The organism is Mycolicibacter senuensis, from assembly GCF_002101885.1.
Lineage (GTDB): Bacteria > Actinomycetota > Actinomycetes > Mycobacteriales > Mycobacteriaceae > Mycobacterium > Mycobacterium senuense.
Window position 1 is genome coordinate 1 of the sequence record NZ_LQPS01000031.1, and the last position, 57,671, is coordinate 57,671.

A 57,671-nucleotide genomic window follows, 5' to 3' on the forward strand; every position below is an offset into this window, starting at 1 on the left:
GCAGTGACCTGGTGGCACCTCGGGTGCATCAACGCTTCATCCAGAAGCGATGACCTCAGGAAGGTAGACCAGTGAGCGACCCCACGGCGGCGCCCGATCCATGGCGCGGCTTCCGCGGCGTGATGGCGGCGACGCTGATCCTCGAGGCGATCGTGGTGCTGTTGGCGCTGCCGGTGGTCCATGTGGTCGGCGGGGGGCTCTCGCCGGTGTCGCTGACCTACCTGCTGGGTCTGGCGCTGCTGTTGCTGCTGTTCACCGGTATCCAGGGCCGGCCCTGGGCGATCTGGGCCAACCTGGCGCTGCAACTGGTGCTGATCGCCGGCTTCGTGGTCTATCCGGCTGTCGGGATCATGGGGCTGGTGTTCGCCACGGTGTGGGGACTGATCGCGCACTTCCGTGCGGAGGTGTTGCGCCGCCAGTGACGAGGCGGAGCGGAGCGAGGCTGAGGAGCGGCGTATCGGCACCGCCAGTGACGAGGCGGAGCGGAGCGAGGCGGAGCGTGTCGGTGGCGCTGGTGGCCGGGCGGCGATTCGGTACGCTGTCGCCCGTGCCGCTGGCGATGACCGGTGGAGTACCCGGCCGCGCGGCGGCGAGGGACACGGAGCGATGGATGAGGAGCGGCGCTTCATGACTGAGCGGACCTTGGTGCTGATCAAGCCGGATGGCGTGAACCGCCGGCTGGTGGGCGAGATCATCAGCCGGATCGAGAAGAAGGGCCTGACGCTGGCGGCGCTGGAACTGCGGCCGGTCCAGCAGGCGGTGGCCCGGCAGCACTACGGCGAACACGAAGGCAAGGCGTTCTTCGCCTCGCTGCTGGACTTCATCACCTCCGGGCCGGTGGTCGCGGCCGTGGTGGAGGGGCCGCGGGCCATCGAGGCCTTCCGGCAGCTCGCCGGCGGTACCGACCCGGTGGCCAAGGCCACGCCCGGCACCATCCGGGGCGACTTCGGGCTGGAGACCCAGTTCAACCTGGTGCACGGCTCCGACTCCCCGGAGTCGGCGGAACGCGAGATCGCGCTGTGGTTTCCCGACTTGAAGCCGTCGTCGCCGACGTCTCCGATGACACTGGCCTGACCTCGGAGTTAATGCCTTTCGCGCGGCTCGGTCCGGTTGTGTGGGATACTGGCCACTGGGTGAACGTCACCGGACCGGTGTCCGACACCCGAATGAAGACTTAGGTGAGTGCGACGGTCGCGAGATGTGATGCGGCGCCGATCGCCGGTCCTCATTCAGCCAGGCACCGAGTCGGTTCCACCCGAGCCCCTCGGAGCGAGACCACCACAAGCCCGGGGAAGTGAGCCGGGCGAATAACGAGAAGCCCTCGCGTGGCCGCGTCGTAAGCGACGCGCCCGGGGGCTTGAGGAGAATACGTGGCAGATTCGTCGCTTTTCAAGAGCCCTTTTTCAGACGTATCAGCGGTGCCGACCGAGCAGGAGGGGCTGCCGGACCGGCTGCGGGTCCACTCCCTGGCGCGGGTTCTGGGCACCACCAGCAAGCGGGTTCTCGACGCGCTGATCGAGCTGGACGGACGGGCACGCAGCGCCCACTCCAGCGTGGACCGCGTCGAGGCGGTCCGCGTTCGCGACCTGCTGGTTTCCACCGAATCGCCCACCGAATCGCCCACCGCGGAGGCGTCCGGCGAACCCGGGGACGCGGCCGACGAGCCGGAGTCGCGGCTGTTGCTGGAGACGGCTCCGGAGGCGGCCAACACGCGGGTCGACTACATGCCGTTGTTCGTGGCGCCGCAACCGGTCACGTTCGAGCCGCCGGCGCCCCAGGAGGCCGACGCCGGGTCCGATGATGACGACGACCTCGGCTCCGACAGCGACGACGAGAACGGGGACCGCCCCGCCAATCGGCGTCGCCGCCGCGGTCGGCGCGGTCGCGGCCGGGGCCGCGGCTCCGACGGCGCAGCCTCGGACGACGGGGCAGACACCGACGCCGACGCCGACGACGACGGCGACGACGACGATTCGGCCGCGGAGTCCGGCGAGAACTCGGACGCCGAGGACACCGGTGACGACGACGGTGATGCGGCCGACGAGACGGGCAGCCGACGTCGGCGCCGCCGGCGTCGGCGCAAGACCGGCAACGGCGATGACGAGGACACCGGGTCAAGCGATGACCCGCCGAACACCGTCGTACACGAACGGGCCCCGCGGAAGACCACCAGGAGCACCAAGAACGAGAAGAGCTCGTCGGACGACGAGATCCAGGGCATCACCGGCTCGACCCGGCTGGAGGCCAAACGGCAGCGTCGCCGCGATGGTCGCGACGCCGGGCGCCGCCGGCCGCCGATCCTGAGTGAAGCCGAGTTCCTGGCTCGCCGCGAGGCCGTCGAACGCCGGATGGTGGTCCGTGACCGCGTCCGCACCGAGCCGCCGCACACCGGCGCGCGTTACACCCAGATCGCCGTGCTCGAAGACGGCGTGATGGTCGAACATTTCGTCACCTCGGCCGCCTCCACGTCGCTGGTGGGCAACGTCTATCTGGGCATCGTGCAAAACGTGCTGCCATCGATGGAGGCCGCCTTCGTCGACATCGGCCGGGGCCGCAACGGCGTGCTCTACGCCGGCGAGGTCAACTGGGAGGCCGCCGGCCTCGGTGGGACCAACCGCAAGATCGAGCAGGCGCTCAAACCCGGCGACTATGTCGTCGTGCAGGTCAGCAAGGACCCGATCGGGCACAAGGGCGCCCGGCTGACCACGCAGGTGTCGCTGGCTGGCCGCTACCTGGTGTACGTGCCGGGCGCGTCGTCGACCGGGATCAGCCGCAAGCTGCCCGACACCGAGCGGCAACGGCTCAAGGAGATCCTGCGCGAGGTGGTGCCCCCCGACGCCGGCGTGATCATCCGCACCGCGTCTGAGGGTGTCAAAGAAGAAGACATCCGCTCGGACGTGGAACGCCTCCAGGAACGCTGGACCCAGATCGAGGCCACCGCGGCCGAAACCAAGAACAAGGCAGCCGGCGCGGCGGTGGCGCTGTACGAAGAGCCCGATGTGTTGGTCAAGGTGATCCGGGACCTGTTCAACGAGGACTTCACCGAGCTGGTGGTGTCCGGTGACGACGCCTGGGCCACGATCAACGACTACGTGGGTTCGGTGGCGCCCGAACTGGTGTCGAAGTTGACCCGCTACCAGGTTCCCGAAGGTCCGGAGGGGCAGTCCGGGCCGGATGTGTTCGCCGTGCACCGCATCGACGAGCAGTTGGCCAAGGCGATGGACCGCAAGGTTTGGCTGCCCTCGGGCGGCACGCTGGTGATCGACCGGACCGAGGCCATGACGGTCGTCGACGTCAACACCGGCAAGTTCACCGGATCCGGCGGCAACCTCGAGGAGACGGTGACCAAGAACAACCTGGAAGCCGCCGAGGAGATCGTGCGGCAACTGCGGTTGCGCGACATCGGCGGCATCATCGTCATCGACTTCATCGACATGGTGCTGGAATCCAACCGCGACCTGGTGCTGCGCCGGCTGACCGAGGCACTGGGCCGTGACCGCACTCGCCACCAGGTCTCGGAGGTGACGTCGCTGGGGTTGATACAGCTGACCCGCAAGCGGCTGGGCACCGGCCTGATCGAGGCCTTTTCGTCGTCGTGTCAGCACTGCGCCGGACGCGGCATCATGGTGCACGCCGACCCGGTCGACTCGGCCGCGCCGGGACGTAGGTCCGAACCGGCCGGCCGCCGCAGCAGGCGATCGAAGAAGCCCAAGGTCGACGAGCCGGTCGTGGCCAAGGTTCCGGCGCACACCCCCGGTGACCACCCGATGTTCAAGGCCATGGCCGCGGCAAGTGACCGCGGCGACGACGAGTCCGACGACGGCGCGGAGGTCGAGGCCACCGCGGAGTCGGCGGCCGGGGAGCAGCAGTCGGCCGTCGAGCAGGAGCCGCAGGTGACCGGCGCCGCGCTCGCCGAGGACAGCGACGACACCTACGACGGTGAGGACACCGACGACACCTACGACGGTGAAGACAGCGACGACACCGACGACGGCGACGACACCGATGAAGAGGTCGAAGTCGACCTCGACGACGATGACGACGACTACGACGACGATCTGGACGTCATCGACGAGGCAGACGAGTCCGACGACGACACCGATGACGACGAGGCCGGCCGGGACACCCTGGCAGCCGCGGCGCCCTACGAACGTCCTCGACGGCGCCGGGCGGCGGCCCGGCCGGCGGGGCCGCCGAGCTGAGAAAGGGCACCGCGCGGGGTAGGCGAGGCCGGTTTGACCCCTTAGTCGCTGGTCAAGTACCCTAGACCAGTTGTCGCCAGGCGGAATTAACCCGGCTCGGCCGACAGAACCCCACCCACCTGCGCAAGTCCCGATGGCGTGCGCTGTGAGCGGCACCCGAGAAGTACTCGAGAAGTAGAGGTAGACACCAACGATGGCGACGTACGCAATCGTCAAGACCGGCGGCAAGCAGTACAAGGTTGCCGTCGGTGACGTGGTCAAGGTCGAGAAGCTCGATTCAGAGCCGGGATCGTCGGTCTCGCTGCCGGTCGCGCTGGTCGTGGACGGCACCACCGTCACCACCGACGCCGGCAAGCTGGCGAAGGTCGCGGTCACCGGCGAGGTGCTCGAGCACACCAAGGGCCCCAAGATCCGCATCCACAAGTTCAAGAACAAGACCGGCTACCACAAGCGGCAGGGGCACCGTCAGCAGCTGACCGTGCTCAAGGTCACCGGCATCAAGTAGGGAGCGAACGAGATGGCACACAAGAAGGGCGCTTCCAGCTCACGCAACGGGCGCGACTCCAACGCGCAGCGTCTCGGCGTCAAGCGGTTCGGCGGCCAGGTCGTCAAGGCCGGCGAGATTCTGGTGCGGCAGCGGGGTACTCATTTCCATCCCGGCACTAACGTCGGGCGCGGTGGGGACGACACCCTGTTCGCCACGGCGCCCGGTGCGGTCGAGTTCGGCCTGAAGCGCGGCCGCAAGACCGTCAACATCGTTCCTGTCGCCCGCGTCGAGAGCTAACCAACCGGCCCCGCGCCGGATGCGTGCACTGACTGCGAAAATGGGCGACAAACTTCGCAGTGGTTGCACGCTCGGTGTGTGGGTTGGGTGAGAGGAAAGCTCGATGTCCCGGTTCGTCGACCGCGTCGTCATCCATGTGCGCGCCGGCGACGGGGGTAACGGCTGCGCGTCGATTCACCGGGAGAAGTTCAAGCCGCTGGGCGGCCCGGACGGCGGCAACGGTGGTCGCGGCGGCAGTGTCGTGCTGGTCGTCGACCCGGGCGTGCACACCCTGTTGGACTTCCATTTCCGGCCGCACATCAAGGCCGCGTCCGGCAAGCAGGGCCAGGGCAGCAACAAGGACGGCGCTGCCGGCTCCGACCTGGAGATCAAGGTGCCCGACGGCACCGTGGTGCTCGACGAGCACGGCCGGCTGCTGGCCGACCTGGTCGGTGCGGGCGCCCGTTTCGAAGCCGCCGCCGGCGGGCGCGGCGGATTGGGCAACGCGGCATTGGTGTCGCGGGCCCGCAAGGCGCCCGGATTCGCGCTGCTGGGGGAGAAGGGCGAGACCCGCGACCTCACGCTGGAACTCAAGACCGTCGCCGATGTGGGCCTGATCGGGTTTCCCTCGGCGGGCAAATCCGCATTGGTGTCGGTGATCTCGGCGGCCAAGCCGAAGATCGCCGACTACCCGTTCACGACGCTCGCGCCGAACCTGGGCGTGGTCTCGGCCGGGGACAACACCTTTACCGCCGCCGATGTGCCCGGCTTGATCCCGGGCGCCTCGGGGGGACGCGGACTGGGCCTGGACTTCTTGCGGCACATCGAACGGTGCGCGGTACTGGTGCACATTGTGGATTGTGCAACCGCAGAGCCGGGCCGTGATCCGCTCTCCGACATCGAGGCGATCGAAGCCGAACTGGCCGCCTACACGCCCACCATGCAAGGGGATTCGGCGCTGGGTGACCTGGTGGACCGGCCGCGGGCGGTGGTGCTCAACAAGATCGACGTGCCGGAGGCGCGGGAGATGGCCGAGTTCGTCCGCGACGACATCGTGGCCGAGCGCGGCTGGCCGGTGTTCATGGTGTCGACGGTGAGCCGGGACGGCCTGCGGCCATTGGTTTTCGCGCTGGCCGAGATGGTGGCGGCCTATCGTGCCGCGCAGCCGGAACCGGTGGCCCGCCGGCCGGTGATCCGGCCGATACCCGCGGGGGAGACCGGGTTCAGCGTGGCGCCCGACGGCGACGGCGGTTTCATCGTGCGCGGGTCGCGCCCGGAGCGCTGGGTGCACCAGACCAACTTCGACAACGACGAGGCGATCGGCTATCTGGGTGACCGGTTGGCGCGGCTCGGGGTCGAGGACGAGCTGCTGCGGCTGGGCGCCACGCCGGGCTGCGCGGTCACCATCGGGGAGATGACGTTCGACTGGGAGCCGGCCACGCCGGCCGGCGTGGACGTCACCTTGTCCGGGCGGGGCACCGACAGCCGGCTGGAGCGCACCGACCGGGTCGGTGCCGCCGAACGCAAGAGCGCGCGCAAGCAGCGTCGCGAGCAGTCGGACGAGGCATGACCGGCACGGCCCGAGAGGCGATCCGCACGGCACGCAGCGTCGTCGTCAAGATCGGCACCACCGCGCTGACGGCCGACAACGGCATGTTCGACGCGGACCGGCTGGCCGGGCTGGCCGAGGCGATCGAGGCCCGGATGACAGCCGGCTCGGACGTGGTGATCGTGTCGTCGGGCGCGATCGCCGCCGGGCTGGAGCCGCTCGGCTTATCGAAGCGGCCCGCGGACCTGGCCACCAAGCAGGCTGCCGCCAGCGTGGGCCAGGTGGCGTTGGTCAACGCCTGGAGCGCAGCATTCGGCCGGTTCGGCCGGACCGTCGGGCAGGTGTTGCTCACCGCCCAGGACGTCTCGATGCGGGTGTCGCACACCAACGCCGCCCGCACCCTGGACCGGCTCCGGGCACTGCACGCGGTGGCGATCGTCAACGAGAACGACACCGTGGCCACCAACGAGATCCGGTTCGGCGACAACGACCGGCTCTCGGCGCTGGTGGCGCACCTGGTCGGCGCCGATGCCTTGGTGTTGCTCTCCGACATCGACGGGCTCTACGACGCCGACCCCCGCAAAGGGCCGGCCCGGCTGGTCCCCGAGGTGCGCGGTCCCGACGACCTCACCGGCGTGGTGGCCGGGGAGAGCAGTCACCTGGGCACCGGCGGGATGGTGTCGAAACTGTCGGCGGCGTTGCTGGCCGCCGACGCCGGCGTCCCGGTGTTGCTGGCTGCCGCTGCCGACGCTGCCGCGGCCCTCTCGCACGCATCGGTGGGCACCGTGTTCGCGCCACGGCCGCAACGGTTGTCGGCGCGCAAGTTCTGGGTACGGCACGCCGCGGACACGGCGGGCACGTTGACGCTCGACGCCGGTGCGGTCGAGGCGGTGTTGCAACGGCGGCGCTCACTGTTGGCGGCCGGCATCACCGGGGTATCGGGCAGATTCCACGGCGGCGACGTGGTCGAACTGTGTGGCCCGGACGCGTCGGTGGTGGCTCGTGGTGTCGTCGGTTACGACGCAACGGAACTGGCGGCCATGATCGGTCATTCCACCGTCGAGTTGGCGCCGGATGCGCGCCGCCCCGTCGTCCACGCCGACGACCTGGTGGCGGTGTAGGACACCGCGATGAGCACCGTTTTCACCATCGACGGGGCGGGATGGAGCGGGTTTCTGCGGTTCATGTGTCGTGGCGCCGTCACCAGGGGCAAGACAATCCGGAAGGTCAAGTACCCCAACACCTACTTCGACGGATTGCGGTATGTCCCGGCGGTCCGCGCGGTGGAAAGAGGTGCGCAGACGCTCGACGACATGCTGACCGCGCACTTCGACGGATGCCCCGACGCCGACGACGTGCTGGTCTACGGCGTGAGCATGGGGGCGCAGGTGGCCTGCAAGTGGCTGCGCGAGCACGGGCCGACCTCGCCGGTCCCCGTCGACAAGGTGTCGTTTCTGCTGCTGGCCAATCCTGAGCAGCCTTTCCACGGCGTCTACCAGGCCGACCGCGGGCTGGTGAAGTTCATGACGCTGCCCGACTACGGCGGTGTCGGCGTACCGGTGGCCACCCCGTTTTCGGTGACCGACGTGTGCCGCCAGTACGACGGCATGGCCGATTTCCCCAATCTGCCTGCCGCACGGGTCGATTCGCTGGCCGTCAGCAACGCCCTGTTGGGTCTGCTGGTCGTGCACAACAACTACTTCCGGCTCGATCTCGACAGCCCGGACAACCTCCGCGTCGGCCGCGGCAACGTCACCTACATGCTGTCCCCGACGCGCGTGCCCCCGATCTGCCGCCTCACGGCGCTGTTCGCCACCAGGCGCGAACGCCAGCGTCACAAGATCGAGAACTCCTATGACCGCTCGGCCTGGAAGGGCAGGATCGCGCGGTAGTGCCCGGTCTACCTTCCGGTGGGCGTCAGATACAGCGCGCCCCAGACGACTTCGGTTAGCGCCGTGACGAGTTCAGCGTCGTAGTCGGCGTCCCGCGCCGGTAGATTCTGTTGACAGGCTCGCTCCACCATCCATGTCAGGGCGCTCGCGGTGGCGGCGACGGGCAGGGCGCGGCGAATGGAACCGTCGGCCTGGCCGTCCTCGATGACCCGCGCCACCCGGCCGGAGATGCCGGTCAGCAACTCCCGGTAGGTGGCCGCCACCAGCGGGTCGTAGCCGGCCATCTCGCTGAGCGCGATCAGCAGCGGCTGGTGTCGTCGATAGCTGGCGACGATCGCGGTCATCGCGGCGCGCACATCGTCGGGATCGCGACGCCCTGCCACCTCCCACCAGCGTTCGGCCCCCGAGGCCAGATCGCCGAAGACCTGACCGGCGAGCTGGCGCAGCAGATGGCCCTTGTCCTCGAAGTAGATGTAGAAGCTGGCGCGCGACATCCCCGCCTCGGTCGTGAGCCGGTCCACGCTGAGTTCGGTGAAGCTGGTGCCTGCGCTCATCAGCCGCTCGGTGGCGTCGAGCAGGCGACGTTCGATCTCCCCACGCCGCTGTTGGCGGCTGGCCGGGGGCTTGCGAGTCACCGATCCCACACCGCTCAGCGTAGCGGTTGTGCAGACATCTTGACTAGACAATCTGTCTAGACGTAGCGTTGGCAAAGCGCGTGTGATCGTCGTCATAGCAAAGGGGAATCCATGTCAGCGCCGTCGCCCTCCGCCCGCAGCTACGACCCCGTCGATCTGTCGTCGCGCGCCTTCTGGTCCAGCACCGCTGCCGAGCGGGAACGGTCCTACGCCGTTCTGCGCGCCGAGCGTCCGGTGAGCTGGCACCCGCCGGTCGAAGACGCCATGCTGGACGATCCCGACGATCCCGGTTTTTGGGCCGTCACCCGGCACGCGGACATCGTCACGGTGAGCCGCACCAACGAGGTGTTCCTGTCGGGCAAGGGCGTGCAGTTCGAGAACATCCCCGCCGAGCTGCTGGAAACGACGCAGTCCTTCCTGGCCATGGACCCGCCCCGGCACACCACGTTGCGCAAGTTGGCCACCGCCGCGTTCACCCCCCGCCAGGTCCGGCGCATCGAGGGCTCGATCAAGGCGAGCGCCAAGGCGATCGTCGAAGAGCTGAAGGCTGCGGGCAGCGGAGCCGACTTCGTCGAGTACTGCGCCAAGGAACTGCCGCTGCGGACACTGGCCGACATGATGGGGATCCCGGGTTCCGAACGGGCGCAGGTCGCCCACGCCGCAGACGCCCTGGTGACCGCCAACGACCCGGTGTGTCTCGGCGGCCGCAGCGCGATGGAGGTGATGTTCGAAAGCGTGGGTTATCTGCATCAGCTTGCCGGCACGCTGGCCGCGCAGCGTCGTGAGCAGCCCGGCGACGACCTGTTCAGCAGCCTGGTGAATGCCGAGGTGGACGGCGACCGGCTCACCGACGCCGAGATTTCGGCGTATTTCGTGCTGCTGTGCGTGGCCGGCAACGACACCACCCGGCAAACCACCAGCCACGCCCTCAAGGCGCTCACCGACTTCGGTGAGCAACGAGCCTGGCTGCTCGAGGACTTCGACCGGCGCATCGGGATGGCGGTCGAGGAATTCATTCGCTATGCCACGCCGGTGATGACCTTCCGGCGCACCGCCGCAACCGACTACGAACTCGGGGGCCAGACCATCCGGGCCGGCGACAAGGTGGCGATGTTCTATGCGTCCGGGAACTGGGACGAGACGGTGTTCGACCAACCGGACCGGTTGGATCTGAGCCGCGACCCCAACCCGCACGTGGGCTTCGGCGGCGGCGGCCAGCACTACTGCCTGGGAACCCATGTGGCGCGCGCCCAACTGCGCGCCATGTTCACCGAGCTGCTCCGCGAGTTGCCGGGCATCGAGGCCGGCAAGCCGGAGTACGTGGCGGGCAGCTTCATCCATGGCGTCCGCGCCATGCCCTGCACCTTCTGACGGCGGTGCCGGGCCCGCCGGGGTCGACGGCGGGGAAGACACGGCCAGGCATCTTCGACGGCGTCCGCAGCGGCGACCGTCAACCGGGCAAGGGCGGCGGTGTCAAGCTCGGACCGAAATGTCGTCCGGTGGCGTCCCTGCCGACCGCAGTCAGCGCCACGACGGCGATCAGCGCCGGCACCACCGTGACGACCAGGGCGAACGGGTAGCCGTGGGAGGCCGCCAGATGCTCCTGGATCGGCAGGTTGAACGCGGCCAGCAGATTGCCCAGCTGATAGGTCACGCCCGGATAGAAGCCGCGGATCGCATCCGGCGACATCTCGGTCAGGTGCGCCGGGATCACGCCCCAGGCGCCCTGCACACAGACCTGGAGCAAAAACGATCCCAGGCACAACATGCCCGCGCTGTGCGACAGCGCGAACAGCGGCACGATCGGCAGGCCCATCACCGCGGCCCAGATGATCGCGTAGCGCCTGCCCAACCGCTGCGACAGCGAGCCGAAGATCAGCCCGCCGATGATGCCGCCGATGTTGTAGATCACCGCGATCCACTTCGCCGTGACATGGGACAGTCCCGCACCGTCGTCCGAGCTCAGAAACGTCGGGTAGATGTCATGCGTGCCGTGGCTCATCCAGTTGAACGCCGTCATCAACAACACCAGATAGCAGAACCGGCGGATGACCTTCGCGTTGGTGAAAACATCACGAATCCTGGTGCGGGTCAGCCGCATTCGATCCTGGGTGGCCTGCCACACCTCGGATTCGGTAACCCGGTAGCGAATCAGCAGACTGATCATCGCCGGCAGGATGGAAAGCCCGAACAACCAGCGCCAGGACAGCCCCAGCCAGTCGTTCACCAGCAGCGAGGCCAAGGTGGCAGCCAGATAGCCGAACAGATAGCCCTCCTGCAGTAGCCCGGAGAAGAAGCCACGTCGCTCCGGCGGGATCTTCTCCATCGCCAGGGCGGCGCCCAACCCCCATTCGCCGCCCATACCGATGCCATAGAGCAGGCGCAGGATCACCAGCACGGTGAAGTTGGGCGCGAACGCGCACAGGAACCCCACCGTCGAGTAGAAGATCACGTCCACCATCAGCGGCAGTCGCCGGCCGACGCGGTCGGCCCACAACCCGAACAGCAGCGCCCCGACCGGACGCATCACCAGTGTGGCGGTGGTCAGGAACGCGACCTCGGTCTTGGTATGGCCGAACGTCTTGGCGATGTCGGCGTAGACGAACACCACGATGAAGTAGTCGAAGGCGTCCATCGACCACCCCAGCAGGGCGGCCAGGAAAGAGTTGCGCTGATCGGAGGTGAGGCGCTGTTTCACGCCGAATATCGTGCCCTATCCGACGGGGTCTACCGGGGTGAAATCACGCCGATCAGCTCAGCGGCCAACACGGTCAGCGCCGCCGAACAGCTCCCGTCGAACTTGATGTCCGCCACGTCGTCGCCGCGAGTGGGGCCCCGGTTGACGATGGCGACCGGAATACCACGCGCCGCCGCGTGACGGACGAAGCGGTAACCGGAGAACACCGTCAGCGAGGAACCCGCCACCAGCAGGACTTCGGCCTCGTCGACCACCGAATAGGCTTGGGCGACCCGGTCCTTGGGAACATTCTCGCCGAAGTAGACGATGTCGGGCTTGAGGATCCCGCCACAATGACCGCAGTCGAGAAAGCGGAAGGACGCGGTGTCGGTCACCACGGCGTCCGCGTCCGGGGCTACCGCGATGGCACCGAGATGACCGGTTCGGCCGAGGAATCCGGGGTTGAGCTCCTCCAGCTGCTCGGCCAGCGAAGCCCGGCTCATGGCGGCCCCGCACCTCAGGCAGACCACCGTCGCGTAACTGCCGTGCAGGTCGATGACACGACCGCTGCCCGCCCGGGTGTGCAGCAGGTCGACGTTCTGGGTGATCACCCCGGTAACGACGCCGGCCGCTTCCAGTGCGGCCAGCGCCGTGTGCCCGGCGTTGGGTGCGGCGCCGGCCATGTGTCGCCAGCCGAGGTGGTTGCGCGCCCAGTAGCGCTGACGGAAAGCCGGATCGCCGGTGAATTGAGCGATCGTCATCGGGTTGCTCGGTGGGGAATCCGGGCCGCGATAGTCCGGAATGCCCGAGTCGGTGGAGATGCCGGCGCCGGTGAGCACCGCAGTCCGCCGGCCCGCCAGCAGCGTCAGCAGGTCGCAGACCGTCGGTTCGGCTCCGCCCATCCGGCTAGCGTAGGCACTGCGCGGCAGTCGACCGTTCGGCAGCCATATTGCGGCACATCATCTCCAGGGCCGCATCGCCCAGCGCGGCGTCGATGTGGGCGACGGCATCGACCGGTAGCACCACCGGCAGGTGGCGGACGTAGGCGTCCAGGGCGGTGTAGAGGATGCACTGTTCGGTGACCTGCCCGGTCAGGATCAGCCGTCGGGTGCCCAGCCGGCCCAGCAAGTACTCCAGCGGGGTGGAATAGAAGGCGCTGTGTCGCACCTTGGTCACCGTGCGGTCGTCGGGCGTGGGCACGATGGGGCGAACCAACTCCGGGCGGTCGCCCTCGAGTGCCGACCTGATGATGTCGGTGAATCCGGCGGTGAAGTCGCCGTGGTTGTCGTTGACGTAGATCAGGTCGATCTGCTCGTCGGCCCTACTGCGTTGCACCAGGTCGGCGAGCGGTTCGATGATCTTCTCGACGTTGTCGGCCAGCTCGGCCGCGTCGGGATGCCGGTAAGCGTTGAGCATGTCGATGACGGCCACCGCGGTATCGCTCATGGCCTGGGTGATACCCGAAAGCTGCGCGTTGACACCATCCGGGCGAGAATGGGAGGCCATGGAGAATTCTGGGGAGTTCTACAACGCCTACCGGCACGGGTTCGCGCGGGTTGCCGCCTGCACGCACCGGACCACGCTCGCCGACCCGGCCGCCAACGCCGAGTCGGTGCGGCGCCTGGCGCGGGAATGCCATGACGACGGCGTCGCACTGGCCGTCTTTCCCGAGCTCACGCTGTCTGGCTACTCCATCGAGGACATCGTGCAGCAGGACAGCCTGCTCGCGGCCGTCGAGGCGGCGTTGCTCGACGTCGTCGCGGCCTCGGCGCAGTTGCTGTCGGTGCTGGTGGTGGGCGCGCCGCTGCGCTACGCCCACCGCGTCTACAACACCGCGGTGGTGATCCACCGCGGGCGCATCCTCGGGGTGGCGCCGAAGTCGTATCTGCCCACCTACCGGGAGTTCTACGAGGGGCGCCAGTTGGCCGCCGGCGCCGACGAGCGCGGGCTGATCCGGCTGGACGGCGTCGACGTGCCATTCGGGCCGGACCTGCTGTTCGCCGCGACCGACCTGCCGGGCTTCGTGCTGCACGTCGAGGTGTGCGAGGACATGTTCGTGCCGGTGCCCCCGAGTGCCCAGGCCGCGCTGGCCGGCGCGACGGTGCTGGCGAATCTCTCCGGTAGCCCGATCACCGTCGGGCGCGCCGAAGTTCGCTGTCTGTTGGCGCGGTCGGCGTCGGCGCGATGTCTGGCCGCCTACGTCTACGCCGCCGCCGGGGAGGGGGAGTCGACCACCGACCTCGCCTGGGACGGCCAGACGATGATCTGGGAGAACGGCACGCTGCTCGATGACAGCGAACGCTTTCCCACCGGCGCCCGCCGCTCGGTCGCCGACATCGACCTCGGGCTGCTGCGCTCGGAGCGGGTGCGGATGGGCACCTTCGACGACAACCGCCGCCACCACCGCGACGCGGTGCAGTCCTTCCGGCGGGTGGAGTTCGCGTTGGATCCGCCAGCCGGGGATATCGGGCTGCGGCGCACGGTTGAGCGATTTCCGTTTGTGCCGTCGAATCCGCAGCGACTGCAACAGGATTGCTACGAGGCCTACAACATCCAGGTGTCGGGTTTGGAGCAGCGGCTGCGCGCCCTGGACTATCCCAAGGTGGTCCTCGGGGTGTCGGGGGGACTCGATTCGACCCACGCCCTGATCGTCGCCGCGCGCGCCATGGACCGGGAGAACCGGCCACGCAGTGACATTCTGGCGTTCACCATGCCCGGGTTCGCCACCGGCGAGCGCACCAAGGCCAACGCGGCCGCGCTGAGCCGGGCGCTGGGGGTGACCTTCGCCGAGATCGACATCCGTGACAGCGCGAGGCTGATGCTGACCGAGCTGGGCCATCCGTTCGCCCGCGGTGAAGCGGTCTACGACGTGACATTCGAGAACGTGCAGGCCGGCTTGCGCACCGACTACCTGTTCCGGATCGCCAACCAGCGTGGCGGCATCGTGCTGGGCACCGGTGACCTGTCGGAGCTGGCGCTGGGTTGGTCCACTTACGGGGTGGGCGATCAGATGTCGCACTACAACGTCAACGGCGGGGTGCCCAAGACGCTGATCCAGCACCTGATCCGCTGGGTGATCAACTCCGGTGAGTTCGACGCCGACGTGTGTGCGGTACTGGCCTCGGTGCTCAACACCGAGATCAGCCCGGAACTGGTACCGGCGGCCGACGGTGAGGAGATTCAGCGCAGCGAGGACAAGGTGGGGCCGTACTCGTTGCAGGACTTCGCACTGTTTCAAGCGTTGCGCTACGGGTTCTCGCCGGCCAAGATCGCGTTCTTGGCCTGGCATGCCTGGCATGACGCGGCAGCAGGGGCTTGGCCGCCCGGGTACCCGTTGGACAAACGGCAGGCCTATTCTCTGGCGGACATCCGGCACTGGCTGAAAGTCTTTGCGCAGCGGTTCTATTCGTTCAGCCAGTTCAAGCGCTCGGCGCTGCCGAACGGGCCGAAGGTCTCCCACGGTGGTTCCCTCTCACCGCGAGGGGAATGGCGAGCCCCGTCGGACATGTCGGCGCGGATCTGGCTCGACGAGATCGAACGGGAGATTCCACACGGCTAGGGAGGAGCACCGAGGATGGCCGAAATTCGACGGTTTCCGTTGTCACCGGCGTTGCAGCGGGCGATAACTTTGCTCAGCGATCCGCCCTCCGACCCGCAGGTCAGCCGCGGCTATCTCGACCTACTCGACGGGGCTGGCGAGGCGGGCGCGCAGCAGAACACCGGTGCCATCCAGAAGCTGTGGGCCTCGTCGTTCGGGTCGATGTTCTACGACAACGCCCAGGCGTTGGGCCGCCGGCTGCTCGAAGCCTGGCAGCACCCGATCGACTGGCTGAACATCCCGACCGGCGGGGTGGCGCTGGACGTCGGCTGCGGCCCGGGCAGTATCACGGCCTCGCTGGCCCGCGCCGTGGACGTCGACGGTTTGGCGCTGGGTATCGACGTCTCCGAGCCGATGCTGGCGCGTGCGGTACGGGTGCAGGCCGGCTCACAGGCCGCCTTCTTACGGGCCGACGCACAGCGACTGCCGCTGCGCGACAACACCGTTGACGCCGTCATCTCGATTGCCGTGCTGCAGCTGATCCCCGATCCGGCAGCGGCGCTGGCCGAGATGGGGCGGGTGCTCAAGCCCGGCGGCCGGATCGCGCTCATGGTGCCCACCGCAGGATCGGCCTCCCGGATGTGGCGGCTGCTGCCCAAGGCCGGTGCACGGGTATTCGACGACGACGAGATCGCCGACACCCTCGAAAGCCACGGTTTCAGCAGCGTCCGGGCCAAGAACTATGGAACCATCCAATGGGTGCGCGCCCAGCGGGTCTGACCCGCTGACCGCGAATACCCGGCGGTGCCCGCCGGACCGGGCGTCAGCGACTCGGCGGGCCGGTGGTCAGCGCCGCTTCGATGGCCTCGGCGGTCGGGCCGCAGTCCCCGGCGCCGGGCACCAGCGTCGCCAGCGCCCCGGCCGCACAGGCAAGGCGCAGTGCATGCGCCTTGCCGCTGGGCCACTCGGCCGCCAGCACGCCGGCGAAGACATCGCCGGCACCGGAGGTGTCGATGGCGGCCACCACCGGCGCAGGCACCTCGACGATGCCATCAGCCCCGCGGTAGCGGGCGCCTCGCGCTCCCAGCGTCACCACCCGGTGCGGCACCGGATCGGTGAACTGCGCTGATTCCGTCTCGTTGACCACCGCCACATCCATCAAATCGATCAGCCCGGACAGCTCGGATTCCTCGGCACCGATCGGGGAGACGTTGACGATCACGGTCGCTCCCGCACGGCGAGCCGCTCGGGCCGCTGCGGTGGCCGTGGCGACCGGAATCTCCAGTTGCAGCAGCACCACTTGAGCCTCGCTGATCAGGTCTCGCTGGCCGGGGTCCAGCATCAGCGCGCCGTTGGCGCCCGGTGCCACCACGATGGTGTTCTCTCCGGCCGGATCCACCGTGATGACCGCCGAACCGCTGGGGCCTGCGACGGTCGTCAACCCGTCGGTGCCGACACCGTTGTCCCGCAGGTGCCGGCGCAGCCGCAGACCGGCGTCGTCATCACCCACTGCTCCGACGAACGAGACGTCGGCGCCGGCACGTGCCGCCGCCACCGCCTGGTTGGCGCCCTTGCCGCCGGGATGGGTGCTCGACGCCGAGCTGAGGACCGTCTCGCCCGGACCGGGCAGCGCCGCCACCGTGAACACGGTATCGAGATTCACACTGCCCACCACGCACAGCTGCGTCGCCATGCCGTCCAGCTTCGCATTCGCGACCGGGTGATGTCGCGCATCGCTTAGGGTGGGGAACCGTCTGATAACCGGGGAAGGGAGTGGCCGGGTGGACTCGGCACCGTCGGCAGCCGCGGACGACACCGCGAACGTTGAGCGACGGCGCCGGTGGCTGCCGTCTCGGCTCAGCATCCAGACCAAGCTGATGCTGATTCTGCTGCTGACCAGCATCCTCTCGGTTGCGGTGGTGGGTTTCGTCGAGTTCCAGTACGGCGCAGCCGAACTGCAACGTTCGGCGACGAGCAAGCTGGTACAGGCCCGGGAAGCGCAGCGCCGAGCGGTCTCGAGCCTGTTCGCAGAGATGACCAGTTCGCTGATCATCTTCAGCGGAGGAGCGATGGCCTCCAACGCGCTGCACGCGTTCACCGCGGGTTTCGACGAACTGGCCCGCGCCACAGTCACTCCCGAGCAGCAACGCGCGATCGTGGGTCACTACCGCGACAGCTTCATCGAGCAGCTGGCCGAATGGACCGGGGAGCGGGCGGACATCGCCGCATTGCTGCCGACGTCGACCGCGCAGCGTTACCTGCAGGCCCACTACACCGCCGGCTATACCGCGGAGTCCGACAAGCCCGAGGATGCCGGTGACGGCAGTGCCTGGTCAGCGGCAAACGCCGAGTTCAACAACTTTTTCGCCGAGATCGTCAAGCGCAACGAGTACCTGGATGCGCTGCTGCTGGACGCCAGGGGCAACGTGGTCTACTCGGTGAAAAAGGGAGTGGACCTGGGCACCAACGTGCTGACCGGCCCGTACCGCGAATCCACGCTGCGTGAGGCCTACCGCAAGGCGATGGCCTCCAACGCGGTCAACTTCGTCTGGATCACCGATTACCAGCCCTACCAACCGAGCTTGGACACGCCGACCGCCTGGCTGGTGTCGCCGGTCGGCGTCAAGGGCAGCGTCGAAGGGGTGCTGGCCTTGCCGCTGCCCAGCGCGAAGGTCAACCGGATCATGACCGCCAACGGGGACTGGAAAGCCGCCCAGGTCGGGCGCACCACCGAGACCTATCTGGCCGGACCGGACGACCTGATGCGTTCCGACTCGCGGCTGTTTCTGGAGGATCCGGAGCGGTACCGCCGCGAAGCGGTGGCGGCGGGTACGCCGATCGCCACTGTCGACAAGGCCCTCAAACAGGGGACCACCACTCTGGTTCAGCCGGTGGGCTCCCCGGGTCTGAGCGCCGCGCAACGCGGCCAGACCGGCACACTCAACACCGGATACGACTACCTCGGAAACCGCGAACTGGCCACCTACGCGCCGCTGACCATCCCCAACTCGGACCTACAGTGGTCGATCCTGGCGACCAGGGACTACTCCGACGCGTACGCCGGGGTCACCGCATTCAGCAAGCGGGTGGTGCTGGCCACCACCGGGGTCATCTTCGCCATCTGTGTGCTGGCGATGCTGCTCGCACGGCTTTTCCTGCGACCGATCCGGCGGCTGCAGACCGCGGCACAGCGGATCAGCGCCGGCGACTACAGCGCCGCGGTGCCCAGCGGAACGGCCGACGAGATCGGCGATCTGACCAAGGCCTTCAACGACATGAGCCGCAGCCTGCGGACGAAGGAGGAATTGCTCAACGAGCAGCGCAAACAGAACGACGAGCTGCTGTTGTCGCTGATGCCGGAGTCGGTGGTGCGGCGCTACCGCGGCGGGGAGCAGGCCATCGCCGAAGAACACCACAACGTCAGCGTCGTCTACGCCGAACTGCAGGGGATCGACCAGCTCTCCGGCGAGGTGGCCGCGAACGAATTGGTGACGATCGTCGACGATCTGGTCCGGCAATTCGACGCGGCGGCCGAAGTCGTTGGAGTCGAACGAATTCGAACCATGTACAACGGCTACCTGGCCGGCTGCGGATTGACCACCCCGCGGCTGGACGGCGTGCACCGCATCGTCGAGTTCGCATGCGAGATGCAGCGCATCGTCGATCGGTTCAACGTCAAATCCGGTCACCGGCTGAGCCTGTGGGCCGGTGTCAACACCGGCGAGGTCGTCAGCGGTCTGGTGGGCCGATCCGGGGTCACCTACGACCTGTGGGGATCGGCCGTCAACCTCGCCTATGAGTTACGCAGGGGCACACCGCAATCCGGCATCTACGTCACCGCGACGGTGCGCGACATGCTCGGCGGCGACGGGGAGTTCACCCCGGTCGGCGACACGACCATCGGTGACACCGAAGAGCAGGCCTGGCGTTTGTCGGAGCCGACGTGAACATCCTCGGGCCGTGGTTCTACTGGGCGGTCGGCGTGGCCGCCGGGTTTCCGGTCGGCCTGATCCTGCTGACCGAATGGCATGTGGCGCTGACCCGCAGGGGCAGCTACCTGGCCCGGCCGGTAGCGCTGGTGCGGAATTACCTGCTCCCGCTGGGTGCGCTGCTGGTGTTGCTGGCGCAGGTGGCCGCCGTACCCGCACAGGACCCGACGGTGCGGGTCCTCTACACCCTGTTCGGATTTGTGCTGCTGGTGTTGCTGCTGTCCGGGCTGAACGTCACCTTTTTCCAGAGCGCCCCGAAAGGCTCCTGGCGGGGCCGGATCCCGACCATCTTCGTCGACGTCGCCCGATTCCTGCTGATCGGTGTCGGGCTGGCGCTGATCCTGTCCTACGTCTGGGGCGCCAAGATCGGCGGTCTGTTCACCGCGCTGGGCGTGACCTCGGTGGTCATCGGCCTGATGCTGCAGAACTCGGTCGGCCAGATCGTTTCTGGACTGTTCATGTTGTTCGAGCAGCCGTTCCGGATCGGCGACTGGCTGGCCACCCCGACCGCCCGCGGCCGCGTCGTCGAGGTGAACTGGCGCGCGGTGCACATCAGCACCGCCGGCGGTCTGCAGGTCACCCCCAACTCGGTGCTGGCCGGTACCTCGTTCACCAATGTCAGCCGATCCGGCGGTGCGCACCGGGTGTCGATCACGACGACGTTCGCGGTCTCCGACCCGCCCGACCGGGTATGCGCCCTGCTGTCGCGGGTCGCCACGTCACTGCCGATGCGAACCACCGGTGAAGGGCCCGGCTCGGTAGCGCTCGGCGGCGGCGAATACCGGACCGCGATCGCCCTGGATTCCCCGGACGACGAGGGCCCGGCACAGGCCACGTTCCTGCGATGGCTCTGGTATGCCGCTCGCCGGGAGGGTCTGCACCTCGACGACTCCGACGACGTGTTCTCGACACCCGAACGGGTGGCCGAGGCGCTGCGCACGGTGGTGGCCCCTGCGCTGCGGCTGACCGACGCCGACCAGCAGGCCGTCGCGCCGTACGCCGCGGTGGTGCGTTACGGCGCGGACGAAGTCCTGGAGCGAACCGGCCAGGTGCCGACCGCGATGATCTTCCTGACCGAGGGCAGTGTCCGGCTCACCACCGAGGATCCTGCGGTGCCGGACGCCACGCTGCGCCACGGTGCCTTCCTCGGGGTCACCACGCTGACCCGGCAGGCCAGCCAGTTCGACGCCCAGGCGCTCGAGGAAGTGACCGCGGTGGTGATCGACCGCGAACACATCGAGGACCTGGTGATGGCCAAGCCGCTGTTGCTGCAGGAGTTGGGCCGGATCATCGACCAGCGTCGCGCGGTGCCGGCTTAGCGGAGGGGCCGCTGCGGGCCGGCGCCGTCGAACGGGGCCGTTTCGCCCGATTCATCGTTCGCCGATACGCTGGGACGATGAGCGTCCCCGTACTTCCCGACCTGCGCCAAGAGGTCCACGACGCCGCCCGCCGGGCCCGGATCGCCTCCCGTGCGCTGACATCGTTGTCCACCGTGGCCAAGAACAGTGCGCTGAACGCCGCGGCCGATGCACTGCTGGCCCATGCCGACGACATCCTGGCCGCCAACGCCGAGGACCTGGCCGCAGCCCGGGCTGCCGGCACTCCGGAGGCCATGTTGGACCGGCTGGCGCTGAACCCCCAGCGTGTCGAAGGGATCGCGGCGGGCCTGCGCCAGGTCGCGGGGTTGCCCGATCCGGTCGGTGAGGTGCTGCGCGGTTACACGCTGCCCAACGGACTGATGCTGCGCCAGCAGCGGGTTCCGCTCGGCGTGGTCGGCATGGTCTACGAGGGCCGGCCGAACGTCACCGTCGACGCGTTCGGGCTGACGCTCAAATCCGGCAACGCCGCGCTGCTGCGCGGCAGCTCGTCGGCGGCGCACTCCAACCGGGCCCTGGTCGACGTGCTGCGCAAGGCCCTGACCGACGAGGACCTACCCGCCGACGCCGTCCAGTTGCTCTCGGCTGCCGACCGCGTCACCGTGACCCACCTGATCCAGGCCCGGGGACTGGTCGACGTGGTGATTCCGCGGGGCGGGGCCGGGCTGATCGAGGCCGTGGTGCGCGATGCGCTGGTCCCGACCATCGAGACCGGCGTCGGCAACTGTCACGTCTACATCCATGAGGGGGCCGACCTCGACGTCGCCGAAGAGGTGCTGTTGAACTCCAAGACGCGTCGACCCAGCGTCTGCAACGCCGCCGAGACGCTGCTGATCGACAAGGCCATCGCCGCGTCCGCGTTGCCGCGGCTGGTGGATGCGTTGACCGCCGCCGGGGTTGCGGTGCACGGGGACGCCGACGCGGCCGCGGCCGAGGACGATCTGCGCCGCGAATACCTGGCGATGGACATCGCCCTCTCGGTGGTCGACGGGCTCGAGGACGCCATCGATCACATCAACGAATACGGCACCGGGCACACCGAGGCCATCGTGACCAGCAACATGGCCGCCGCGCAGCGCTTCAGCGAGCAGGTCGACGCCGCGGCGGTCATGGTCAACGCCTCCACGGCGTTCACCGACGGCGAGCAGTTCGGCTTCGGCGCCGAGATCGGCATCTCGACCCAGAAGCTGCACGCTCGCGGCCCGATGGGGTTGCCGGAACTGACATCGACCAAATGGATCGTGTGGGGCGACGGCCACACCCGTCCCGTCTAAAGGAGCCGCACCCCGTGGAAGAGCCCGCCATTCCCGCCACCCCGGCCCGGCACGCCTCGTTGTTCGCCGACATCGACGACGTGGCCCGACGGCTGGCCGAGACCGGCTACCTGGCCGACACCGCGACCACCACCGCGGTCTTCCTGGCCGACCGGCTGGGCAAACCCTTGCTGGTGGAGGGCCCGGCCGGAGTCGGCAAGACCGAGCTGGCCCGTGCGGTGGCCACCGCCACCGGCGCCGGGCTGGTGCGGCTGCAGTGCTACGAGGGTGTCGACGAGGCCCGAGCGCTCTACGAGTGGAATCACGCCAAGCAGATACTCCGTATCCAGTCCGGCAATGCTGCCGGCCCGGGCGGCGACTGGGACGCCACCAAGATGGACGTGTTCTCCGAGGAGTTCCTGCTGTCGCGCCCGTTGCTGACCGCGATCCGGCGCACCGACCCCACGGTGCTGCTGATCGACGAGACGGACAAGGCCGACATCGAGATCGAGGGCCTACTGCTGGAGGTGCTCAGCGACTTCGCGGTCACCGTTCCCGAACTGGGCACCATCACCGCCACCCGGACACCGTTCACGGTGTTGACCTCCAACGCGACCCGGGAACTGTCCGAGGCGCTCAAGCGGCGCTGCCTGTTCCTGCACATCGACTTCCCCGACCCGGACCTGGAGCGGCGCATCCTGTTGTCCCGCGTACCCGAGCTGCCCGAACACCTTGCCGCCGAACTCGTGCGCATCATCGGCGTGTTGCGCGGCATGCAGCTCAAGAAGCTGCCCTCGGTCGCCGAGACCATCGATTGGGGGCGGACGCTGTTGGCGCTGGGCATGGACACCATCGATGACGCCACCGTTGCGGCCACCCTCGGGGTGGTGCTCAAGCACCAGTCCGACCAGGTGCGCGCATCCGGAGAACTGCGACTGAACTGATGGGCCTGGTCCGCTGATGAGATCTAAAACCCGCCCGCCGCAGCCGCTGGCCCCGCACGGCATCCCGGGACACCTGGTGGGGTTCGTCGACGCGCTGCGCGACCAGGGGATCTCGGTGGGCCCGTCGGAGACCGTCGACGCCGGCCGGGTACTGGCCGCGCTCGACCTGGGTGATCGTGAGGTGCTGCGGGAAGGTCTGGCGTGTGCGGTGCTGCGCCGACCCGATCATCGCGACACCTACGACGCCATGTTCGACCTGTGGTTTCCGGCCGCGCTGGGTGGGCGGACCGTGGTGGTGTCGGAGGAACCGCAGTCGGCCGACGACATCCCGGTTCCGGAGGACGCCGAGCAGATGCGGGCGATGCTGGTCGATCTGCTGACCGCCAACCCCGACCTCGCCGAGACCGACGCACGGTTGTCGGCGATGATCGCCGCGATCGTCGGCGCCTACGGGCAATACCGCTCCAGCCGGGGTCCGTCGTACTCGGCCTACCAGGCGCTCAAGGCGCTGGAGCTCGACGAATTGGAGGGGCGGCTGCTGGCAGGACTGCTCGCCCCCTACGGGGACGAGCCCAGCCCCACTCAGGAGCAGATCGCCAAAGCCGTTGCAGCCCAGCGGATCGCGCAACTACGCAAGCTCGTCGACGCCGAAACCAAGCGGCGTACCGCCGAACAGTTGGGGCGCGAACATGTGCAGATGTACGGCATTCCGCAACTGAGCGAGAACGTCGAGTTCCTGCGTGCCTCCGGGGAGCAGTTGCGGCAGATGCGCCGCGTGGTCGCTCCGTTGGCCCGCACCCTGGCCACCCGGCTGGCGGCACGACGGCGACGCTCCCGTGCCGGCACCATCGACCTGCGTAAGACGCTGCGGCGCTCGATGTCTACCGGGGGCGTGCCCATCGACGTGGTGCTGCGCAAGCCGCGACCGGCCCGGCCCGAACTGGTGGTGCTGTGCGATGTGTCCGGCTCGGTGGCCGGGTTCAGCCACTTCACCTTGCTGTTGGTACACGCACTGCGCCAACAGTTCTCGCGCGTTCGTGTGTTCGCGTTCATCGACACCACCGATGAGGTCACGCACCTGTTCGGGCCCGATGCCGACCTGGCGGTGGCCATTCAGCGGATCACCCGCGAGTCCGGGGTCTACACCCGTGACGGCCACTCCGACTACGGCAATGCGTTCGTGTCATTCTCCGAGAAGTATCCGAGTGTGGTGTCGCCACGCAGTTCGCTGCTGGTCCTGGGCGACGGCCGCACCAACTACCGCGACCCGGGCGTCGACGTGCTGAGCCACCTGGCGACCGCTAGTCGCCACGCCCACTGGTTGAACCCGGAACCTCGTCACCTGTGGGGAAGCGGGGATTCGGCGGTGCCGCGTTATGAGAACGTCATCACGATGCATGAGTGTCGCTCAGCCAAGCAGTTGGCTGCCGTGATCGACAAGCTGTTGCCAGTGTAGCCATTTCCCCGTTCAGCCCGCCGACGTCTTGTCCGCGGGCGAGTGTGTTTGTCCACCGACACGCCAACAGAGTTGTACATCCGTGCACGCTGGGCGGGGGAACACGAGTAAGCAAGAAACCTTGCTCCGAAAAACTAGGGTACTTCATTACTCTATGAACCCCGCCGAACACCGAAATAACCTAAGGCGTCTTAGCGAGCTTTAAGCATCTGGTTGTTTCACGGGGAGGTTGTGTGATGTCTGACAGGAACCGCAGTGCGAGGCGGAACTCTGCGCGTAAGGGCAAGGCGCGTCGTGCGAGCCGAGTCGCCGGTACCGGCGCAGCGGTAAGTGCGTTTCTGGCGTTCGGGATGACGCCATTGACGTGCGCACCGCAGGCCCGGGCCGATGATTTCGGGCTGGCCGACCTGTTCGACCCCTCGACGTGGGCGTTGCCGTACGACGACATCGACTGGGGTTCTTTCGTCGACCCGGCGGCCTGGTCGTCGTTGTTCGACGCTGCGGCCTTCGACGCCACCGCTGTGGGAACCGCAACTGCCGACCCGTTCGGGCTGGATGATGCCTTCAACTCGTTTATGAGCGATGTCAACAGCTGGGTGAGCACCAACTGGATCGGCACCCAGTTCGGTGACTGGGTCGACAACAACCTGCTCAACCCGCTGGGCGCGGCATGGGCGTCCGCGGACAGCTGCGGGTTCATCTGCAACGGCGTCGCGGGCACGGCTGCTGACCCGGACGGCCAGGACGGTGGCTGGCTGTTCGGCAACGGTGGTGACGGCTGGAACAGCACCACGGCCGGCGAAGCCGGTGGCAACGGCGGCGACGCGAATTTGTGGGGCGACGGCGGTGACGGCGGTGCCGGTGGCGCGGGCGCGGACGGCGGTGACGGCGGCGCCGGTGGCTCGGTCTTCGGCAGCGGTGGTGACGGCGGTCGTGGCGGTGACGGTCTAGCCGGTACCGACGGCGACAACGGGGTGTGGGGTGTCGCCGGGAGCGGCGGGGTCGACGGCGCCGGCCAGGACGGCACCGACGGCGGCAACGGTGGTGCCGGCGGTAGCGGTGGTGCTGCCACGGGTTGGCTGAACTTCTTCGGTGCGCACGCCGGCAACGGTGGTGACGGTGGCTCGGGTGCCTCGGCCGGTAACGGTGGCGACGGTGCACTGGCCAACGCCGCCCACCTCAGTGGCGGTAACGGCGGTGACGGCGGTGACGTCGGTAAGGGCGGGGCCGGTGGGGCGGCCGGCGCCGGTAGCGGTGGCACCAGCGGTACGGCCGGTGCGGATGGCACCGGTGGCGGTAACGGCGGTGACGGCCAGGACGGCTGGGATTCGGCGACCCCGGGGGTGGCGGGCGGCACCGGCGGTAACGGTGGTGACGGTGGCACGACGGGCAACGGCGGCAACGGCGGTAACGGCGGCAACGGTGCGGCCGGGGTGGCCAGCGACGGCAGCAACGGTGGCGCCGGCGGTAACGGCGGTCTGGGCGGTACGCAGTCCGGCAACGGCGGTAACGGCGGTGACGGTGGGGTCGGCGGTGCCGGTGCCAACGGTGCTCAGGGCGGCACCGGGGCGAACGGCAACTGGGCGACCGACTACGGCAATGGTTTGGGGGCCGGCCAGGACGGCGGTGCCGGGGGCCAGGGCTTCGAAGGCGGCGCGGGGGGCCACGGCGGTAACGCCGGCACGGCCGCGCACGGTAACGCGGGCACGGCCGGCGACGGCGGCGACGGCGGCGCCGGCGGTAACGCAGGGGCCGGTGGTAACGGTGGCAACGGTGCGACCGGTGACTGGAGTGTGGCCGCCTCCAACGGTGTCGGCGGGGCCGGCGGTAACGCCGGAACGGCCATTGGGGTCGCCGGTCACGGTGGTAGCGGTGGCGCGGCAGGCAGCGGTGCCGGCGGTAGCGCCGGTAACGCCGGCGCTGAGGGCACTGTTCCCGCGGTCGGCACCGCTCACGGCGGTAACGGTGGTGCCGGCGCCAAGGGTGACTGGAATGTGGTTGCGTCCAACGGAGTCGGCGGCAAGGGCGGTGTCGGTGGTACCGGTGGTACCTACGGTGACGGTGGTGTCGGTGGTACCGGTGGTACCGGTGCTGACGGCGTCAATGGTGTGACCGGCGGTGACGGCAACGGAGTGGCGGGCGGTAACGGCGCGACCGGTGGCGCAGGTGGCACCGGTGGTAAAGCGGGCACGATCTCGGGTGTCAGCGGCGCCGGCGGTCTCGGCGGTGACGGCGGTGACGGCGGTAACGGTGGTGTGGGTGGCCCCGGTCATGACGGCACCGCGATGAGCGTGAACGGCACCAACGGCGGCAACGGTGCGGTCGGCGGCAACGGTGGTAGTGGCGGCACCGGTGGTGCGGCCGGCGCGGCCGGCGGCCAGGGCGCTATCGGCCTGGCCGGCAACGGTGGTAACGGCGGCGACGCCGGGGTGGCCGGTGGCGGCGGTAACGGTGGTAACGGCTGGAATGTTGTCGGCGGTAACGGCGGCAACGGCGGTAACGGCGGTGACGGCGCGGCCAACTCGGCGATCGGCGGCGGCGGTGGCGCGGCCGGCGGCGTGGGCGGTACGGCCGGACACGCCGGTAGTGCTCAGACGGTCGGGGCCGACGGCGGCCAAGGTGGAAACGGCGGCTCCGGATCCGGTGGCGGCAACCACGGCGGCGGCGCGGGACACGGTGGCAACGGCGGTAACGGCTTCGGCGGTCTGGGCCTGAACCAGGTCGGTGACGGTGGTGACGGCGGCAATGCCGGTGCGGCCGGCGCGGGCACCGGTGGCGCGACACTCGGGGCGGGTAACTACGGCGGTGACGGTGGGGACGCACACGCCGGTGACGGCGGTAACGGCGGCAACGGCAGTGATGGCAGTGGCGCGGTTAACGCCCACGGTGGGGCCGGCGGCGACAGCACCGTCACGGGCAACGGCGGTGACGGCGGTGACGGCGGCACCGGTTATCTCGGTGGCGATGGCGGTGATGCCGTGGTCGGCAACGGTGGCAACGGTGGTGACGGCGGTGACGGCAACGCGGTGTACTCCGGTGCGCTGGGCGGCGCCGGCGGCGACAGCACCGGATCCGGTAACGGTGGTGACGGCGGTGACGGCGGTAACGGTGGAGGCGGGGCCTTCCCGACCACCGGTGGCCAGGGCGGCGCCGGCGGCGGGGCCAAGGTCGGTGACGCCGGTAACGGCGGCAACGGCGGTGAGGGCGGTAACGGAACCGGCGGCGGTAACGGTGCCGGCGGCGGCAAGGGTGGTGCGGGCGGTTCCATCTTCGTCGGTGGCAGCGGCAACGGTGGCGACGGTGGTAACGGCGGTGGCGGCGGCAACGGCGGTCCGACCGGCGGTAGCGGCGGCAACGGCAACCTGGGTGGGGCCGGCGGCAACGCCCTTGGTCACGGTGACGGCGGCAAGGGCGGTAACGGCGGTAGCGGCGGAAACGGCCCGGCCGGAAGCGGCGGCAACGGCGCTGAGGGTGGCGGCGGCGGAACCGCGGTCATCGGCGACGGTGGTGCCGGCGGTAACGGCGGCAACGGCGGCAACGCGGGCACTGGTGGGACCGCGGGTACCGGCGCCAACGGCGGCGCGGGCGGCAACGTCAGCAACGACGGCACCGGTGGTGCCGGCGGTATCGGCGGCAACGGCGGCAACGGCGGCAACGGTGTGGCGGCTCTGGCCGGTAACGGCGGCAATAGCGGGTTCACCGGCGGCGCCGCTGGTGCCGGCGGCGGCGGCGGTCAGGGCGCGGGCACCGGTAACGGCGGTGAGGGCGGTCGCGGCGGTGACGGCGGTGACGGCGGCAACGGCTCGGCCGGCAACTCTGGTGCCAACGGCCCCGGCCAAAACGGCGGCTACGGAGGTGACGGCGGTACCGCCGGCGGTGGCGGCAAGGGTGGTGACGCACTCGGTTCCGGCAACGGCGGGGCCGGCGGTCGCTCCGGTGACGGCGGCGACGGCGGCGACGGCGCCAACGGCTCGTCCGCGACCAACGCCAGCGGTAACGGCGGCGCAGGCGGCTGGGGCGGCTACGGCGGTGACGCCCAGGGCGGTGCCGGCAGCGGCCAAGGCGGCGACGGTGGCAAGGCCTTTGGCACTGGCACCGGTGGCGCCGGCGGCGACGGCGGCAACGGCGGCCTAACCGGCAGCGCCGGCAACGGCGGCAATGCCACCGGCACCGGCAACGGCGGTGAGGGCGGCTGGATCCAAGACGGTGGCGAGGGCGCTCGGGGTGGCAACGGCGGCGATTCGGTGAACGGCAACGGCGGTGAGGCCGGCAACGGTGGCAACGGCGGCAACGCCGTGGGCACCGCCGGTAACGGCGGCAACGCCGCCAACGCGCCAGGCACCGCAGGCGGCGGTGGCGGCGTCAGCTACGGCGGTAACGGCGGCGACGGCGGCACCGGCGGTAACGCCCTTGGTGCGACCGGTAACGCCGGGACCGGCGGGACCGGCGGAAGCGGCGGCGACGCCATCGCCATCGGCGGCAACGGCGGCAACGGCGGCGCGGCTACCGCAACCGACGACGGTACTAACGGCGGCCAAGGCGGCATCGGCGGTGACGGCGGGCAAGCCGGGGATGGCGGGGACGGCGGTAACGCCGCCGGATCCGGGACCGGCGGTCATGGCGGTGACGCCGGTAACGGCGGGGCCAACAGCGACGGCGGCAACGGCGGCAACGGCGGCAACGCATCTGCCACCCACGCCGCCGGTGCGGGCGGTGCCGGCGGTGACGGCGACCTGGGTTATGCCTACGGGGGTGACGGCGGCGGCGGCGGTACTTCCCTCACCGGTGACGGCGGGGCCGGTGGCAAGGGTGGCATCGGCAGCTCCGGCAGCAACGGCGGTGCCGGTGGCCAAGGCGGTGAGGGCAACGCCGCGAGCAACCAGGCCGGCGGCGTCGGCGGCCAGGGCGGCGACGGCGGCGGCGGCGCCCCAGGCGGACGCGGCGGTGCCGGCGGCAACAACACCGGCACCACGGTCTCCTCGACCGGTGACGGCGGGGCCGGTGGGAACGCGGGCGCCAGCGGCAGCGGGGGCACCGGCGGCACCGGCGGCACCGGAGGTGCGGCCGCGGCCGGGACCGGCTTCGGCGGTGACGGCGGCCAGGGCGGTGCCGGCGGTGGCGCCGCGGACGGTAACACTGGCGGCGGCGGCGGCGACGCCGGTGGCACCGGTAACGGCGGCGATGCCGGTAACGGCAGCACGGGCGGGTCCGGTGGTGCCGGCGGTACCGGTGGCACAGGCGGTGCGGGCGTCAACGGCACCGGCGGCGGGAATGGCGGCGCCGGTGGCGATGGCCAAGACGGTGGCGACGGAGGCGGCGGCGGGGCCGGTGGCGACGCCACCAATGCCGCGCTCGGCGGCGTTGGCGGCCACGGCGGCGACGGCGCCGGTGGCGGTGCGGTCGGTGGCGGCGGAACCGGGGGTACCGGGACCGACGGTGGGGGGACCGGCGCCGGCGGCAGCGCCGGGACCACCCCCGGCGGCAACGGCGCCGACGGCGCCGACGGTACGCCGCCACCGCCCGCATGATGGTCGGCTGAGGCCGGCCACGGCACGACCGCGGTCGTCGGACACTCGATTCCGGCGACCGCGGTCGCGTCATGAGTGCCAGCGGTATTGGGTTCAGGCCTCGGGTCGGACGTTCGGCTCGCCCGCGGACTCACTCAAAGCTGGTTGTCGGACCCTCCTGCAATGCTGATGTCATGTCCTCGACCGCATCTGCCGGCGGCACGCAATTGGGTCCGTGCCAGCGCCTTGATGTGCGGTTTGAGGAGTTGTCGGAGTTGGCCGGGCAACGCAATGCCATCGATGGGCGCATCGTGGAGATCGTCGCCGAGATCGAACGTGACCAACTGTGGGGGGTTACCGGGGCGCGCTCGATCCCGGCATTGGTGGCCTGGAAGACCGGAGTGTCCCCGAGCAACGCGCACACCATCAGCACCGTGGCCCACCGGCTCGAGGAGTTTCCCCGCTGCGCGGCCGGTATGCGGGAAGGCCGGGTGTCGCTGGACCAGATCGGGGTGATCGCCCAGCGCGGCGGTGTCGGCTCCGATGAGCACTACGCGCAGCTGGCCGGGGTGGCCACCGTCACCCAGCTGCGCACCGCGGTCAAACTCGAACCCCGCCCGCAACCCGACCCCCGGCCCGAGCCGGAGCGCTCGATCACCAAGACCAGCGACGAACACCGCAGCTGCTGGCGGATCACACTCGGCCACCACGACGCGGCGAAGTTCGACGCCGCCCTGCAATCGCATCTGGATGCGCTGATCACCGCCTGGAAACACGACCACGACAAGGAGGACCGCGCATCAGGGCAGCAGCCGCCGTTGCCGACTCCCGCCGATGCGTTTATGCGCCTGATCGAAACCGGCTGGGACAGCGAAGCCGCCCGCCGCCCCCATGGCCAGCACACCACCGTGGTGGTGCACCTCGACGTCGAGCAGCAGGCCGCCGCACTGCACCTGGGCCCGCTGCTGTCCGAGGCTGAGCGGCGATATCTGCTCTGCGACACCACCTTTGAGGTCTGTTTCGAGCGCGACGGCGAACCCATCGGCGCCGGCCGCACCACCCGCGGAATCAGCCGCCGGTTGCGCCGCGCCCTCGAGCACCGCGACCGGAGCTGTGTGGTTCCCGGTTGCGGCGCCACCCGCGGGCTGCACGCCCACCACATCGTGCACTGGGAAAACGGCGGGGAAACCGAACTGGCCGACCTGGTGCTGGTCTGCCCGTATCACCATCGCCAACACCACCGCGGCCTCATCAGCATCACCGGGCCCGCCACCAACCTCACCGTCACCGACCACTCCGGCCGGCCCCTGAGCCCGGCATCCCTGGCCCGACCACCCCAACAAGCACCACCCACCGTCAAACCCTGCCCCGGCCCCACCGGCGAACGCGCCCAATGGTGGTGGTACCAGCCCTTCCAACCACAACCACCACCGAACACCAATTAGCTTCGTCGCACCACAGCCGCACCGCCCGCGGCCATCAGGCCTGTGATTGGACGCCGTTGAGCAGGCGGACCAACTGATCGCGTCGTTCGATACCGAGCTTGGCGAACATCCGGTACAGATGCCCGTCGATGGTGCGCACCGAGACCGAGAGCCGTTCGGCGATCTCACGATTAGGCAAGCCCGCCGCGACCAGCATCGCGATCTCGCGCTCGCGGCCGGTGATCGGAAGTGGCTGAGTCACCGCCGTGACGGCGGGTGTGCGAATGTCGCCCTGACCGGCCAACCATTGGGTCCGCGTTGACGATTCCAGCTGCTTGCCGCGCTGACCGGTACGTGCGTACTCGGCGGAGGCCTGCGCCGCCGCGTCGGCGGCGGACGCGAAGGCACCCATGGTTGCGAACCGGTCCGACGTGGTGCTCAACAGATCGGCGTTGCGGTCGGCCAGGCCGCGAGCATGCGCGGCAACCGCATTCGCCAGCGGGGCGTCCAGCATCTCCGCGAGCTCTGCCAGCCGGTCGGCGTGCGATCGGTCGCCGAATCGCACCGCGGTGTGCAGCGCACGCATCTCGACAGCGGCCATCCCGGATCGGCGGGCGATCTGTGCCGCTCGCAGCGCGTGGGACCGGGCGTCGGAGGTCTGACCGTGCGCTACCCGCTCCCAGGCGCGGGCAAGCTCCAGTTCCGGTAGGAACGCGGCGATTTGCGGACCGTAGGCCTCTTCGCAATGTCGCAGGGCGATAGACGCCGACACGGCGTTGCCCCGCGCCGCTTCGGTTTGAGTAGACCAAGCGTTCGCCAGCATCGGCCACAGCGGCGGGGCGGCGTCCGTCAATACCGGCGTCGAGTCTTGAAACAGCGAGGCGGCCAATGGCAATTTGCCCCGTGCCAGGTGTACCACGCCGGCCAGCACACCGGCCATCGCATCGGCCTCCGGCACACCGGCAGCCATGGTGGCATAGCGTTCGGCGGCCAGTTCGGCGGCGGGGTGATCGCCGGCGTCGACAAGTGCCGTGACTTCGGCCATACCGAGAACGAATCGAATCATTCCGGAGCGACTGCGCGCCGCGGCGTGCAATCCGAGCTGAGCAATTCCGTTGACCGCTCCGAAGCGTCCCGTTCTGGCCAGCGCGTGCGCGGTCGGCAGGGTCGCCAAGGCCGTCGCCGCCGGCGATACATCTGCTTCGCAGAACGACGGTCCATCCCGGAGCGCCGTTGCCAGGTCGCCGGTGAAGAATGCGAAAGCGTTCTCGAGAGCGTGGACCAGGGCGGCGCTGACTTGCGAGTGAGCGCGGCCCTTTGCCTCGGCCAGAACCTGCTGTGCAGAATCGATTTCACCGCAGTTCCAGAAGAGATTCGATGCGCGTGCACATCCCCACTCGACGATCGAGACGCCGTCGGCACCCTCGAGGCTGACATCGGTCAGTACCGATTCTGCCTCATCGCCTCGGCCTTGCCACAACAGTGTGTCTCCGAGAACGAGTGCCGCAGGCAAACCGCCGTCGCGGTCGAAGGCGAAGCGGGCCAGTTCTTCTGCGTGTGCGAGGTTGGACATCGCCGCTGCCCGCACCGCTGCGTTGACGATCAACTCGAGGTCGGGCTCCAGGTCGCTGCAGATCATGAACTGAGCCATCCGGATTTCGCCGCGAATGTCGGGCAACCGCAGCCGCCGACCGCCTCTCCGCAGATACTTGTCGAAGGCGTTGAACAGCAGACCGTTGAGTCGGCGCGAGCGCACCACACCGACACGTTCGAGCACCGTCTCGCCGAAAATCGGGTGGGTCACCTGGACCAGCGTTCCGCCGCCGTCGGAGGTCAGGTGAATCAAGCGGTGACGTTCCAGACCGGAAACAGCTTCGGAAGAACAGAGTTCGCGCAGTACTTCCCAGTCCAGCAACTCGGCGGTCGCGAGAATCTCGAGTGCCTCCAGTTCGTCAGGAGTGAGAGCTTGGAGCCGAAACCCCAGCAGGGCAGAGAGTTCCTGGTCGGCGTGCAGTGAACCCTTGAGCTGCCAGCCGTACTCGTCTAACACCAGGACGCCGTTATCGCGGCCGGCTCGCAGCAGTCCGCGCAGATACAGCGGGCTTCCTCCAGTTCGGTCGTGTAACCGGTTGACCACTTGTGCGCTGACGACACCACCGAGCACACGGCGTGCGAGTTCACCGGTCTGTTCGCGGGTGAACGGGTTGATGCGCATGTTGAACAGCAGCTGTTCTTTGAGCAGCGCGGTCACTGCGTCGAGGAGCGTTTCGCCGGAACGGATCACCACGATCAGTTGCGCGGTGCCCTCGGCGGCAAGCTGATAGATCAACGTGGCCGACAACGGGTCCAGCAGTTGAGCGTCGTCGACGACGATCCCCGGATTCGGTGTGGCCGCAAGGTTCTGGTGTGCGATCGCCAACATCGCGGCCGGTTCGCAGGTCGTATCGACCGTCACCGACCGCGAGAATGCACCGAGCGGTACGTCAAACCCGGTCTGGGTGCCCAGCACGAACCGGACCGTGCGCCCGGCCGCGCTGAGGCGCTCTCCGAGCGCGCGAGCGAGCGTCGATTTGCCGACGCCGCTGTCCCCGACCAACGCGATGCCCTGATACTCAGAATCCGGCCCGAGCGTCGCAAGCGCTGCACGCAGTTCGTCGTCGCGGCCGACGATCGGCCACGCGGAAGATTCAGTCGTTGTGCGCAAAAGTTCCGACCTCCCCCGGACGACTGCGTGCGGCTTAAGTTACGCGCCATTCTGCGGAGGTGCAGATAATTCCGCGGCAGCACTACAAAGGTTTACGGCGGCGTTAAATACGCTGCGCACCAGGAGGAAATCGTTAGCCGGCCGACCTGTCAGCGTGTCCGCTCGAACACCAGCCAGCGCAACTCGATCGGGCTGTCCCCGCGCGAGGTTCTGAACGCATCGAGACCGCTCACCCAGTCGATGTACCAGCTGGTGGGCGGCCAGGCGCCGTCGGGCAGATGCGCCTTCTCGTAGTCGTGGACCGACTCGTCAGACAGCAATGCGAGCGGTAAGCCGGCGGTGGCGATCGACATCTCGTCACGGGTGAACAGGCCCGAGTACACCTGCTGACAAAATTCGCGAGCGGCCGCGTCCGGCTCGTAGCCGTCGCATGCCAGGAAGCTGTTGAAAACCAGCCGTCCACCGGGAACAAGGCGCTGAGCGGCGAGTTCGAAAAGGCTGCGTAGCTGTTGCGTCGACCGGAAATCGGTCAACACCTCCGACAGCACGATCAAGTCGTAGTCGTCGCGCAGGTCGTCGGCGTCGGCGAACACGTCGCGGACGATGACGCGCACGTCCAATGAGTCGCGTTCCGCCTCCTGCCTCACGATCTCGGCGAACTTCGGCGTCATCTCCACGACGTCGACAGGATGCCCGCGACGTGCCAGCGCCAGGGCGTTACGGCCGGTGCCCGCGCCGATTTCGAGTATCCGATGAGCGGATGGATTGTCGGCTTCGCAGGAGATCTGCCAGATCCGGGCGTCAGGCTCCGTGCCGAACAACGGCGGCTCCCGAGTCGACAGCCAGCTCTCGTATGCCGCTGCGACCGAGGACCATTGCGCGCGGATCGTGTAGTTCAGCGACGGGCCGACCGGGGCGTTGTAGGAGATGACAATGTGTGAACGCACCGATGCCGCGTAGGCGGCGGCCAGCTGACCCTGCATCACGCTCTTAAGATGCGCAAGTTCTTGCTCATTGAAGCGTTTGCCCAGTCCCGCGAACACCGCGTCGCACATCGACACGTACTCGTCGAGCAAGCTCGGCACCGCCGGCAGCCTGATGTCGCCGTTGATCTGCGCCCGGGTGTAGAAACGCCGCAGCATGGCGTCCTTCGCCGATCGCGCCACATCTGATCTCGGAGGTAAATCTTCCACCGCCTTCTTCTACACGATCCGGCGGCGCTTTGCCGCGCCAACGGCGCTAACCGGTCGTCGGCCGTCCCGTGATGGCGTTTCTGCTGGTCCAGTAAGCTGGCCAACCATGCAAGTCGGGCTACGCAGGCTGGGGGTGATGGGCGGGACGTTCGATCCCATCCATTACGGCCACTTGGTCGCGGCCAGCGAGGTAGCCCACAAATTCGGGCTGGACGAGGTCGTCTTCGTGCCCAGCGGCCAGCCCTGGCAGAAGGATCGGCACGTGTCGGCGGCCGAGGACCGGTACCTGATGACGGTGATCGCCACCGCCTCCAATCCCCGGTTCTCGGTGAGCCGGGTCGACATCGACCGGGCCGGCCCCACCTACACTCGCGACACGTTGCAAGACCTGCATGCGCTGAACCCCGATTCCGAGCTGTACTTCATCACCGGTGCTGACGCGTTGGCGTCGATACTGTCCTGGCAGGGCTGGGAGGAGTTGTTCGACCTGGCGCGGTTCGTGGGGGTCAGCCGGCCCGGATACGAGCTGCGGCATGACCACATCACCGGTGTGCTGGGCGAACTGGAGGAGCACGCGTTGACCCTGGTGGAGATCCCGGCGCTGGCGATCTCGTCGACCGACTGTCGCGAGCGCGCTGAGCAGCGCCGGCCGCTGTGGTACCTGATGCCCGACGGCGTCGTGCAGTATGTGTCCAAGCGCCGGCTCTACCGCGACTCCGGCGGCCCGGGCGCCAACAAGGCGGTAGGACGATCCACCAGCCTGGCCGCCGGGAACAACGCATGACGGCCACCCCGGAGGCGATCGACATGGCGAGAGTGGCCGCGGTGGCGGCCGCCGCCAAGCTCGCCGACGACGTCGTCGTCATCGACGTCTCCGACCAGTTGGTCATCACCGACTGCTTCGTCATCGCCTCGGCGTCCAACGAACGTCAGGTCAACGCGATCCTCGACGAGGTGGAGGAGAAGATGCGGCTGGCCGGCTACAAGCCGGCGCGCCGCGAAGGCACCCGCGAGGGCCGCTGGACGCTGCTGGACTACGTCGACATCGTCGTGCACATCCAACACCAGGACGAGCGCGACTTCTATGCGCTGGACCGGCTGTGGAAGGACTGCCCCGTGGTGCCGGTCGACCTGACCCCTGAGCCGAACCCGGAGGACGCCTCGTGAGGGTCCGCCGACTGATCCTGTTGCGGCACGGCCAGACCGAGTTCAACGCCGGCAGCCGCATGCAGGGCCAGCTGGACACCGTGCTGAGCGACCTCGGTCGCGCCCAGGCGGAGGCGGCGGCCGAGGTGTTGCGCAAACGCCACCCGTTGCTGATCGTGTCGTCGGATCTGTGGCGCGCCTACGACACCGCCACGGTGCTGGCCGAGCACAACGGGCTGCCGGTCCGGGTCGACACCCGGCTGCGCGAAACGCACCTGGGTGACTGGCAGGGGCTGACCCACGAAGAAGTCGACGCCGCGGCACCGGGCGCGCGGGTGGCGTGGCGCGATAACGCCCGGTGGGCGCCGCACGGCGGGGAGAGCAGGGTGGACGTCGCCGCGCGCAGCGAACCGCTGGTCGCCGAGTTGGTGGCCGGTGAGCCGGCCTGGGGCAGTGCCGACGCCGACCGGCCGGTGGTGCTGGTCGCCCACGGCGGCCTGATCGCCGCGCTGACCGCTGCGCTACTGCGTCTTCCGGTCGAGAACTGGCCGGCGCTGGGCGGGATGGCCAATGCCAGCTGGACCCAGCTCAGCGGGTACTCCGACGACTCCGGCGGTGCCGACGACTTCGCCGATGTGCGATGGCGCCTCGATGTCTGGAACGCCTCAGCGCAGGTGGCCGGCGATGTCCTCTGAACCGCTGCCGCCGGCCGAGAAGCGCCCCGCGCTGCTGATCTTCGCCGACTCGCTGTCGTACTACGGGCCCACCGGTGGGCTGCCGGCCGACGACCCGCGGATCTGGCCGAACCTCGTCGCCGCGCAACTCGGTTGGGACGTCGAGCTGATCGGACGGATCGGTTGGACCAGCCGGGACGTGTGGTGGGCGGCCACCCAGGACCCGCGCGCCTGGGCCGCGCTGCCCCGCGCCGGGGCCGTCATCATCGCCACCAGCGGAATGGACTCGCTGCCCTCGGTGTGGCCGACTGCGCTGCGCGAATTCATCCGGTATGTGCGTCCGCCTCGGCTGCGGCGCTGGGTCCGCGACGGATACGGCTGGCTGCAGCCCCGGCTCTCGCCGCGGGCCCGAGCAGCACTGCCGCCGCAACTGACCGCCGACTATCTCGAGATGACCAGGGGCGCAATCGACTTCAACAGGCCAGGAATCCCGGTCGTGGCCTGCCTGCCGTCGGTCCACATCGCCGACACCTATGGTCGCGCCCACCAGGGGCGGGAGCCGACGGTGCGCGCGATCACGCAGTGGGCACAGCGCCACGACGTCACGCTGGTCGATCTGAAGGTGGCGGTGGCCGACGAGGTCATGAGCGGGCGGGCCAACCCCGATGGCATCCATTGGAACTTCGAAGCGCACCGGGCCGTCGCCGAACTGATGCTCAAGGCCCTGGCCGAGGCGGGCGTCCCCGGATCGGTGGAATGACCGGCCCGGCTGTTGTCGTGGTGACCGATTCGTCGGCGTGCCTGCCCGTGGAAATGCGCGACCGGTGGGGTATCCGCGTGGTGCCGCTGCACATCCTGCTCGACGGCGCTGATCTGCGCGACGGTATCGATGATGTGCCCGAGGACATCTATGCCCGCGACGGTGTCAGCACGGCCGGAACCAATCCCGAGGAACTCACCGACGCCTACCGGGCCGCGCTGGCCGACAGCGGTGGCGCCGGGGTGGTGGCGGTCCACATCTCGGCGGCGTTGTCCGGCACGTTCGGCGCCGCCGAGCACGTCGCCGCCCAGTTCTCCGGTGTCAGGGTCATCGACTCGCGGTCGGCGGCGATGGGCACCGGCTTCGCGGCGCTGGCTGCCGCTCGCGCTGCCGCCGGCGGCGCCGACATCGACGCGGTGGTGGCCGCGGCGGATGCCGCTGTGCAGCGCAGCCGCGCCTATCTGGTCGTGCACCGGCTGGACAACCTGCGCCGCAGCGGCCGGATCGGCAGCGCGGCGGCCTGGCTGGGAACCGCGTTGTCGCTCAAGCCGCTGCTCGCCGTCGATGACGGAAAACTCGTGTTGGCCCAGCGCATCCGCACCGTCGGCAAGGCCGTCACGTCGATGATCGACCGCGTCTGTGAGGTGGTGGGAGATCGGCCGGCCGCACTGGCCGTACATCACGTCGCCAATCCCGACGGGGCCCGGGAGGTCGCCGGTGCATTGGCCGAGCGGTTACCGGCCTGCGCGCCGGCCCTCATCAGCGGGCTGGGATCGACATTGGCGCTACACGTCGGAGCCGGCGCGGTGGCGGTGTGTGTCGACGTCGATCCCACGGCGGGCACCGGCGGGATCTGATCAGGTTCTTACTGCGTGGCGAACCTGTCGGTGTCGGCGGTCGCCGCGGAAGGCGGACGGTGCGCCGCGATCCCGCGGATGTTCTTGTTGGGGCCCCACGGCCGGACCACCTGCGGCCACCAGAACCACTTGCCCAGCAGCGTCGCGATCGACGGCATGAAGAACGCGCGGACCACGAAGGTGTCGAGCAGCAAGCCGATCGCCACGGTGGTGCCGTACATGCCGATCGCCTTGAGATCGGAGAAGAACATGATGCCCATGGTGGCGGCGAAGACCATGCCAGCCGAGGTCACCACGCCACCGCTGCCGGCCATCGCCCGGATATAGCCGGTCTTGAGCCCGGCGTGGATCTCCTCTTCGAACCGGGAGACCAGTAGCAGGTTGTAGTCCGACCCGACCGCCAGTAGCACGATCACCGCCAGCACCAAGGTCACCCAGTAAATGTGTTGGCCGAAGATGTGTTGCCAGATCAGCACGGAGATACCGAAGGACGCGGCGATCGAACTCGATGCGGTGCCCACGATCACCACGGCGGCCACCAGCGAGCGGGTGATCATCATCATGATCAGGAAGATCAGCGTCAATGAGGCCACCACCGCGATCATCAGGTCGTACTTGGCGCCGTTGCTCATGTCCTCGTAGAGGGCGGCCATCCCGCCGACGTAGACCTTGGCGTCCGACAACGACGACTGCTTGAGGGCCTCCTGCGCGGCGATCCGTTCCGGTTCGACGCGCTTGATGCCCTCGGCGGTGGCCGGATAGGTCTGGTGCGTGACGAAGAAGCGCGCCGACTTTCCGTCCGGCGACATGAACAACCGCAGCCCGGTCTGGAAGTCCTTGTTGTCGAACGCTTCTGCGGGAAGGTAGAAGAAGTCGTCGTTCTTCGAGTCGTCGAAGCTCTGGCCCATCATGATCTGGGTGTTGCTCAGATCCTCCATCTGGTTGACGAAGGCCGAGAACGTGGAGTGCACGGTCAACACCAGAGCGCGCATGATCTTCATGGTGTCCACCACGGCGGGCAGCAACTCGACCGCCTGTGGCAGCAGGCGGGCCGTCTTGGTGATGTCGGCGGAGAGGTTGTGCAACTCCTCGGAGAGCTGGTCGACGCCGTCGGTGGTGTCGAAGGTGCTCCGCAGCGCCCAGCACATCGGGATGTCGAAACAGTGCGGTTCCCAGTAGAAGTAGCTGCGCAGCGGTCGGAACTGATCGTCGAAGTCGGCGAGGTGGTCGCGGATGCGGTCGGAGACCTCGACGGTGCGCTGGGTGACCTCGGCGGTGTCTTCGAAGGTGCGGTCAACCTCCTGCAGGTAGCCGTACATCTCGATGAGCAGCGAGATGTCCTTGTCCAGCTGCTGGGAGATCGTGTCGATGTCTTTGATCCGGTCCTTGAGCGTCTTCATGTTCTGCATCATCAGCTGGTTGGCGGCACTGAGCTGGAACGGAATCGAGCTGTGCTGCAGTGGGATCCCCAGTGGGCGGGTGATGTCCTGGATCATCGCGATGCCGTGCACCCGCATGATGTTCTTGGCGACCCGGTCCAGGACCAGCATGTCGGCCGGGTTACGCATGTCGTGGTCGGAGCTCACCATGGTGATGTCCGGGGCCATCCGCGCGGCCGAGAAGTGTTTCTCGGCGGCGGCGTAGGCGACGTTGACCGGGGTCTCCTTCGGCAGGTACAGCCGGTCGTCGTAGCCGGGTTTGAAGCCGGGCAGCGCGACGAGCCCGATCATGATGATGGCCAGGCTGGCCACCGCGATCGGACCGGGCCAGCGCACCACGGAGATCCCCGCGCGGCGCCAGAACCCGCCCGGCTTGGCCGGTTTGGCGTCCAGCAGCCCGAAGCTGGTGACCACGACCAGCAGGGCCGGTCCCAGGGTGAGGGCGGCGGCAACGACGACGAGCATGCCGACCGAGACCGGGATGCCCATGGTGTGGAAGTAGGGCAGCCGGGTGAAGTACAGCACCGCCGACGCCCCGGCGATGGTCAGCCCCGATCCGAGCACGACGGGGGTGACGCTGCGCACGGTGGTGTAGTACGCGTCGACCCGCTCCTCGCCGGCCAGCCGGGCCTCGCGGTAGCGGCCGATGAGGAAGATGCCGTAGTCGGTGCCGGCGGCGATGGCCAGCATCACCATGATGTTGACCGCGAACGTCGTCAGGCCCATGACGTTGTTGAAGCCGAGGACAGCGACGACGCCGCGGGCGCAGATCAGCTCCAGCAGTGTCAGGAAAAGCTGCGTCAGCATCGCGGCGAACGAGCGGAAGACGATCAGCAGCATGATCGCGATCGCGCCGATGGTGAACAGGGTGATCTTCACCAGGCTGGCGTCGCCGATCTCCCGCAGGTCGGCCGTCAGCGCTGCCGGCCCGGCGACGTAGGCCTGCACTCCGGGTGGTGCCGGGGTGTCGTCGATGGCCTTGCGGACCGCCAGCACCGAATCGTTGGCTTCGGTCATGCCCTGGTTGCCGACCAGGTTGAGCATGACGTAGGCCGCCTTGGCATCGGAGCTCTGCACGCCCGCCGCGGTCAGCCGGTCCCGCCAGAAGTCCTGCGCGTGCTCGACGTGGTCGGTGTCGGCGACCAGCTTCGCCACGATCTCGTCGTAGTAGTGGTGGGCGTCGTCACCGAGCTCGTCTTCGCCGACGACGACCATCATCACGGTGCTGTTGGAGTTGTACTCCTGGAAGTTCTCACCGACCAGCTGGCTGGCGATCATCGACGGCGCGTCCACCGGCGCCAGCGGTGCGGAGTGCTCTTCGGAGATCACTTCCAGCTGGGGCACAAGAATGTTCACCAGGACGGTGAACACGATCCAGGCGATGATGATCGGCACCGCGAAGATGCGCAGCATGTGTGCGAAAAACGGTCGTTTGACGTGCGGGTCCTGTTGCTGATCGAGCTGGTTGCGGATGCGTCTGATCATCCGGACTTCACCAGGCAGAAGGTCTGGGCGTTGAGCCCGGTGGCACGCCGCTCGTCGAGCAGCCGGTCATCGATCTTGATCCGGCAGCCGATCTCACCGGAGTTGCCCTGCACGATCATGTTGGCCTGCACGGCGGGAAGCACCGTGGTGACGGTGTAGGACCACGGCAGCGGTACGTCGTTGATCTGGTGGACGTTGGCCTCGGCGTCCCAGTAGTTGATGTCGGCCCTGGTGCCCGGCGGGCCGAATGCCTCGTAGGCGACGTACTTGGGGTTGAACTGCACGATCTCGATACCGGCGCCGGCGTGTGGGTTGAGTTCCTGGGAGGCGAACACCTTGTGCAGTCGCGTGACGATCACGCTGGATACGAAGATGACCACGATGAAGACCAAGGGAATCCAGTACCGCCTGAGTATTCCGCCGATCGGGATCGTCTTCATATCACCGCCTTCCGCTGGTCGATAGTGCGGTCGAACGCCGGCAGCGGACAGATTGTTCCCCGGCTTGGCCGGAAGCGTCGAAGGCTGCCGCAAAAATCGCCCCGGGGCAGCATAACCTTCGATTGGCTAACCATCGCAAGGGGTCGTTTCGAGGCCCGCCGGTTCGTAAGTCACCGGTAGCGCGGCACGGGCGATCAGGCTTCAGTAGCATGGCCGCTGATGCACGGTCTGGTGAATGGCGTCCGATTCGGCGCAGTGGTCATCGTGGCAGCGCTGGCGTTGGCCGGCTGCAGCGGCAGGTCAGGCTCGAAAGCGGCGGAGTCGACCACGCCGCAGGCGTCGTGGTCGGGTCCGGACGCGCCGCCGGATCCGCGCACCCTGCTGCGGGCCGGTGACCTCGCCGTTTCGCAGGTGCCCCAGAGTGTGCTGATCTTCATCGAGAGTCAGTCCAGTGACGCCGGAACCTGGAAGGCGCGGGTGGTCACCTCCGACGGCGCCGAACGGCAACTCAAGATCGGATCCGACGGGGTGGCGGTGTTGGTCGGCCCGACTGCGACCGAGGACAGCGACGCCGACAAGGCCAAGCGCCGCGCCAACGTCGAGGGCGCCCACCTGGACTACCGGGCTGCGGTGAACAGGGTATTGACCGCGGTGCCCAACGGCTCGATCACCGAGCTCAGTCTGCTCGACATGAACGGCACCGTCGTGTGGGATGCCGATGTCTGGGACACCGACCTGATCGAACGCGACGTCACGGTCGACGCGGCGTCGGGGGCGATCACCACCAACCGTCAGGTTTGATTCGGCGGTCTGCCCGCTCAGCGCTCCGCGGCGCGGCCGGTGACCGGCGGCAGATCGGCCAGGGTGACGATGCCCGCTGGGGCGGCGACCACCGCCGGCACCGCGTTGGTCACCGGCATCGCCGTATAGATCGAGCCCAGACCGTTGAGGTTGGGCTCGCTCCAGTCCTTCGGCGGTAGGCAGTTGATGACGGTGCGCATGTTCGGCAGCCCGAACACCTGGATCACGTGGCCGTGCGCCACCGGTTTGGGCGGGGTGACGTGACTGCCCATGATCCAGTTGAACCCCACACTGACGACGTTGCGGTCGCCGGCCCAGCCGCGGTGGTACCCGAAGACACTGCCCACGGTGCCGGCCGGGATCTTCATGAAGCCCAGGTCGCTGTCCCCGGTCGCGGCGGTGAACTGCACGTCGAAGGTCATCTTGTCCAGGTGAGCCCCGATCGCGTCGGCCATCATGGCCGCGGACTCGGCGAACACCTCGCTTTCGAGGCGGACGCTTTCGGCGAGCCCGGGGGTGGCGGGATCCTGGCCGAAACCCATCGCCGCCATGGTGGCCGCGGACTCATAGGTCGAGCAGTCCACCGATTCGGTGATCCGGATCTCGTCGACCCGTTCGCACGCCCCGGACAGCACCATGCCGACCATGTTGGTCAACCCCGGGTGCGCGCCGCTGCCGAACATCGTCGAGTTGCCCGCCCGGCAGGCGTCCTCGATGCGTTCGCGGTCTTGCGGGGTCTGTTTGCCGCCGGTGATCCACGCCGCGGTGGAGCACACGTTGACCCCGGCCTCCAGCAGCCGGACCAATTCGTCGATGCTCGGCCACAGCGGGTTGTAGCAGCAGGCATCCGGGCGCAGCGCGATCAGCGCGTCGATGTCGTCGGTGGCGGTGATCCCGGTGGGGCCCGTCTCGGGGGCGCAACCGGCCAGCTCGGCGGCATCCACGCCGACCTTGTTCTTGCCGTGGGCGTACACCCCGACCAGCTCCATGTCGGGACGACCGATGATGGCGTGCAGCGAGCGCTGCCCGATGTTGCCGGTGGTCCACTGGATGACGCGCAAGGGTCTGTTCATGGCTCACCACCATATTCGGGTGCGGCGAGACGGCCGGTGTGGCACCGTCGGAAGTTGTGACCGGCGTGCACGTGCGTACCGCAACCGACGGCGACTGGGCGGCGATCGTGCTGCTGGAAAACACCGGTTTCGGGACGGTCCACCATCCTGATGACCTTGCCGCCTTCCGGGACCTGGTTCCGGCCGACGGCATGGTGGTGGCCTGCGAGGAGGCCACGGTGATCGGCGTGGCGCTCTATCTCGACCTGCGCCTGACCGTTCCCGGCGGGGCGATTCTGCCGGCCGCCGGAATCAGCGGCGTGGTGGTGGCGCCGACCCATCGCCGGCGCGGGGTGCTGCGGGCGATGTATGACGAGTTGCACCGCCGCATAGCCGCTGCCGGCTATCCGATCGCAGCGCTGACGGCCAGCGAGGGCGGCATCTACGGCCGGTTCGGTTACGGTCCGGCGACCATCGATCACGGGCTGAGCGTGGATCGGCGATTCGCGGTGCTGCACGCCGACGCGCCCGACCCCGGCGGAGTGCGGCTGGTCGAGACCGCCGAATTCGGCGGCGACTTCGCGGCCATCTATGACCGATGGCGCGTCAGCACTCCGGGCGGACTGCTGCGCCCCCAACCGCTCTGGGATGAACTGCTCGCCGACCGGCCGCAGGGGCGGGCCGGCGGGACCGCGTTGTTCGCGCTGCTGCATGCCGACGGTTATGCGCTTTACCGGGTGCACGGTGAGCATCCCAAGACGGCGCGCGTCGAGGAGTTCCGGGCGGTGACCGCCGAGGCGCACGCGGCGCTGTGGCGCGCGCTGCTGGGGCTGGATCTGATGCGGGATGTCGCCATCGGCACCTACCCGGACGATCCGCTGCCGTACCTGCTCACCGACACGCGGCTGGCACGCACCACCGGTCGCAAGGACCACATGTGGTTGCGTGCGATGGATGTCCCGGCCGTGTTGCAGGCCCGTCGCTACGCCGGCGAGCTCTGCGTTGTCCTGCAGTTGAATGACGGATTCCGCAGCGACGGTGGACGATTCGCGCTGACGGTCCGGGACGGACAGGCAAGCTGTGAGCGCACCGAGGAGCCAGCCGACGCCGAGCTGGATCTCGATGTGCTGGCCATGCTGTATCTGGGTGTGCACCGGGCGTCGGTGCTGGCCGGGGCCGGCCGGCTGCGCTGCGACGACGAGGCCGTGGTGCGCCGGCTGGACGCCGCCTTCGTCAGCGACGTCCCGGCTCAGCTGGGCTTCTTCTTCTAGTGTCGCGGAGCGCGTGAGCCTACAGCTTGGCCAGGTCGTAGCTGCCCAGGTTGTCCATCAGCACGTGCAACTGGTCCTGCGACGAGCCCAGGGTGTGCTCGATCGCGGTGAGCCGGGCGGCCAGGTGACCGACCGGGTACTCCCAGGTCACCCCGATTCCGCCGTGCAACTGGATGGCCTCCTGGGCGATGTGCCGCCCGGACCGGCCGATCTGCAGCTTGGTGCGTGCCGCGATCACCGGATCGAGGTTGCCGTCGGCGATCGACATGGTCGCGTAGAGGCTCATGCTGCGGGCCAGTTCCAGCGACACGTACATGTCGGCGGCACGCTGGGTCAGGGTCTGGAAGGTGTTGAGTGTCACCCCGAACTGTTTGCGTGTCTTGAGGTAATCGGTGGTGAGCCGCAGTGCCTCTTCCATCGCGCCGACCGCCTCGGCGCACACCGCCGAGGAGATCCGGATCATCGCGTGCTCGATGGCCCCGGCGGCGTCGATCGCCTCACCGAGCGGGCTGCCGGCCGCATTGTCCAGGTCGATCTGGGCTCCGCGCTGGCCGTCGAAGGTCCGGTAGGGCTGGCGGGTCAGGCCGTCGACATTGCCGTCGACCAGAAACAGCCCGGTCCCACCGTCGGGAAGGGCTGCGCTGACCACCAGTGTGTCGGCGCGTTCTCCGGTCAGAACCGGGTTCTTACGCCCGCTCAGCACCCACGAATCCCCTTGCCGCAGCGCGGTGGTGGAGACCGTCGCGGCCACGCCGCGCATCCCCGGCTCGGTGTGGGCGAATGCCAGGATGTGCTCGCCGGCGGCGACGGCATCGAGCAATTCCCGCTGTTCGGTAGTGCCGCGCTCGGCGATCAACCCGCCCGGCCCGAGCGCTCCGTGGATGACCGGCTCAGGGGCCAGCCGCCGTCCGAGTTCGGTGAGCACGACCATGATCTCCAGCGGACCGGATTCGTCCGGATCGAACCCCAGGCCGAGAATTCCGGTGTCGGCCAGCTGTTTCCACACCTGCGGGTTGAAGCCGGGGTCGGCCTCGATGACGCTGTTGCGGGTCTCGGTGTCGTAGCTCGACAACATCGAACGGGTGGTGTCGCGCAGCAGAACCTGCTCGTCGCTGAGTTGAAAGTCCATGACCGTCGTACCTCCTACAGGCCGAGAATGGTGGAGGCGATGATGGTGCGCTGCACCTCGTTGCTGCCGCCGTAGATCGATGTCTTGCGGTAGTTCAGATAGGTCGGCGCGGCGTGCTGCGCCCACTGCGGTGACGCGATGCCCTCGCCCGCCTCGTAGGGCAGCGCGTCGGGGCCGGCCAGCTCGACGAACAGCTCGGTGACGGCCTGCTGCAGCTGGCTGCCGCGCAGCTTGAGCACCGACGACGCCGGGTTGGGCTTGCCGTCCACCGAGTCGCTCGACACCCGCATCTGGGTGAGTTCCAATGCCAGCAGATCGTTTTCGGTCTCCGCGAGTCGAGCCGCGAACAGCGGGTCATCGAGTGCGCCGAGTTCCTTGGCGAGCTCCTTGACCTCGGCGAGCCGCACTTTGGTGCGGGTCACCCCGGCGATCCCGGTGCGCTCGTTACCGAGCAGGAACTTCGCGTAGGTCCAGCCGTGGTTCTCCTCGCCGACCAGCTGATCAACGGGCACCCGCACATCGGAGAAGAACACCTCGTTGACCTCGTAGCCGCCGTCGATGAGCTTGATCGGCCGCATGGTGACACCCGGCGTGGACACCTCGAACAGCAGGAACGAGATACCGGCCTGCTTCTTGGGCGCCTGCGGGTCGGTGCGCACCAGACAGAAGATCCAGTCGGCGTACTGGCCGAGCGTGGTCCAGGTCTTCTGGCCGTTGACGATATAGCTGTCGCCGTCCCGCACCGCCGTGGTGCGCAGGCTTGCCAGGTCGGAGCCGGCATCGGGTTCGGAAAACCCTTGGCACCACCAGATGTCCAGGTTGGCGGTGGCCGGCAGGAAGCGTTCTTTGATTGCCTGGGAGCCGAATTCGGCGATCACCGGTCCGACCATTTTGGCGTTGAAGGTCAGCGGTTCGGGCACCGACGCCAACTGCATCTCGTCGAGCCAGATCTGGTGCTGGGTCAGCGTCCAGTCCTTGCCGCCCCACGCCGTCGGCCAGTTGGGCACCGCCAGGCCGTGGGCGTTGAGAATCCGCTGGGTGGTGACGATGTCGTCGGGAAAGATCGACTCGCCCCGCCGGCTGCGTTCCCGGATCTCGGCCGGGATCTCGGAGGTGAAAAAGGTACGCAGCTCGTCGCGGAATGCGGATTCTTCGTCGGTGAGTGCCAGTTGCACGGCGGACTCCTGGGTCGGGATGGAAACGCAGACTGGTATGCACACTAATCCGGGCCCGCCGAGGCCGGTCCACAAGGCCGGTATCGTGCGTTTTTGTAGGCTGGACGGCATGAGGCGGTCGTTGTTTGCGCTGTGGGTCGTGTTGTCGGCGGTGTCATGTTCGGCCCAACCGCCCCAGCCGGCCAAGCCCGCCGAACCGGCACCGACGCCGTCGCGGTCGCCGGCCGCCAAACCGGCCGCCCACGTCGGCCAGACGCTGGACCTGATGCGGATCGGTGGGCAGAAGATCGCAGTGACGTTGACCGAGGTCATCGACCCGGCCACCGTCCCCAACGGCTGGGGCGAGGCCGGCAAGACCTACATCGCGACCAAACTGCGGATCGAGAACTCCGGAACGACGACCATCGTAGGCAACAGCAACAGCGATGTCTCGGTGGTCGGTTCGGACGACCACGACTACCGGGCCGATTTCGCCACCGTGACCGAATGCCAGGACTTCGGCTACGGCTGGTTCCTGATCGCGGCCGGTTCGTCGAGCACCGGTTGCGTGGTGTTCGCGCTGCCCGCGGGGGTCAGCGCGACGAAGGTGCGCTACTCACCGTCCTCGGGCATCTCCCAGGACGTCGGCGAGTGGTCGAACCCGTAGCACGGGCTTTCTGCACAGTGCCGCGTTGATCCACAATCGCGGGCCGCTCCCGGCGGCGAACCGGGTGGGCCGCCGGGGCCGGCATCTACCGTCGGTGCATGGCACCAGAACCACCCGGCGAGCGACTGCAGCGGCGGCTCGGCCTGCTGGCCGAACCCGACCGCAGCGATGAGACCCCCGAGCCCGGCGACGATACCGACCCGAACTCGTTGCTGCCGCGCTGGCTGCCCGACACTACTGACACCGGTTGGCTCGCCAAGGTGCGGGCTGATCCGGGCCGCGCCGGTGCGATCGCCCTGGCGGTGATCGCCGCGGTCGCGGTGCTCATCACCGTGTTCACCGTGTTGCGTGACCGGCCCGCGCCGGTGCTCAGCGCCAAACTGCCCCCGGTGGAGATGGTTTCGGCTGCCGGCCCGCACCCCGCGGAGTCATCGGCAGACCCTGCGCCCGTCGCCGATCAGGTGGTGGTCAGCGTGGTGGGTTTGGTCCACAAACCGGGTCTGGCGATGCTGTCACCCGGCTCCCGGATCGCTGATGCGCTCACCGCCGCCGGCGGGGCGCTCGACGGCGCCGACACCATCGGGTTGAACCTGGCCCGCCCGTTGGTCGACGGCGAACAGATCGTGGTCGGTCTGGCGCCGCCGGCCGGGCCGCCGGTACTCGGCAGCTCGGTCGGTGCGGCATCGCCGCCACCGGAGGCTCCCCGCAGCGTCACCGGGCCGACGCCGACGGCGACGGCGACGGCGACCAAACCCGGGCCCAAGGGCAGCGAGCCGGTCAACCTCAACACCGCGACTGTCGAGCAACTCGATGCCCTGCCCGGGGTCGGGCCGGTGACCGCGGCTGCCATCGTGGCGTGGCGGGAAGCCCACGGCAAGTTCGCCGATGTCGACCAACTCGGCGACGTCGACGGAATCGGCCCGGCGCGGCTGGAGAAGCTGCGTGCCCTGGTCCGCGTCTGACGGTGCCCCAGCCACCGGCCCCCGCACCACCGGCGGCCCGGCTGGACATCCGGTTGGTGCCGGCGGCCCTGACCGGCTGGGTGGTCACCGCTGCCGGCATCCGGTGGCAGATCGGCGCCACGCTGGCGGTGCTGTGCGCACTGATCGGTGTCTCGTCGGCGCTGGTGTGGCGGCACGGCGGGCGCACCCGGCGGCCCGGTTTTCGGTTGGCGGGTGCGGCCCTGGCGGCGGCGGCAACGGTGGGGGTGGGGTTCGGCTGGGCCGTCGCGCTGCGCACCGAGTCGCTTACCCACCACCCGATCACCGCGGCGTTCGGCCGCACTGCGCCGGTCACGGTCACCCCCAGCGAGAGCCCACTGCCGGCCGGCGCCCGTCGGCTGATGTTCCGGGCCACCCTGCAGTATCTCGACGGCGCCGAATCCTCGGGCCGGGTAGTGGTTTTCGCGTCCAACATCGAGTTCGGCGACGTGGTGGTGGGCCGGTCGATGGCCTTCCGCGCCAGGATCGCCCGCCCGGGCCGGCGTGACCTGACGGTGGCGGTGCTGACCGCCACCGGCGAGCCGGCGTGGGGCGAACCCGGACTCGTTGCGCGGGCGGCACATCAGGTGCGCGCCCGGTTCGCGGCCGCCGCCGGGCGGGTACTGCCCGGTGAACAGGCCCGGATGCTGCCCGCACTGGTGCTCGGAGATACGACGGCGCTCACCGCCGCGACCGGGCGCGAGTTCCGGGCCGCGGGCCTGACGCACCTGATGGCGGTCTCCGGTGCCAACGTCACCATCGTCTGCGGCGCGGTGTTGTTTTCGGCGCGGCTGGTCGGGCCGCGCGCTGCGGCGGTGTTGGCCGCGGTCGCGCTGGTGGGGTTCGTCATCGTGGTGCAGCCGACGGCCAGCGTGGTGCGGGCGGCGGTGATGGGTGCGATTGCGCTGTTGGGCGTGCTGTCGGCGCGACGGCGGCAGGCAATTCCGAGCCTGGCCACCAGCGTGCTGGTGCTGCTCGCACTGGCCCCGCAGCTGGCCGTCGACGTCGGCTTCGCCCTGTCGGTGGTGGCCACCGCGGCGTTGGTGCTCATCGCGCCGGTCTGGTCGGCTCGGCTGGTGGCGCGCGGCTGGCCGGAGCCGTTGGCTGCCGCGGTGGCCGTGGCCTGGTCGGCGAACCTGGTCACCGCGCCGCTGATCGCCGGGATCTCCGGCCGGCTCAGCCTGGTCAGCACGCTCGCCAACCTGGCGGTCGCGGTGCTCGTCGCGCCCATCACCGTGCTGGGCAGCGCGGCGGCGGCGCTGTGCGGGTGGTGGCCGGCGGGCGCCGAACTGCTGATCCGGTTCACCGGCCCCGAACTGTGGTGGCTGGGCCACGTAGCGCACTGGGCCGCCGGGGTCCCTGCCGCCACCGTGCCCGTGCCGGCCGGGGCGGCCGGGGTGTGCGCCGTCGGCGCCGCCGCGGTGGTGATCGTGCGCTGTTGGCGGTGGCGGTGCTGCCGGCGGATGCTGGCCGCGCTGGTGGTCTGCCTGCTGGCGTGGTCGGCAACGGTGGCGTTGACCGGCTGGGCGGGTGTCGGGGCTGCATGACACGATTGGGCGGTGAGCCAACCGGTTTCGCCGCTACACCTGATCCTCGGTGATGAGGAACTGCTGGTCGAACGGGCCGTCGCGCAGGTGCTGGCGGCGGTGCGGGCCCAGGCCGGCAGTGCCGACATCCCGGTTGACCGGTTGCGGGCCGGCGAGGTTGAGGCCGGCGAACTGGCCGAACTGCTCAGCCCGTCGCTGTTCGCCGATGAACGTGTGGTGGTGCTGGAAGCCGCCGGCGAGGCCGGCAAGGATGCGGTGACTCTCATCGGGGCGACGGCCGCCGATGTTCCGCCGGGCACCGTGCTGGTCGTGGCGCATTCCGGCGGGGGACGCGCCAAGGCGTTGGCCGGGCAGCTGCGGCAGCTCGGTGCGCAGGTGCATCCGTGCGCCCGTATCACCAAGGCCACCGAACGTGCCGACTTCGTGCGCGCCGAGTTCCGCCGGCTCAAGGTCCGGGTTGACGACGCCTGCGTCACGGCGCTGCTCGACGCGGTCGGCTCCGACATCCGCGAGCTCGCCTCGGCCTGCTCGCAGCTGGTCGCCGACACCGGTGGGCATGTCGACGCGGTCGCGGTGCGGCGTTACCACAGCGGGAAAGCCGAAGTGAAGGGCTTCGACGTCGCCGATCGGGCGGTCGTCGGCGATGTCGAAGGTGCCACCGAGGCGCTGCGATGGGCGATGATCCGCGGCGAACCGCACGTGGTGTTGGCCGACGCGCTGGCCGAGGCGATCCACACCATCGCCCGGGTGCGGCCCAAATCCGGTGACCCCTACCGGCTGGCCGGTGAGTTGGGCATGCCGCCCTGGCGGGTGCAGCGGGCACAGAAACAGGCCCGGTATTGGTCGCAGGAGTCGGTCTCCGCCGCGGTGCGGCTGGTGGCGGGCCTCAACGCCGACGTCAAGGGCGCCGCAGCCGATGCCGACTACGCGCTGGAGGCAGCGGTACGCAAGGTCGCCGAGCTGGCCGCCCGCTGAATAGTGCCGCGCAATCGCGAAAGCCCCCGAATTCCGGCTGGAACGGGGGCTTTTGCGATTGCGCGCGAGTGGCTCAGAGCTTGTTGAGGGCCCGTGCCAGCGCCGACTTCTTGTTGGCGGCCTGGTTCTTGTGAATCACGCCCTTGCTGGCGGCCTTGTCGAGCTTGCGGCCGGTCGACACCAACAGCTCGCCGGCCTTCTCCTTGTCGCCGGCCTCGGCGGCCTCGCGGAAGGAGCGGATCGCGGTGCGCACCGCCGACTTCACCGACTGGTTGCGCAGCCGGGCGCGCTCGTTGGTCCGGTTGCGCTTGACCTGCGACTTGATGTTGGCCACGGAGTAATTCCTTCTTAAAAGCTTGAGTTGGGTTCGCCTCCCGACGCGGGGGCAACAGCTGCCCAGGCTACCAGCTGGGCGGTCAACTCCCCAACTTGGCTCGACTGCGCACCGCCGTACTCAGCCGCTCGGGGCCACATCGACCCGGTGCAGGTCGTTGCCGAGCTCGATCGGGCCGTCGAACTCCGCGGCGGCCAGCGCCCGCCACTCTTCCTCCTGCCCGGGGGCGATGGCCGGCACGTAATGGGTCAGGACCAGCGTGCCGACCCCGGCGCGCCGGGCGGTGGCGCCGGCCTGGGCGACCGAGGAGTGGTAGTCGCAGATGTCGCGGATCCGCTGCTGGGGGAGCGCGTCGATGATGTCGCTGCGGATCACGGTGTGAACCAGCGCGCCGGCGCCGGCGGCCAACTCGTCGAGGCTGTCGCAGGGCACGGTGTCCCCGGCCATCACCACCGAGGCGGTTCCCGACGCGTCGGTGTGCTCGATACGGAAGCCGATGGTCGGCGTCACCGGCCGGTGGTCGGTGGGCGCCACCGTGATCCGCACGCCGTCGCGGTCCCAGACCTGGCCGAAGGTGTGCTCGGCCACCTCGACCGGCGGCGGGGCGGTCAGATCGTCGTGGTGGGCGATCCGGTAGCCGATGTCGTGCCCGAACGCCCGCAGCGTCGCCTCCACCACCTCCGCGGTACCCGGTGGCCCGATAATCGGTAACGGCGGCGCGTCGGGGGTGAACGTGGTGACCCACCGGGTGATCAGCACATCGCCCAGGTCGGCGATGTGGTCGCTGTGCAGATGGGTGAGTAGCAGCGCCGAGAGGGCATTGGCGGACCCGCCTGCGGCGGCCAGGCGCTGCAACACCCCGCGGCCACAGTCCACCAGCAGGGTCTGGCCGCCGGCTCGGATCAGGGTCGACGGGCCGGCGCGGTCCGGGTCGGGGATCGGGCTTCCAGTGCCCAGCAGGGTGATTTCGATCGTCATGACGTCACATATGCCACAGAACTCCGTCCGCCGCCGGCTGATCGACAGAGTTTCGGCATCGCCGCCCCGCGACCGGCCGAAATGGCCTAGCCTGGTGTGAAGCAGATCACTGCGGCGGGAGGCTTCGATGCGGATCGCGGATGTATTGCGGAACAAGGGCGCGGCGGTGGTGACCATCCATCCGGATGCCACCGTCATGGAATTGCTGGCGGGATTGGCCGAGCACAACATCGGTGCCATGGTCGTGATCGGAACCGACGGCCTGGAGGGGGTGGCCTCCGAGCGTGACGTGGTACGGCAACTGCAGGTCCACGGCGCCAGCCTGCTGGCCCGGCCGGTGTCGGCGATCATGACCCAGTTGGTGGCGACCTGCACCAAATCCGACACCGCCGACGAGGTCAGCATGCTGATGACCGAGCACCGGGCACGCCACATACCGGTGCTCGAAGACGGCCGGCTGGCCGGGATCGTCAGCATCGGCGACGTCGTCAAATCGCGGATGGAGGAGCTGCAGGCCGAACACGCGCAGTTGCGTTCCTACATCAGCCAGGGTTAGCGGCTCCCGTCCCGGGCAGGGCTCAACTCCACGCGTAATCGCTGCGCAAGCGCGCGGCCACCACGTCGAATACCGTGCGTTCCAGGATGGCGCCCTCGCGCCGGATCGACTCCTCGGGCACGTCGAGCACCCGGTCCAACCGCACCCAGCTGAGCCGGTGCGCCTCATCCCAACTGCCCGCGCCGATGCCCAGCCAGTTCGTGTCCTCGGCGTGGCGCGGCTGGCTGGACAACATCAGTCCCAGCAGCACGCTGCGCTCGCGTCCGACGACCAGCACCGGCCGGTCCTTCCCCTGGCCCGGATCGTCCTCGTAGGCCACCCACGTCCAGACGATCTCGCCCGGGTCGGCTCGGCCGTTGAGATCGGGCGCGTAGACCAGGCGACGTGCCCGGTGCGCGGTGGGGACGCTGCTGTCGGTGACGGGCCGGCCGGCCGGGATCGCCGGCGACGGGTCCGACGCCGTGCCGGTCAGCACTTCCAGGCCGATCTTGATGCCCTGTTCGATGCCCCGCTGGATGCGCTGCTGCACCTGCGGCGCCTGCTCGAGTTGGCGGATGAACCGTGGAGCCTCGTTGAACACCAGGTTCTCCGCGAATCGCTGCATCGTCTGCCAGGGAGTCTTCCGCGGGGAAGCCATGTTCGCAGCATAGGCGAAACCGGGTGGGGCGCCGGTTTGCCGAGTTCGGCACCTTGACGCTCGGTCCGCTGATCGTCGCAGCGATCCGGAGAACCTGGCCGGAAACTGAGCGCCGGTCGCCTCGCGGGTCGGCCGGCCCGACGGATCGGGACGGCGGGCGACGGCTGGAATGTGACGCGTTGACTTAGACCTGCTAAGAAGCGGTGGACATGAAGGCGTTCATGCTGTTTACCTGGGGAAAAGCCCTTAAAAGCCTCGCCGGTACACAGCTATGTGAACGAGTAGTTGTGCTCAATCACAGGTAGCTGTTAGATTTGACGAGCTTGCAGCGGACGGTGCTGGGGGGCATCCGGCGGTAGCAAATTGCACGCCGGCTGACATCGTGAAAGGCATTTAGGGCTATGAACATTCGCAAGATCGGCGTGGTGGGGGCATTCGCAGCGGGGGCGGCATTCGCGATGGCGCCGTTGGCGGCCGCGGACCCGGGCGACGCACCCGACTTCAGCAACATCCTGCTGGGCCAGGTGCAGTCGATGAACTGGCTGTTCGGCAGCCAGGCCACGGCGTCGGGGGTAGAAGGCGACCTGATCAACGCCGGCGACCCGACTCTCGAGGACCCGCTGTCGTTCAGCACCATCTCCGCTGACGACTTGACGGACAACCCGGCGTTCGCGGCGATGCTGTTCGGCCCGAACTGGGAAGCGGAGATGTCCAGCGACCCGGGCTCCTACAGCCTGTTCAACGGCGCGCTGACCCAGTTCTACGACGCCAGCAACGTGCTGACGTACGCGCTGATGACCGGCGGCGGCGAGATCGACGTCGCAGACGCCGGCGACTACCTGTTCGGCTCCGACACCGCGATCGCAGAGAGCCTGGAGGGCGACGGCTTCTTCGCCGACTTCGGCAACTTCTTCAACGCGGGCATGGCCGACCTGTTCGGGTACTTCGGATTGGGCATGCTCGATATGTGATCGTCGCCCCAGAGCGCAAACCCCCGGAGGTGCCGCCGCCTCCGGGGGTTTCGTTTTGAGGCAGTCGCCTCGCTACCCTGACAGGACAGTGCGCATGCCCGCCACACCACCCGCTTCACCAGGAGATTCCCATCAGCAGCTTCGCCGACCAGACCTTCACCGCGCCGGCGCAGATACGGAACTTCTGCATCATCGCCCACATCGACCACGGCAAGTCCACCCTGGCCGACCGGATGCTGCAGCTGACCGGCGTCGTCGACGACCGGTCGATGCGCGCCCAGTATCTGGACCGGATGGACATCGAGCGGGAACGCGGCATCACCATCAAGGCACAGAATGTGCGGCTGCCGTGGGAGGTCGACGGTGAACAGTTCGTCCTGCACCTGATCGACACCCCCGGCCACGTCGACTTCACCTACGAGGTGTCGCGGGCGCTGGAGGCCTGCGAGGGCGCCATCCTGCTGGTCGACGCCGCCCAGGGCATCGAGGCACAGACCCTGGCGAACCTGTACCTGGCGCTCGACCGTGACCTGACCGTCATCCCGGTGCTCAACAAGATCGACCTGCCCGCCGCCGACCCGGAACGCTACGCCGCCGAACTGGCCCACATCATCGGTTGCGAACCCGACGACGTGCTCAAGGTGTCCGGCAAGACCGGCGAAGGGGTGGCCGCCCTGCTCGACGAGGTCGTCAAACAGATGCCTTCGCCCACCGGCGACGCCGATGCGCCCGCACGGGCGATGATCTTCGACTCCGTCTACGACATCTACCGCGGTGTGGTCACCTACGTCCGCGTCGTCGACGGCAAGATCATGCCGCGCGAGAAGATCGCGATGATGTCCACCGGCGCCACCCACGAGTTGCTGGAAGTCGGCATCGTCTCCCCGGAACCCAAAGCCACCAAGGGGCTCGGCGTCGGGGAGGTCGGCTACCTGATCACCGGGGTGAAAGACGTGCGCCAATCCAAGGTCGGCGACACCGTCACCACCGCGCGGGGCGGCGCCACCGAGGCGCTCACCGGCTACCGCGAGCCCAAGCCGATGGTCTACTCCGGGTTGTATCCGGTGGACGGCTCGGACTACCCGAACCTGCGTGACGCGCTGGACAAACTGCAGCTCAACGACGCCGCCCTGACCTATGAGCCGGAGACCTCGGTGGCGCTGGGTTTCGGCTTCCGCTGCGGCTTCCTGGGGCTGCTGCACATGGAGATCACCCGGGAGCGCCTCGAGCGCGAATTCGACCTCGATCTGATCTCCACCTCGCCCAACGTCGTCTACCGGGTGATTCGCGAAGATGACACCGAGGTGGTCGTCACCAACCCGTCGGACTGGCCGGAAGGCAAGATCCGCAACGTCTTCGAGCCGGTCGTCAAGACCACGATCATTGCGCCGAGCGAATTCGTCGGCACCATCATGGAACTGTGCCAGTCCCGGCGCGGGGAACTGGGCGGCATGGACTACCTGTCGCCGGAACGCGTCGAGCTGCGCTACACGATGCCGTTGGGCGAGATCATCTTCGACTTCTTCGACTCGCTGAAGTCACGCACCCGCGGCTACGCCAGCCTGGACTATGAGGAGGCCGGCGAACAGGAGGCCGATCTGGTCAAGGTGGACATCCTCCTCCAAGGCGAGGCGGTGGACGCATTCAGCGCGATCGTGCACAAGGACTCGGCGTCGGCGTACGGAAACAAGATGACCACCAAACTCAAGGAGCTGATTCCGCGCCAGCAGTTCGAGGTGCCGGTGCAGGCCGCGATCGGCTCGAAAATCATTGCCCGCGAGAACATTCGGGCCATCCGGAAGGACGTGTTGTCCAAGTGCTACGGCGGTGACATCAGCCGTAAGCGCAAGCTGCTGGAGAAGCAGAAGGAAGGCAAGAAGCGGATGAAGACCATCGGCCGGGTCGACGTGCCGCAAGAGGCGTTCGTCGCGGCACTGTCCACCGATGGCGGCGGAGCCGGGGAAAAGGCCAAGAAATAGTGGCCGGTGCGGCGAGCAGAACCGCTGCCGGTGCGGCGGCGCTGGTGCTCCTGGCGAGTGGATGCACCACGGTGGTCAGCGGAACCGTCAGGCCGGCACCGGGATTGGCGCCCACGCCGGTGACCGGAATCGCGGTCCGGCAGGTGTTGCTCGACGACGCGGAGCTGTCGAAGCTGGTCGGTCAGCCCTTCCGCAGCGACCCCTCGCTGCCGCCACGGTTCGGCGGCGTCGACAGCCTGCCCGATGCCTGGGACACCGCGAGGCCGGAAGAGTGCGTCGGCGCTGCGGTGGGCGGACAGAAAGCGGTCTACGAATCCGCCGGAGTGCAGGATGTCGCCCACGAATTCTGGGACAGCGCCCCCACCAGCGGCGACTCGCCGCTGACCGGGGTCGGTGAGGCGGTGATCGCATTGGCCACCCCCGCCGAGGCCGACGCACTCTTCGAGAAGTTCACCGAGCGATGGGGCGGCTGCGACGGGGTCACCGTGATCCGCGGCGACGAGGACAGCGGCGAGGCCAGCGGCGAGATCATCGACGTCTCCATCGGCGAGACGGTCCTGACCGCCACCGTCCGGACCACGGTGGACGGCGAGGTGGGCCTGCGGGTGTCCCGCGCCGTGGCGGTCCTGGTGAACTGCATCATCGACGTCGACGTGTTCTGGTTCGTCGGTGAAGACGATCATGCCGACGCTCCGCCGCCGGGGGACACCACCGCAGCCGACCTGGCCAGGGCGATG

48 protein-coding genes (1 of these 48 running past the window's edge) are annotated in these 57,671 nt (G+C 68.7%); 33 read left to right on the forward strand and 15 right to left on the reverse strand.

All coding sequences use genetic code 11. The annotated features are described in order from the left end of the window. The first annotated feature begins 122 nt into the window (after nucleotides 1–122). From AWC24_RS07415 to AWC24_RS07450, 8 genes are all read left to right on the forward strand, one after another. A complete protein-coding gene (locus AWC24_RS07415; RefSeq protein WP_234807293.1) occupies nucleotides 123–422 on the forward strand; it encodes a DUF4233 domain-containing protein in 300 nt (99 codons plus the stop codon). A 205-nt stretch (nucleotides 423–627) separates the two neighbouring features. Then, the gene (gene ndk / locus AWC24_RS07420) at nucleotides 628–1,074 is read left to right on the forward strand and encodes a nucleoside-diphosphate kinase (RefSeq protein ID WP_085083782.1); all 447 of its coding nucleotides are present in this window, start codon (nucleotides 628–630) and stop codon (nucleotides 1,072–1,074) included. A gap of 296 nt (nucleotides 1,075–1,370) precedes the next feature. Then, a complete protein-coding gene (gene rne / locus AWC24_RS07425) occupies nucleotides 1,371–4,202 on the forward strand; it encodes a ribonuclease E (RefSeq protein ID WP_407663429.1) in 2,832 nt (943 codons plus the stop codon). A gap of 193 nt (nucleotides 4,203–4,395) precedes the next feature. After that, nucleotides 4,396–4,707, forward strand: coding sequence for a 50S ribosomal protein L21 (rplU, locus tag AWC24_RS07430; RefSeq protein WP_013828400.1), 312 nt, complete (start codon nucleotides 4,396–4,398; stop codon nucleotides 4,705–4,707). A gap of 12 nt (nucleotides 4,708–4,719) precedes the next feature. Then, nucleotides 4,720–4,986, forward strand: coding sequence for a 50S ribosomal protein L27 (rpmA, locus tag AWC24_RS07435; protein ID WP_085083503.1), 267 nt, complete (start codon nucleotides 4,720–4,722; stop codon nucleotides 4,984–4,986). A 103-nt stretch (nucleotides 4,987–5,089) separates the two neighbouring features. After that, a complete protein-coding gene (obgE, locus tag AWC24_RS07440) occupies nucleotides 5,090–6,535 on the forward strand; it encodes a GTPase ObgE (protein ID WP_085083505.1) in 1,446 nt (481 codons plus the stop codon). Further along, on the forward strand, nucleotides 6,532–7,635 hold the full coding sequence (gene proB / locus AWC24_RS07445; protein ID WP_085083507.1) for a glutamate 5-kinase: 1,104 nt from the start codon (nucleotides 6,532–6,534) through the stop codon (nucleotides 7,633–7,635). Before obgE ends, proB begins: the two co-directional genes overlap by 4 nt. A 9-nt stretch (nucleotides 7,636–7,644) precedes the next feature. After that, nucleotides 7,645–8,406 carry a PE-PPE domain-containing protein gene (locus AWC24_RS07450; RefSeq protein WP_085083509.1) on the forward strand — a complete coding sequence of 254 codons (762 nt, stop codon included), beginning with the start codon at nucleotides 7,645–7,647 and terminating at the stop codon, nucleotides 8,404–8,406. Between the two features lie 8 nt (nucleotides 8,407–8,414). On the opposite strand, the gene AWC24_RS07455 is transcribed toward AWC24_RS07450, so the two are convergent. Continuing rightward, nucleotides 8,415–9,050 carry a TetR/AcrR family transcriptional regulator gene (locus AWC24_RS07455; RefSeq protein WP_085083511.1) on the reverse strand — a complete coding sequence of 212 codons (636 nt, stop codon included), beginning with the start codon at nucleotides 9,048–9,050 and terminating at the stop codon, nucleotides 8,415–8,417. A 102-nt stretch (nucleotides 9,051–9,152) separates the two neighbouring features. Here AWC24_RS07455 and AWC24_RS07460 point away from each other — a divergent pair, with 102 nt between their 5' ends. After that, complete coding sequence (locus AWC24_RS07460) at nucleotides 9,153–10,412, forward strand: cytochrome P450 (protein ID WP_085083513.1); 1,260 nt, start codon at nucleotides 9,153–9,155, stop codon at nucleotides 10,410–10,412. A gap of 79 nt (nucleotides 10,413–10,491) precedes the next feature. Here AWC24_RS07460 and AWC24_RS07465 read toward each other — a convergent pair whose 3' ends face one another. From AWC24_RS07465 to AWC24_RS07475, 3 genes are read right to left on the reverse strand one after another with little or no spacing between them, the layout of a single operon-like run. Beyond that, entirely contained in the window at nucleotides 10,492–11,739 is a 1,248-nt protein-coding gene (locus tag AWC24_RS07465) for an MFS transporter (RefSeq protein WP_085083515.1), read from the reverse strand. Nucleotides 11,740–11,768: 29 nt separating this feature from the next. Then, nucleotides 11,769–12,620: an NAD-dependent protein deacetylase gene (locus AWC24_RS07470; protein ID WP_085083517.1), complete on the reverse strand. Its 852-nt coding sequence runs from the start codon at nucleotides 12,618–12,620 to the stop codon at nucleotides 11,769–11,771. A gap of 4 nt (nucleotides 12,621–12,624) precedes the next feature. Further along, nucleotides 12,625–13,164, reverse strand: coding sequence for a cysteine hydrolase family protein (locus AWC24_RS07475; protein WP_085083784.1), 540 nt, complete (start codon nucleotides 13,162–13,164; stop codon nucleotides 12,625–12,627). 58 nt (nucleotides 13,165–13,222) lie between these two features. On the opposite strand from AWC24_RS07475, the gene AWC24_RS07480 reads away from it, so the two are divergent. Together AWC24_RS07480 and AWC24_RS07485 are read left to right on the forward strand one after the other, a co-directional pair. Further along, nucleotides 13,223–15,277 carry an NAD(+) synthase gene (locus AWC24_RS07480; protein ID WP_085083519.1) on the forward strand — a complete coding sequence of 685 codons (2,055 nt, stop codon included), beginning with the start codon at nucleotides 13,223–13,225 and terminating at the stop codon, nucleotides 15,275–15,277. A 15-nt stretch (nucleotides 15,278–15,292) separates the two neighbouring features. Then, nucleotides 15,293–16,036, forward strand: coding sequence for a class I SAM-dependent methyltransferase (locus AWC24_RS07485; RefSeq protein ID WP_085083521.1), 744 nt, complete (start codon nucleotides 15,293–15,295; stop codon nucleotides 16,034–16,036). 43 nt (nucleotides 16,037–16,079) lie between these two features. On the opposite strand, the gene AWC24_RS07490 is transcribed toward AWC24_RS07485, so the two are convergent. Continuing rightward, the gene (locus AWC24_RS07490; RefSeq protein WP_085083523.1) at nucleotides 16,080–16,949 is read right to left on the reverse strand and encodes a ribokinase; all 870 of its coding nucleotides are present in this window, start codon (nucleotides 16,947–16,949) and stop codon (nucleotides 16,080–16,082) included. 61 nt (nucleotides 16,950–17,010) lie between these two features. Here AWC24_RS07490 and AWC24_RS07495 point away from each other — a divergent pair, with 61 nt between their 5' ends. The 7 genes from AWC24_RS07495 to AWC24_RS07535 all read left to right on the forward strand — a co-directional run bounded on the left by AWC24_RS07495 (nucleotide 17,011) and on the right by AWC24_RS07535 (nucleotide 31,226). Further along, nucleotides 17,011–19,203: an adenylate/guanylate cyclase domain-containing protein gene (locus AWC24_RS07495; protein WP_407663449.1), complete on the forward strand. Its 2,193-nt coding sequence runs from the start codon at nucleotides 17,011–17,013 to the stop codon at nucleotides 19,201–19,203. Continuing rightward, nucleotides 19,200–20,564, forward strand: a complete 1,365-nt coding sequence (locus AWC24_RS07500) for a mechanosensitive ion channel domain-containing protein (RefSeq protein WP_085083527.1) — start codon at nucleotides 19,200–19,202, stop codon at nucleotides 20,562–20,564. The genes AWC24_RS07495 and AWC24_RS07500 overlap by 4 nt, the downstream gene beginning before the upstream one ends. Nucleotides 20,565–20,641: 77 nt before the next feature. Further along, on the forward strand, nucleotides 20,642–21,895 hold the full coding sequence (locus AWC24_RS07505; RefSeq protein WP_085083529.1) for a glutamate-5-semialdehyde dehydrogenase: 1,254 nt from the start codon (nucleotides 20,642–20,644) through the stop codon (nucleotides 21,893–21,895). A gap of 14 nt (nucleotides 21,896–21,909) precedes the next feature. Further along, on the forward strand, nucleotides 21,910–22,818 hold the full coding sequence (locus AWC24_RS07510) for an AAA family ATPase (protein ID WP_085083531.1): 909 nt from the start codon (nucleotides 21,910–21,912) through the stop codon (nucleotides 22,816–22,818). A 16-nt stretch (nucleotides 22,819–22,834) separates the two neighbouring features. Beyond that, nucleotides 22,835–24,274, forward strand: coding sequence for a vWA domain-containing protein (locus AWC24_RS07515; RefSeq protein WP_085083533.1), 1,440 nt, complete (start codon nucleotides 22,835–22,837; stop codon nucleotides 24,272–24,274). Between the two features lie 350 nt (nucleotides 24,275–24,624). Continuing rightward, on the forward strand, nucleotides 24,625–29,802 hold the full coding sequence (locus AWC24_RS23300) for a PGRS repeat-containing protein (RefSeq protein ID WP_165757719.1): 5,178 nt from the start codon (nucleotides 24,625–24,627) through the stop codon (nucleotides 29,800–29,802). 173 nt (nucleotides 29,803–29,975) lie between these two features. Beyond that, the gene (locus AWC24_RS07535) at nucleotides 29,976–31,226 is read left to right on the forward strand and encodes an HNH endonuclease signature motif containing protein (protein ID WP_085083535.1); all 1,251 of its coding nucleotides are present in this window, start codon (nucleotides 29,976–29,978) and stop codon (nucleotides 31,224–31,226) included. Between the two features lie 34 nt (nucleotides 31,227–31,260). Here the strand turns inward: AWC24_RS07535 and AWC24_RS07540 are convergent, their stop codons facing one another. Both AWC24_RS07540 and AWC24_RS07545 read right to left on the reverse strand, forming a co-directional pair. Beyond that, on the reverse strand, nucleotides 31,261–33,909 hold the full coding sequence (locus tag AWC24_RS07540) for a LuxR C-terminal-related transcriptional regulator (protein ID WP_085083537.1): 2,649 nt from the start codon (nucleotides 33,907–33,909) through the stop codon (nucleotides 31,261–31,263). A 149-nt stretch (nucleotides 33,910–34,058) separates the two neighbouring features. Further along, the gene (locus AWC24_RS07545; protein ID WP_109560361.1) at nucleotides 34,059–35,051 is read right to left on the reverse strand and encodes a class I SAM-dependent methyltransferase; all 993 of its coding nucleotides are present in this window, start codon (nucleotides 35,049–35,051) and stop codon (nucleotides 34,059–34,061) included. Between the two features lie 157 nt (nucleotides 35,052–35,208). On the opposite strand from AWC24_RS07545, the gene nadD reads away from it, so the two are divergent. Genes nadD through AWC24_RS07570 form a run of 5 tightly spaced genes read left to right on the forward strand, consistent with a single transcriptional unit; the run spans nucleotide 35,209 to nucleotide 38,539 of the window. Further along, a complete protein-coding gene (gene nadD / locus AWC24_RS07550; RefSeq protein WP_085083542.1) occupies nucleotides 35,209–35,886 on the forward strand; it encodes a nicotinate-nucleotide adenylyltransferase in 678 nt (225 codons plus the stop codon). Then, nucleotides 35,883–36,269 (forward strand): ribosome silencing factor, encoded by a 387-nt coding sequence (gene rsfS / locus AWC24_RS07555; protein WP_085083544.1) that lies wholly within the window; start codon nucleotides 35,883–35,885, stop codon nucleotides 36,267–36,269. The genes nadD and rsfS overlap by 4 nt, the downstream gene beginning before the upstream one ends. After that, a complete protein-coding gene (gene gpgP / locus AWC24_RS07560) occupies nucleotides 36,266–36,943 on the forward strand; it encodes a glucosyl-3-phosphoglycerate phosphatase (RefSeq protein ID WP_085083546.1) in 678 nt (225 codons plus the stop codon). Before rsfS ends, gpgP begins: the two co-directional genes overlap by 4 nt. Then, nucleotides 36,933–37,682, forward strand: coding sequence for a diglucosylglycerate octanoyltransferase (gene octT, locus AWC24_RS07565; protein ID WP_085083548.1), 750 nt, complete (start codon nucleotides 36,933–36,935; stop codon nucleotides 37,680–37,682). Before gpgP ends, octT begins: the two co-directional genes overlap by 11 nt. Continuing rightward, the gene (locus tag AWC24_RS07570) at nucleotides 37,679–38,539 is read left to right on the forward strand and encodes a DegV family protein (RefSeq protein ID WP_085083549.1); all 861 of its coding nucleotides are present in this window, start codon (nucleotides 37,679–37,681) and stop codon (nucleotides 38,537–38,539) included. Before octT ends, AWC24_RS07570 begins: the two co-directional genes overlap by 4 nt. Nucleotides 38,540–38,547: 8 nt before the next feature. On the opposite strand, the gene AWC24_RS07575 is transcribed toward AWC24_RS07570, so the two are convergent. Beyond that, entirely contained in the window at nucleotides 38,548–41,463 is a 2,916-nt protein-coding gene (locus tag AWC24_RS07575) for an MMPL/RND family transporter (RefSeq protein ID WP_085083552.1), read from the reverse strand. After that, entirely contained in the window at nucleotides 41,460–41,903 is a 444-nt protein-coding gene (locus AWC24_RS07580) for an MmpS family transport accessory protein (RefSeq protein WP_085083554.1), read from the reverse strand. The genes AWC24_RS07575 and AWC24_RS07580 overlap by 4 nt, the downstream gene beginning before the upstream one ends. Before the next feature lie 219 nt (nucleotides 41,904–42,122). Here AWC24_RS07580 and AWC24_RS07585 point away from each other — a divergent pair, with 219 nt between their 5' ends. Continuing rightward, nucleotides 42,123–42,704, forward strand: a complete 582-nt coding sequence (locus tag AWC24_RS07585; protein ID WP_085083556.1) for a PepSY domain-containing protein — start codon at nucleotides 42,123–42,125, stop codon at nucleotides 42,702–42,704. A 17-nt stretch (nucleotides 42,705–42,721) separates the two neighbouring features. Here the strand turns inward: AWC24_RS07585 and AWC24_RS07590 are convergent, their stop codons facing one another. Further along, entirely contained in the window at nucleotides 42,722–43,777 is a 1,056-nt protein-coding gene (locus AWC24_RS07590; RefSeq protein WP_085083558.1) for an NAD(P)H-dependent amine dehydrogenase family protein, read from the reverse strand. 65 nt (nucleotides 43,778–43,842) lie between these two features. On the opposite strand from AWC24_RS07590, the gene AWC24_RS07595 reads away from it, so the two are divergent. Further along, a complete protein-coding gene (locus tag AWC24_RS07595; RefSeq protein WP_407663448.1) occupies nucleotides 43,843–45,027 on the forward strand; it encodes an enhanced intracellular survival protein Eis in 1,185 nt (394 codons plus the stop codon). A 19-nt stretch (nucleotides 45,028–45,046) separates the two neighbouring features. Here the strand turns inward: AWC24_RS07595 and AWC24_RS07600 are convergent, their stop codons facing one another. Together AWC24_RS07600 and AWC24_RS07605 are read right to left on the reverse strand one after the other, a co-directional pair. Beyond that, nucleotides 45,047–46,156, reverse strand: a complete 1,110-nt coding sequence (locus tag AWC24_RS07600; protein ID WP_085083562.1) for an acyl-CoA dehydrogenase family protein — start codon at nucleotides 46,154–46,156, stop codon at nucleotides 45,047–45,049. Nucleotides 46,157–46,170: 14 nt separating this feature from the next. Continuing rightward, complete coding sequence (locus tag AWC24_RS07605; RefSeq protein ID WP_085083564.1) at nucleotides 46,171–47,331, reverse strand: acyl-CoA dehydrogenase family protein; 1,161 nt, start codon at nucleotides 47,329–47,331, stop codon at nucleotides 46,171–46,173. A gap of 109 nt (nucleotides 47,332–47,440) precedes the next feature. Between AWC24_RS07605 and AWC24_RS07610 the strand changes: the two genes are divergently transcribed. From AWC24_RS07610 to holA, 4 genes are all read left to right on the forward strand, one after another. Continuing rightward, entirely contained in the window at nucleotides 47,441–47,977 is a 537-nt protein-coding gene (locus AWC24_RS07610) for a DUF4352 domain-containing protein (protein ID WP_085083566.1), read from the forward strand. A 98-nt stretch (nucleotides 47,978–48,075) separates the two neighbouring features. Beyond that, entirely contained in the window at nucleotides 48,076–48,939 is an 864-nt protein-coding gene (locus tag AWC24_RS07615; protein WP_085083568.1) for a ComEA family DNA-binding protein, read from the forward strand. A gap of 2 nt (nucleotides 48,940–48,941) precedes the next feature. Continuing rightward, nucleotides 48,942–50,504 (forward strand): ComEC/Rec2 family competence protein, encoded by a 1,563-nt coding sequence (locus AWC24_RS07620; protein ID WP_109560362.1) that lies wholly within the window; start codon nucleotides 48,942–48,944, stop codon nucleotides 50,502–50,504. 12 nt (nucleotides 50,505–50,516) lie between these two features. Beyond that, the gene (gene holA / locus AWC24_RS07625; RefSeq protein WP_085083570.1) at nucleotides 50,517–51,479 is read left to right on the forward strand and encodes a DNA polymerase III subunit delta; all 963 of its coding nucleotides are present in this window, start codon (nucleotides 50,517–50,519) and stop codon (nucleotides 51,477–51,479) included. Between the two features lie 73 nt (nucleotides 51,480–51,552). On the opposite strand, the gene rpsT is transcribed toward holA, so the two are convergent. Both rpsT and AWC24_RS07635 read right to left on the reverse strand, forming a co-directional pair. Beyond that, entirely contained in the window at nucleotides 51,553–51,813 is a 261-nt protein-coding gene (rpsT, locus tag AWC24_RS07630) for a 30S ribosomal protein S20 (protein ID WP_085083572.1), read from the reverse strand. 120 nt (nucleotides 51,814–51,933) lie between these two features. Further along, nucleotides 51,934–52,791, reverse strand: a complete 858-nt coding sequence (locus AWC24_RS07635) for a ribonuclease Z (protein WP_085083574.1) — start codon at nucleotides 52,789–52,791, stop codon at nucleotides 51,934–51,936. A gap of 127 nt (nucleotides 52,792–52,918) precedes the next feature. Here AWC24_RS07635 and AWC24_RS07640 point away from each other — a divergent pair, with 127 nt between their 5' ends. Then, complete coding sequence (locus tag AWC24_RS07640; RefSeq protein ID WP_085083576.1) at nucleotides 52,919–53,347, forward strand: CBS domain-containing protein; 429 nt, start codon at nucleotides 52,919–52,921, stop codon at nucleotides 53,345–53,347. Nucleotides 53,348–53,369: 22 nt separating this feature from the next. Here AWC24_RS07640 and AWC24_RS07645 read toward each other — a convergent pair whose 3' ends face one another. After that, a complete protein-coding gene (locus tag AWC24_RS07645; RefSeq protein WP_085083578.1) occupies nucleotides 53,370–53,984 on the reverse strand; it encodes a type II toxin-antitoxin system PemK/MazF family toxin in 615 nt (204 codons plus the stop codon). Nucleotides 53,985–54,385: 401 nt separating this feature from the next. On the opposite strand from AWC24_RS07645, the gene AWC24_RS07650 reads away from it, so the two are divergent. From AWC24_RS07650 to AWC24_RS07660, 3 genes are all read left to right on the forward strand, one after another. Continuing rightward, nucleotides 54,386–54,955 carry a hypothetical protein gene (locus AWC24_RS07650; RefSeq protein WP_085083580.1) on the forward strand — a complete coding sequence of 190 codons (570 nt, stop codon included), beginning with the start codon at nucleotides 54,386–54,388 and terminating at the stop codon, nucleotides 54,953–54,955. A 77-nt stretch (nucleotides 54,956–55,032) separates the two neighbouring features. Next, nucleotides 55,033–56,934, forward strand: a complete 1,902-nt coding sequence (lepA, locus tag AWC24_RS07655; RefSeq protein WP_085083582.1) for a translation elongation factor 4 — start codon at nucleotides 55,033–55,035, stop codon at nucleotides 56,932–56,934. A gap of 44 nt (nucleotides 56,935–56,978) precedes the next feature. After that, nucleotides 56,979–57,671: the 5' portion of a sensor domain-containing protein gene (locus AWC24_RS07660; protein WP_234807289.1), read on the forward strand. 30 nt of this gene lie beyond the right edge of the window; only the first 693 of its 723 coding nucleotides appear in the window; the start codon lies at nucleotides 56,979–56,981; its stop codon lies off the right edge, out of view.

Bases quoted from the DNA above. Each gene is read 5' to 3' on its own strand.
- AWC24_RS07470 (WP_085083517.1), bottom strand. From the start codon at position 12,620: ATGGGCGGAGCCGAACCGACGGTCTGCGACCTGCTGACGCTGCTGGCG.
- AWC24_RS07480 (WP_085083519.1), top strand. From the start codon at position 13,223: ATGGAGAATTCTGGGGAGTTCTACAACGCCTACCGGCACGGGTTCGCG.
- AWC24_RS07485 (WP_085083521.1), top strand. From the start codon at position 15,293: ATGGCCGAAATTCGACGGTTTCCGTTGTCACCGGCGTTGCAGCGGGCG.
- AWC24_RS07645 (WP_085083578.1), bottom strand. From the start codon at position 53,984: ATGGCTTCCCCGCGGAAGACTCCCTGGCAGACGATGCAGCGATTCGCG.
- AWC24_RS07475 (WP_085083784.1), bottom strand. From the start codon at position 13,164: ATGAGCGATACCGCGGTGGCCGTCATCGACATGCTCAACGCTTACCGG.
- AWC24_RS07575 (WP_085083552.1), bottom strand. From the start codon at position 41,463: ATGATCAGACGCATCCGCAACCAGCTCGATCAGCAACAGGACCCGCAC.
- AWC24_RS07490 (WP_085083523.1), bottom strand. From the start codon at position 16,949: ATGGCGACGCAGCTGTGCGTGGTGGGCAGTGTGAATCTCGATACCGTG.
- AWC24_RS23300 (WP_165757719.1), top strand. From the start codon at position 24,625: ATGACGCCATTGACGTGCGCACCGCAGGCCCGGGCCGATGATTTCGGG.
- obgE (WP_085083505.1), top strand. From the start codon at position 5,090: ATGTCCCGGTTCGTCGACCGCGTCGTCATCCATGTGCGCGCCGGCGAC.
- AWC24_RS07600 (WP_085083562.1), bottom strand. From the start codon at position 46,156: ATGGACTTTCAACTCAGCGACGAGCAGGTTCTGCTGCGCGACACCACC.
- AWC24_RS07640 (WP_085083576.1), top strand. From the start codon at position 52,919: ATGCGGATCGCGGATGTATTGCGGAACAAGGGCGCGGCGGTGGTGACC.
- proB (WP_085083507.1), top strand. From the start codon at position 6,532: ATGACCGGCACGGCCCGAGAGGCGATCCGCACGGCACGCAGCGTCGTC.
- octT (WP_085083548.1), top strand. From the start codon at position 36,933: ATGTCCTCTGAACCGCTGCCGCCGGCCGAGAAGCGCCCCGCGCTGCTG.
- AWC24_RS07590 (WP_085083558.1), bottom strand. From the start codon at position 43,777: ATGAACAGACCCTTGCGCGTCATCCAGTGGACCACCGGCAACATCGGG.
- AWC24_RS07615 (WP_085083568.1), top strand. From the start codon at position 48,076: ATGGCACCAGAACCACCCGGCGAGCGACTGCAGCGGCGGCTCGGCCTG.
- AWC24_RS07460 (WP_085083513.1), top strand. From the start codon at position 9,153: ATGTCAGCGCCGTCGCCCTCCGCCCGCAGCTACGACCCCGTCGATCTG.
- AWC24_RS07570 (WP_085083549.1), top strand. From the start codon at position 37,679: ATGACCGGCCCGGCTGTTGTCGTGGTGACCGATTCGTCGGCGTGCCTG.
- AWC24_RS07580 (WP_085083554.1), bottom strand. From the start codon at position 41,903: ATGAAGACGATCCCGATCGGCGGAATACTCAGGCGGTACTGGATTCCC.
- rplU (WP_013828400.1), top strand. From the start codon at position 4,396: ATGGCGACGTACGCAATCGTCAAGACCGGCGGCAAGCAGTACAAGGTT.
- AWC24_RS07450 (WP_085083509.1), top strand. From the start codon at position 7,645: ATGAGCACCGTTTTCACCATCGACGGGGCGGGATGGAGCGGGTTTCTG.
- ndk (WP_085083782.1), top strand. From the start codon at position 628: ATGACTGAGCGGACCTTGGTGCTGATCAAGCCGGATGGCGTGAACCGC.
- rpmA (WP_085083503.1), top strand. From the start codon at position 4,720: ATGGCACACAAGAAGGGCGCTTCCAGCTCACGCAACGGGCGCGACTCC.
- nadD (WP_085083542.1), top strand. From the start codon at position 35,209: ATGCAAGTCGGGCTACGCAGGCTGGGGGTGATGGGCGGGACGTTCGAT.
- AWC24_RS07585 (WP_085083556.1), top strand. From the start codon at position 42,123: ATGCACGGTCTGGTGAATGGCGTCCGATTCGGCGCAGTGGTCATCGTG.
- AWC24_RS07535 (WP_085083535.1), top strand. From the start codon at position 29,976: ATGTCCTCGACCGCATCTGCCGGCGGCACGCAATTGGGTCCGTGCCAG.
- rsfS (WP_085083544.1), top strand. From the start codon at position 35,883: ATGACGGCCACCCCGGAGGCGATCGACATGGCGAGAGTGGCCGCGGTG.
- AWC24_RS07515 (WP_085083533.1), top strand. From the start codon at position 22,835: ATGAGATCTAAAACCCGCCCGCCGCAGCCGCTGGCCCCGCACGGCATC.
- AWC24_RS07505 (WP_085083529.1), top strand. From the start codon at position 20,642: ATGAGCGTCCCCGTACTTCCCGACCTGCGCCAAGAGGTCCACGACGCC.
- AWC24_RS07610 (WP_085083566.1), top strand. From the start codon at position 47,441: ATGAGGCGGTCGTTGTTTGCGCTGTGGGTCGTGTTGTCGGCGGTGTCA.
- AWC24_RS07650 (WP_085083580.1), top strand. From the start codon at position 54,386: ATGAACATTCGCAAGATCGGCGTGGTGGGGGCATTCGCAGCGGGGGCG.
- AWC24_RS07415 (WP_234807293.1), top strand. From the start codon at position 123: ATGGCGGCGACGCTGATCCTCGAGGCGATCGTGGTGCTGTTGGCGCTG.
- AWC24_RS07545 (WP_109560361.1), bottom strand. From the start codon at position 35,051: ATGCTGCGGCGTTTCTACACCCGGGCGCAGATCAACGGCGACATCAGG.
- AWC24_RS07635 (WP_085083574.1), bottom strand. From the start codon at position 52,791: ATGACGATCGAAATCACCCTGCTGGGCACTGGAAGCCCGATCCCCGAC.